Source organism: Stenotrophomonas sp. 115C5, from assembly GCF_056861055.1.
This window is the reverse complement of sequence record NZ_JBSPUQ010000003.1, coordinates 1-55682: the sequence shown is the minus strand read 5'-3', so window position 1 is coordinate 55682 and position 55682 is coordinate 1. Positions and strand designations below refer to the sequence as shown.

At 66.8% G+C, this 55682-nt stretch carries 58 protein-coding genes and 4 tRNA genes (1 of these 62 running past the window's edge); 26 read left to right on the top strand and 36 right to left on the bottom strand.

Features of this window, described 5'->3' with window-relative positions; all coding sequences use genetic code 11:
- Positions 1–2082 carry the 5' portion of a TonB-dependent receptor gene (locus tag AC13FN_RS05465; RefSeq protein WP_478413676.1) on the bottom strand. 432 nt of this gene lie to the left of the window's left edge, so 2082 of the gene's 2514 nt are visible here — the first part of the coding sequence; its start codon is at positions 2080–2082; its stop codon lies off the left edge, out of view.
- A 216-nt stretch (positions 2083–2298) separates the two neighbouring features.
- On the opposite strand from AC13FN_RS05465, the gene upp reads away from it, so the two are divergent.
- Complete coding sequence (gene upp / locus AC13FN_RS05460) at positions 2299–2931, top strand: uracil phosphoribosyltransferase (RefSeq protein ID WP_005409099.1); 633 nt, start codon at positions 2299–2301, stop codon at positions 2929–2931.
- A gap of 59 nt (positions 2932–2990) precedes the next feature.
- Here the strand turns inward: upp and AC13FN_RS05455 are convergent, their stop codons facing one another.
- Positions 2991–3470: an SRPBCC family protein gene (locus AC13FN_RS05455; protein WP_478413518.1), complete on the bottom strand. Its 480-nt coding sequence runs from the start codon at positions 3468–3470 to the stop codon at positions 2991–2993.
- The gene (locus AC13FN_RS05450) at positions 3442–3876 is read right to left on the bottom strand and encodes an ArsR/SmtB family transcription factor (RefSeq protein ID WP_478413517.1); all 435 of its coding nucleotides are present in this window, start codon (positions 3874–3876) and stop codon (positions 3442–3444) included. Before AC13FN_RS05450 ends, AC13FN_RS05455 begins: the two co-directional genes overlap by 29 nt.
- 57 nt (positions 3877–3933) lie before the next feature.
- Here AC13FN_RS05450 and AC13FN_RS05445 point away from each other — a divergent pair, with 57 nt between their 5' ends.
- Positions 3934–4227, top strand: a complete 294-nt coding sequence (locus AC13FN_RS05445) for a PsiF family protein (RefSeq protein ID WP_010484382.1) — start codon at positions 3934–3936, stop codon at positions 4225–4227.
- A 96-nt stretch (positions 4228–4323) separates the two neighbouring features.
- On the opposite strand, the gene AC13FN_RS05440 is transcribed toward AC13FN_RS05445, so the two are convergent.
- The 6 genes from AC13FN_RS05440 to rsmD all read right to left on the bottom strand — a co-directional run bounded on the left by AC13FN_RS05440 (position 4324) and on the right by rsmD (position 9139).
- A complete protein-coding gene (locus AC13FN_RS05440; protein ID WP_019338337.1) occupies positions 4324–5211 on the bottom strand; it encodes an MBL fold metallo-hydrolase in 888 nt (295 codons plus the stop codon).
- A 120-nt stretch (positions 5212–5331) separates the two neighbouring features.
- Positions 5332–7062 (bottom strand): gamma-glutamyltransferase, encoded by a 1731-nt coding sequence (gene ggt / locus AC13FN_RS05435; protein WP_049434900.1) that lies wholly within the window; start codon positions 7060–7062, stop codon positions 5332–5334.
- Positions 7059–7340, bottom strand: coding sequence for a YfhL family 4Fe-4S dicluster ferredoxin (locus AC13FN_RS05430; RefSeq protein ID WP_004153175.1), 282 nt, complete (start codon positions 7338–7340; stop codon positions 7059–7061). Before AC13FN_RS05430 ends, ggt begins: the two co-directional genes overlap by 4 nt.
- Before the next feature lie 132 nt (positions 7341–7472).
- Positions 7473–7964 (bottom strand): hypothetical protein, encoded by a 492-nt coding sequence (locus AC13FN_RS05425; protein WP_004153167.1) that lies wholly within the window; start codon positions 7962–7964, stop codon positions 7473–7475.
- A gap of 60 nt (positions 7965–8024) precedes the next feature.
- Positions 8025–8534 (bottom strand): pantetheine-phosphate adenylyltransferase, encoded by a 510-nt coding sequence (gene coaD, locus AC13FN_RS05420; RefSeq protein ID WP_010484372.1) that lies wholly within the window; start codon positions 8532–8534, stop codon positions 8025–8027.
- Between the two features lie 26 nt (positions 8535–8560).
- Entirely contained in the window at positions 8561–9139 is a 579-nt protein-coding gene (gene rsmD, locus AC13FN_RS05415) for a 16S rRNA (guanine(966)-N(2))-methyltransferase RsmD (protein ID WP_049434898.1), read from the bottom strand.
- A gap of 712 nt (positions 9140–9851) precedes the next feature.
- Between rsmD and htpG the strand changes: the two genes are divergently transcribed.
- Positions 9852–11744, top strand: a complete 1893-nt coding sequence (gene htpG / locus AC13FN_RS05410; protein ID WP_054171476.1) for a molecular chaperone HtpG — start codon at positions 9852–9854, stop codon at positions 11742–11744.
- Positions 11745–11912: 168 nt separating this feature from the next.
- Here the strand turns inward: htpG and AC13FN_RS05405 are convergent, their stop codons facing one another.
- Positions 11913–12212, bottom strand: a complete 300-nt coding sequence (locus AC13FN_RS05405; protein WP_043402581.1) for a hypothetical protein — start codon at positions 12210–12212, stop codon at positions 11913–11915.
- 129 nt (positions 12213–12341) lie between these two features.
- Between AC13FN_RS05405 and ftsY the strand changes: the two genes are divergently transcribed.
- From ftsY to AC13FN_RS05390, 3 genes are all read left to right on the top strand, one after another.
- Positions 12342–13658 carry a signal recognition particle-docking protein FtsY gene (gene ftsY / locus AC13FN_RS05400; protein ID WP_043402579.1) on the top strand — a complete coding sequence of 439 codons (1317 nt, stop codon included), beginning with the start codon at positions 12342–12344 and terminating at the stop codon, positions 13656–13658.
- A gap of 83 nt (positions 13659–13741) precedes the next feature.
- Positions 13742–14866, top strand: coding sequence for an A/G-specific adenine glycosylase (gene mutY, locus AC13FN_RS05395; protein WP_071305402.1), 1125 nt, complete (start codon positions 13742–13744; stop codon positions 14864–14866).
- A 5-nt stretch (positions 14867–14871) separates the two neighbouring features.
- Entirely contained in the window at positions 14872–15141 is a 270-nt protein-coding gene (locus AC13FN_RS05390) for an oxidative damage protection protein (protein WP_054171474.1), read from the top strand.
- Between the two features lie 74 nt (positions 15142–15215).
- Here AC13FN_RS05390 and AC13FN_RS05385 read toward each other — a convergent pair whose 3' ends face one another.
- The 10 genes from AC13FN_RS05385 to AC13FN_RS05340 form a co-directional block, all read right to left on the bottom strand.
- The gene (locus AC13FN_RS05385; RefSeq protein WP_049434174.1) at positions 15216–15674 is read right to left on the bottom strand and encodes a DUF6491 family protein; all 459 of its coding nucleotides are present in this window, start codon (positions 15672–15674) and stop codon (positions 15216–15218) included.
- A 221-nt stretch (positions 15675–15895) separates the two neighbouring features.
- Complete coding sequence (gene lolD, locus AC13FN_RS05380; protein WP_005409083.1) at positions 15896–16609, bottom strand: lipoprotein-releasing ABC transporter ATP-binding protein LolD; 714 nt, start codon at positions 16607–16609, stop codon at positions 15896–15898.
- On the bottom strand, positions 16602–17843 hold the full coding sequence (locus AC13FN_RS05375) for a lipoprotein-releasing ABC transporter permease subunit (protein ID WP_049434175.1): 1242 nt from the start codon (positions 17841–17843) through the stop codon (positions 16602–16604). Before AC13FN_RS05375 ends, lolD begins: the two co-directional genes overlap by 8 nt.
- 23 nt (positions 17844–17866) lie before the next feature.
- A complete protein-coding gene (locus AC13FN_RS05370; protein ID WP_197645583.1) occupies positions 17867–18316 on the bottom strand; it encodes a hypothetical protein in 450 nt (149 codons plus the stop codon).
- Positions 18267–18515, bottom strand: a complete 249-nt coding sequence (locus AC13FN_RS05365) for a succinate dehydrogenase assembly factor 2 (RefSeq protein WP_197645582.1) — start codon at positions 18513–18515, stop codon at positions 18267–18269. The genes AC13FN_RS05370 and AC13FN_RS05365 overlap by 50 nt, the downstream gene beginning before the upstream one ends.
- A gap of 98 nt (positions 18516–18613) precedes the next feature.
- A complete protein-coding gene (locus AC13FN_RS05360) occupies positions 18614–19399 on the bottom strand; it encodes a succinate dehydrogenase iron-sulfur subunit (RefSeq protein WP_005409079.1) in 786 nt (261 codons plus the stop codon).
- A gap of 66 nt (positions 19400–19465) precedes the next feature.
- The gene (gene sdhA, locus AC13FN_RS05355) at positions 19466–21256 is read right to left on the bottom strand and encodes a succinate dehydrogenase flavoprotein subunit (protein WP_049434180.1); all 1791 of its coding nucleotides are present in this window, start codon (positions 21254–21256) and stop codon (positions 19466–19468) included.
- A gap of 31 nt (positions 21257–21287) precedes the next feature.
- The gene (sdhD, locus tag AC13FN_RS05350; RefSeq protein ID WP_024958619.1) at positions 21288–21674 is read right to left on the bottom strand and encodes a succinate dehydrogenase, hydrophobic membrane anchor protein; all 387 of its coding nucleotides are present in this window, start codon (positions 21672–21674) and stop codon (positions 21288–21290) included.
- The gene (gene sdhC / locus AC13FN_RS05345; RefSeq protein ID WP_005409076.1) at positions 21671–22063 is read right to left on the bottom strand and encodes a succinate dehydrogenase, cytochrome b556 subunit; all 393 of its coding nucleotides are present in this window, start codon (positions 22061–22063) and stop codon (positions 21671–21673) included. Before sdhC ends, sdhD begins: the two co-directional genes overlap by 4 nt.
- A 56-nt stretch (positions 22064–22119) precedes the next feature.
- Positions 22120–22290, bottom strand: coding sequence for a DUF1674 domain-containing protein (locus AC13FN_RS05340; protein ID WP_005409075.1), 171 nt, complete (start codon positions 22288–22290; stop codon positions 22120–22122).
- A gap of 39 nt (positions 22291–22329) precedes the next feature.
- Between AC13FN_RS05340 and ygfZ the strand changes: the two genes are divergently transcribed.
- On the top strand, positions 22330–23205 hold the full coding sequence (gene ygfZ / locus AC13FN_RS05335) for a CAF17-like 4Fe-4S cluster assembly/insertion protein YgfZ (RefSeq protein ID WP_049434185.1): 876 nt from the start codon (positions 22330–22332) through the stop codon (positions 23203–23205).
- 103 nt (positions 23206–23308) lie between these two features.
- On the opposite strand, the gene AC13FN_RS05330 is transcribed toward ygfZ, so the two are convergent.
- A complete protein-coding gene (locus AC13FN_RS05330; protein WP_010484335.1) occupies positions 23309–24391 on the bottom strand; it encodes an ABC transporter ATP-binding protein in 1083 nt (360 codons plus the stop codon).
- 352 nt (positions 24392–24743) lie between these two features.
- Between AC13FN_RS05330 and zwf the strand changes: the two genes are divergently transcribed.
- The 5 genes from zwf to eda all read left to right on the top strand — a co-directional run bounded on the left by zwf (position 24744) and on the right by eda (position 30655).
- The gene (zwf, locus tag AC13FN_RS05325; RefSeq protein WP_217015638.1) at positions 24744–26180 is read left to right on the top strand and encodes a glucose-6-phosphate dehydrogenase; all 1437 of its coding nucleotides are present in this window, start codon (positions 24744–24746) and stop codon (positions 26178–26180) included.
- Positions 26177–27184 (top strand): glucokinase, encoded by a 1008-nt coding sequence (glk, locus tag AC13FN_RS05320; RefSeq protein ID WP_010484331.1) that lies wholly within the window; start codon positions 26177–26179, stop codon positions 27182–27184. Before zwf ends, glk begins: the two co-directional genes overlap by 4 nt.
- A complete protein-coding gene (pgl, locus tag AC13FN_RS05315) occupies positions 27181–27903 on the top strand; it encodes a 6-phosphogluconolactonase (RefSeq protein WP_482984352.1) in 723 nt (240 codons plus the stop codon). The genes glk and pgl overlap by 4 nt, the downstream gene beginning before the upstream one ends.
- A gap of 58 nt (positions 27904–27961) precedes the next feature.
- Positions 27962–29878 (top strand): phosphogluconate dehydratase, encoded by a 1917-nt coding sequence (gene edd, locus AC13FN_RS05310; RefSeq protein ID WP_217015637.1) that lies wholly within the window; start codon positions 27962–27964, stop codon positions 29876–29878.
- Between the two features lie 117 nt (positions 29879–29995).
- Positions 29996–30655, top strand: a complete 660-nt coding sequence (eda, locus tag AC13FN_RS05305) for a bifunctional 4-hydroxy-2-oxoglutarate aldolase/2-dehydro-3-deoxy-phosphogluconate aldolase (protein ID WP_482984351.1) — start codon at positions 29996–29998, stop codon at positions 30653–30655.
- Positions 30656–30912: 257 nt separating this feature from the next.
- Here the strand turns inward: eda and AC13FN_RS05300 are convergent, their stop codons facing one another.
- The 3 genes from AC13FN_RS05300 to ispG form a co-directional block, all read right to left on the bottom strand.
- Positions 30913–31560, bottom strand: a complete 648-nt coding sequence (locus AC13FN_RS05300) for a response regulator (RefSeq protein ID WP_054171469.1) — start codon at positions 31558–31560, stop codon at positions 30913–30915.
- 201 nt (positions 31561–31761) lie between these two features.
- Positions 31762–32511, bottom strand: coding sequence for a phosphatase PAP2 family protein (locus AC13FN_RS05295; protein ID WP_054171468.1), 750 nt, complete (start codon positions 32509–32511; stop codon positions 31762–31764).
- Positions 32492–33757, bottom strand: coding sequence for a flavodoxin-dependent (E)-4-hydroxy-3-methylbut-2-enyl-diphosphate synthase (gene ispG / locus AC13FN_RS05290; protein WP_159360018.1), 1266 nt, complete (start codon positions 33755–33757; stop codon positions 32492–32494). The genes AC13FN_RS05295 and ispG overlap by 20 nt, the downstream gene beginning before the upstream one ends.
- Positions 33758–33871: 114 nt before the next feature.
- Between ispG and AC13FN_RS05285 the strand changes: the two genes are divergently transcribed.
- Both AC13FN_RS05285 and AC13FN_RS05280 read left to right on the top strand, forming a co-directional pair.
- Complete coding sequence (locus tag AC13FN_RS05285; protein WP_054171467.1) at positions 33872–35098, top strand: ATP-binding protein; 1227 nt, start codon at positions 33872–33874, stop codon at positions 35096–35098.
- The gene (locus AC13FN_RS05280; RefSeq protein ID WP_054171466.1) at positions 35095–35658 is read left to right on the top strand and encodes a response regulator transcription factor; all 564 of its coding nucleotides are present in this window, start codon (positions 35095–35097) and stop codon (positions 35656–35658) included. Before AC13FN_RS05285 ends, AC13FN_RS05280 begins: the two co-directional genes overlap by 4 nt.
- Before the next feature lie 21 nt (positions 35659–35679).
- On the opposite strand, the gene AC13FN_RS05275 is transcribed toward AC13FN_RS05280, so the two are convergent.
- The 9 genes from AC13FN_RS05275 to pcnB form a co-directional block, all read right to left on the bottom strand.
- A complete protein-coding gene (locus AC13FN_RS05275) occupies positions 35680–38577 on the bottom strand; it encodes a type 2 lanthipeptide synthetase LanM family protein (RefSeq protein ID WP_482984350.1) in 2898 nt (965 codons plus the stop codon).
- 82 nt (positions 38578–38659) lie between these two features.
- The gene (locus AC13FN_RS05270) at positions 38660–38866 is read right to left on the bottom strand and encodes a DUF6229 family protein (protein ID WP_010484314.1); all 207 of its coding nucleotides are present in this window, start codon (positions 38864–38866) and stop codon (positions 38660–38662) included.
- A gap of 316 nt (positions 38867–39182) precedes the next feature.
- Positions 39183–40697 carry a glucose-6-phosphate isomerase gene (gene pgi / locus AC13FN_RS05265; RefSeq protein ID WP_019338324.1) on the bottom strand — a complete coding sequence of 505 codons (1515 nt, stop codon included), beginning with the start codon at positions 40695–40697 and terminating at the stop codon, positions 39183–39185.
- Positions 40694–41074, bottom strand: coding sequence for an aspartate 1-decarboxylase (gene panD / locus AC13FN_RS05260; RefSeq protein WP_005409061.1), 381 nt, complete (start codon positions 41072–41074; stop codon positions 40694–40696). Before panD ends, pgi begins: the two co-directional genes overlap by 4 nt.
- A gap of 87 nt (positions 41075–41161) precedes the next feature.
- Positions 41162–41659 carry a hypothetical protein gene (locus tag AC13FN_RS05255; RefSeq protein ID WP_049453343.1) on the bottom strand — a complete coding sequence of 166 codons (498 nt, stop codon included), beginning with the start codon at positions 41657–41659 and terminating at the stop codon, positions 41162–41164.
- A 66-nt stretch (positions 41660–41725) separates the two neighbouring features.
- Positions 41726–42565 carry a pantoate--beta-alanine ligase gene (gene panC / locus AC13FN_RS05250; RefSeq protein ID WP_482984349.1) on the bottom strand — a complete coding sequence of 280 codons (840 nt, stop codon included), beginning with the start codon at positions 42563–42565 and terminating at the stop codon, positions 41726–41728.
- Complete coding sequence (panB, locus tag AC13FN_RS05245; RefSeq protein WP_004153072.1) at positions 42562–43377, bottom strand: 3-methyl-2-oxobutanoate hydroxymethyltransferase; 816 nt, start codon at positions 43375–43377, stop codon at positions 42562–42564. The genes panC and panB overlap by 4 nt, the downstream gene beginning before the upstream one ends.
- Before the next feature lie 34 nt (positions 43378–43411).
- Positions 43412–43897, bottom strand: a complete 486-nt coding sequence (gene folK / locus AC13FN_RS05240; RefSeq protein WP_482984348.1) for a 2-amino-4-hydroxy-6-hydroxymethyldihydropteridine diphosphokinase — start codon at positions 43895–43897, stop codon at positions 43412–43414.
- A 3-nt stretch (positions 43898–43900) separates the two neighbouring features.
- A complete protein-coding gene (gene pcnB / locus AC13FN_RS05235; protein WP_054171463.1) occupies positions 43901–45280 on the bottom strand; it encodes a polynucleotide adenylyltransferase PcnB in 1380 nt (459 codons plus the stop codon).
- A 52-nt stretch (positions 45281–45332) separates the two neighbouring features.
- Between pcnB and AC13FN_RS05230 the strand changes: the two genes are divergently transcribed.
- Positions 45333–45407, top strand: a tRNA-Glu gene (locus AC13FN_RS05230).
- A gap of 526 nt (positions 45408–45933) precedes the next feature.
- Here the strand turns inward: AC13FN_RS05230 and AC13FN_RS05225 are convergent.
- Positions 45934–47358, bottom strand: coding sequence for a sugar porter family MFS transporter (locus tag AC13FN_RS05225; protein WP_054171462.1), 1425 nt, complete (start codon positions 47356–47358; stop codon positions 45934–45936).
- A gap of 191 nt (positions 47359–47549) precedes the next feature.
- Here AC13FN_RS05225 and fdxA point away from each other — a divergent pair, with 191 nt between their 5' ends.
- Positions 47550–47873, top strand: coding sequence for a ferredoxin FdxA (gene fdxA, locus AC13FN_RS05220; protein ID WP_004153066.1), 324 nt, complete (start codon positions 47550–47552; stop codon positions 47871–47873).
- A 152-nt stretch (positions 47874–48025) separates the two neighbouring features.
- On the opposite strand, the gene AC13FN_RS05215 is transcribed toward fdxA, so the two are convergent.
- Together AC13FN_RS05215 and dapA are read right to left on the bottom strand one after the other, a co-directional pair.
- Entirely contained in the window at positions 48026–48541 is a 516-nt protein-coding gene (locus AC13FN_RS05215; RefSeq protein WP_049410369.1) for a hypothetical protein, read from the bottom strand.
- A gap of 32 nt (positions 48542–48573) precedes the next feature.
- Entirely contained in the window at positions 48574–49467 is an 894-nt protein-coding gene (gene dapA, locus AC13FN_RS05210) for a 4-hydroxy-tetrahydrodipicolinate synthase (RefSeq protein ID WP_049434211.1), read from the bottom strand.
- A 164-nt stretch (positions 49468–49631) separates the two neighbouring features.
- Here dapA and AC13FN_RS05205 point away from each other — a divergent pair, with 164 nt between their 5' ends.
- From AC13FN_RS05205 to AC13FN_RS05160, 10 genes are all read left to right on the top strand, one after another.
- Entirely contained in the window at positions 49632–50192 is a 561-nt protein-coding gene (locus tag AC13FN_RS05205; RefSeq protein WP_005409051.1) for a glycine cleavage system transcriptional repressor, read from the top strand.
- Positions 50193–50271: 79 nt separating this feature from the next.
- Positions 50272–50751 carry a peroxiredoxin gene (locus tag AC13FN_RS05200; protein ID WP_049434212.1) on the top strand — a complete coding sequence of 160 codons (480 nt, stop codon included), beginning with the start codon at positions 50272–50274 and terminating at the stop codon, positions 50749–50751.
- 84 nt (positions 50752–50835) lie between these two features.
- Positions 50836–52236, top strand: coding sequence for a PhoH family protein (locus AC13FN_RS05195; RefSeq protein WP_049486960.1), 1401 nt, complete (start codon positions 50836–50838; stop codon positions 52234–52236).
- Complete coding sequence (locus tag AC13FN_RS05190; RefSeq protein ID WP_054171459.1) at positions 52233–52739, top strand: hypothetical protein; 507 nt, start codon at positions 52233–52235, stop codon at positions 52737–52739. Before AC13FN_RS05195 ends, AC13FN_RS05190 begins: the two co-directional genes overlap by 4 nt.
- Positions 52740–52751: 12 nt before the next feature.
- Positions 52752–53420 carry a YoaK family protein gene (locus tag AC13FN_RS05185; protein ID WP_188488950.1) on the top strand — a complete coding sequence of 223 codons (669 nt, stop codon included), beginning with the start codon at positions 52752–52754 and terminating at the stop codon, positions 53418–53420.
- An 89-nt stretch (positions 53421–53509) separates the two neighbouring features.
- Positions 53510–54319, top strand: a complete 810-nt coding sequence (thiD, locus tag AC13FN_RS05180; protein ID WP_217015631.1) for a bifunctional hydroxymethylpyrimidine kinase/phosphomethylpyrimidine kinase — start codon at positions 53510–53512, stop codon at positions 54317–54319.
- Entirely contained in the window at positions 54316–55242 is a 927-nt protein-coding gene (locus AC13FN_RS05175; RefSeq protein WP_217015630.1) for an alpha/beta fold hydrolase, read from the top strand. Before thiD ends, AC13FN_RS05175 begins: the two co-directional genes overlap by 4 nt.
- A tRNA-Arg gene (locus AC13FN_RS05170) sits at positions 55233–55309 on the top strand. The genes AC13FN_RS05175 and AC13FN_RS05170 overlap by 10 nt, the downstream gene beginning before the upstream one ends.
- 58 nt (positions 55310–55367) lie before the next feature.
- A tRNA-Arg gene (locus AC13FN_RS05165) sits at positions 55368–55444 on the top strand.
- Positions 55445–55476: 32 nt separating this feature from the next.
- Positions 55477–55553, top strand: a tRNA-Arg gene (locus tag AC13FN_RS05160).
- Positions 55554–55682: the final 129 nt, after the last annotated feature.

The following is a 55682-nucleotide window of genomic DNA, read 5'->3' as shown; positions in this document are numbered from 1 at the left end:
CTGCTGCTGCCAGTTGAATTCCGCACCACGCACGGTGGCCTTGCGACCATTGATCGGCTGGGTCACGTCGAATCCACCGTAGGCCGGATCATTGGTACGCACGGTCTCCACAATGTAGCCATCGATCGATTTGTGGAACAGGCCCAGCGAAACGATGCCGCTGCTGCCGATGTACTTCTCCACCGACAGGTCGATGTTCTTCGATTCGTACGGATCCAGTTCCGGATTGCCCAGGCGCACTTCCTCGTCACCGCGGCTGTAGCCCACGCGCGGCGAGACGTCGCCGAAGGACGGGCGCGATACGGTCTTGTTGGCCGAGGCGCGCAGCACCCAGTCATCGGCGGCGTCATAGCGCAGGTGCAGGCCCGGCAGCACGTTGGTGTAGCTGCTGTTGGCCACGCGCGGGGTGACGGTGAAGCTGCGGCCGTTGGCCGCCACGTCCACCTGGTTGCCGGTCGCCTTGAACTGGGTGTTCTCCACGCGCACGCCGCCGATGATGCGCAGTGCACCGATGTCCCAGGTGCCCATCGCATAGCTTGCGAAGATGTCTTCGCTGGCCACGTAGTCCTCTTCCAGCGAGGTCATCGCGTTGCCACCGACGTCCTGCGGACGGGCACTGTACTGGCCGCCATTGGCCGCCCAGAAGGCACGCATCGCGGCCGAATCCATGCCATCACCCAGGTTGCCGTGGCGGTGTTCGGGCGAGGAGGTGCTCCAGCTCGACAGCGCCACCTTCGGGCCGACACGCAGTTCGCGCTCATCCACATTGACGTCGCGGTCGCGCCAGCGGCCCAGCAGGCCGATCTTGATGCTGCTGCTGTCGCCGTCGAAGCGCACGTTGACCTGCGCGCTGTGCTCCTTGTCGTTCACCTGCTTGGGCGAAAGCACGAAGCGGTCGAACGCGTAGTTGCTGTTGTCCAGCCACTGCGGATTGTCGAAGCTGTAGCTGGGCAGGCGGCTGCTCTGGTCCAGGGTGCCGTTGAAGGCCTTGCCGTTGAGCTTGAAGCGCGCCTCCATCTCGTCATTCACGCGCTCTTCGGTACGGGTGTAGCCAACCCTGTAGTCGACCACGGCGTTGGTCAGCTTGTTCTCGCCACCCAGGCTGGCCGCGAAAGTGTTTTCCCTCTTGGTGCGGTAGCGCATGCGCTTGTCGATGGAATCCTTCGGCATGCCATCCAGGCGGTACTGGTCGGTGCCGGTCTTGACCATCTTGGCGTCGTCGAAGTTGAAGATCACACGCTGGCGGGTTTCGGCATCGTCGAACTGGCTGTACAGCGTGCGCAGGTAGTACTTGCTGTCTTCGTTCGGGCGCCAGTCGAGGTTGAGGTTGGCGCCGATGCGCTTGCGCTCGATCTCGTACTTGCGGTGCTGCAGGTTGATCGCGGTGACGTCGCCAGGTGCGGCGTCATCCTCGCCGTCATACTCCACTTCGGTGTTGTCCGACTCGAACTTCCGCTTCTGGTAGTTCACGCCCAGGGCCACGCCGAAGGTGTCGTTGAACACTTCGCTGTAGTTGAAGGCGGCCTTGGGGCTGGTCTCGCCGGACAACTGCTGGTGGCTGCCTTCGATCTTGCCACGCAGGCTGCGACCGTCGCGGTCGAAGGCCGAGGCCGATTCCACCAGCACGGCGCCGCCGATGGCATCACCGGGCATGTCCGGGGTCGGCGACTTGACCACGCGCAGGCGTTCGGTGGAGTCGGACGGGATCACGTCCAGCGGCGCGGCACGGCTGGAATCCTCCGGCGTGCCCACGGCGATGCCATCCACGCTGACGCTGTTGAGATTGGCATCCAGGCCACGAATTACCACGAAGCGGCCCTCGCCCTGGTCGCGGGTGACGCTGATGCCCGGCAGTCGCTGCAGCGACTCGGCCACGTTCTTGTCCGGGTACTGGCCCAGGGCATCGGAGGACACCGCGTCTTCGATGGCGTCGCTGCTGCGCTTGAGGTCGACCGCGCGGATCTGCGATTCGAGCTGGGCGCGCACTTCGATGCGGTCCAGGTCGACCGCGTCCGACGCCACGGCGCCGGTGGCGGCTACCGCCTGCTGCCCGGCGGCATGCAGCGGTGCTGCGGCCCCCATTGCCAGGGTCAGCGTGATGGCAACGGCCAACGGAGTCTTGATATGCACTGGGAATCCCCATTCCTGTTAAGAATGGGTCTGCACGGTATGTCCGCAAGGTTGCATGGCCGTGACATGCGCCTGCACATTTCATGCAGGCCACCTCCGCCGCCGGTTTGGGGTTGGGCGGCCAATCCGGCAAAATGGCGGCCTCTCTCCTTATTCCCCCTCCCGACCATGAAGATCGTCGAAGTGCGCCACCCGCTGGTGCAGCACAAGATCGGCCTGATGCGCAATGCTGCGCTCAGCACCAAGGATTTCCGCGAACTGGCCAACGAGCTGGGCACGCTGCTGGCCTACGAGGCCACCGCCGACCTGGACACCGAGCCGCACACCCTGCCCGGCTGGGCCGGCCCGGTCACGGTGCAGCGCATTGCCGGCGCCAAGATCACGGTGGTGCCGATCCTGCGTGCCGGACTGGGCATGCTCAGCGGCGTGCTGTCGCTGATCCCGGCCGCCCGCGTCAGCGTGGTCGGCCTGCAGCGCGATGAGGAAACCCTGCAGCCGGTGCCCTACTTCGAGCGCCTGACCGGCCGCCTGGAAGAGCGCGACGCGCTGATCCTGGATCCGATGCTGGCCACCGGCGGCACGCTGATCGCCACCATCGACATGCTCAAGCGTGCCGGCGCCCGCCGCATCAAGGGCATTTTCCTGGTGGCCGCGCCGGAAGGCATCGAGGCGGTCAAGGCCGTGCACCCGGACGTGGAGATCTACACCGCGGCCATCGACGCCCAGCTCAACGACAAGGGCTACATCCTGCCAGGCCTGGGCGATGCCGGTGACCGTATCTTCGGTACCCGCGTCGGCTGATCCGGCGAACCGGGGTCAGCATCCTTTCACAGCGGAAGGGATCTGACCCCAAGCGCGGCCTACAGGCCGGCCGCGAAGGCTTCCAGCTGGCCGATGACCGTGTTCCAGCCGTCGAAGAAGCCCAGCTGCTCATGCTGGTCACGCAGGGCCTTGTCCGGGTGCATCACCCGCGCGGTGTAGTGGCAGCCCTGCCCGTCATCCTCCATCGTGATGACGGCGGTGAAGCCCAGCCAGGGTGACTGCGGTCGCCAGCCTGCGCCCAGCATCGAAGTGAACACCAGGCGCTGCTGCGGCACGATTTCCAGGAAACTGCCCGGATTGTTACTGCTGCCGCCGTCCGGGCCCTGCATGAAGGTGTGGAAGGCGCCACCGGGGCGCAGGTCGAATGCGCGCACCTCGGTGGTCCACGGTTTCGGGCACCACCACTGGCGCAGCAGTTCCGGATCAGTCCAGGCCCGCCACAGGGCGGCACGCGGTGCATTCAGCACGCGGCTGATGACCAGATCGGTGTCAGGGTTGTTGCCTGCGTCTACGGCCATGGGCCTGCTCCTGTCGGTGAAGGGTTTCAACGAAATCGACCATGCGGTCGGCGCGCGCTTCCCATACGGCACGTTGTTCAGCCAGCCACTGCTCGGCCTGGCCCAGCCGCGCCGGCACCAGTTCGCAGGTGCGTACGCGCCCCCGCTTGTGGCTGCGCACCACGCCGCTGCGCTCCAGCACGGCCAGATGTTTCATCAGCGAGGGCAAAGCCATCTCGAAGGGCTCGGCCAGCATCGACACCGTGCGCGGCCCATGCCCCAGCACAGCCACGATCGCGCACCGGGTCGGGTCGGCCAATGCCTGGAAGACGTCCTGAATGGCTGGATCATACTTACCCATATGGCTAAGTAATACGCCGATCTGAACGTTGCCGCAAGCAGGCGCGGCAATGGCGTGATTCTTCACGTGGCCTTGCAGGCGGGAAGCGAATGCTCCGCGCACCCGCCACCCTTGGAGCTCCCGATGAAAGCCTCTTTCCTGCTGGCCGCCGTCCTGCTGGTCGGCCTGCCCCTGGCTGCCAATGCCACCACTCCGCAGCAGCAGCGCATGGCCGAATGCTCAGCCAAGAACAAGGGTTTGAAGGGGGATGCCTACAAGACTGCACAGAGCTCCTGCCTCAGCGGCCATGCCGCCGAGACCAAGGCTGCGACAACGCCGCAGGAACGCATGCGCAAATGCAACGCCGATGCCGGCACGAAAAAATTGGCCGGTGATGCGCGCAAGACCTTCATGAGCAGTTGCCTGAAGGCGTCGTAATGGCAGTGACGTAGAGCCGAGCCCATGCTCGGCTCAGGCATCCGTAACGTGCATGACCGTTCAGAGAAGCAGCCGAGCGTAGGCTCGGCTCTACCCCTACCCCAGGGCGCGTGCCTTCAGCTCGCCCTGTTCGTGCAGGGTCACGAAACGCCCCTTGTCATCCCTGCCCAGCTGCGCCAACGCCACCTGCGGGTCGTGGGTGAAGAACAGCCGCACGTTGCGCGCCAGCTTGTCTTCAAGGAACTGCCGCTTTTCGTCGATCAGCAGCTCGGCATTGCGGTCGTAGCCCATGGTGATCGGCACGTGTACCCATGAGCGCCCCGGGATCAGGTCGGCACAGAACACCACGCCACCGTGCGCACTTTCGCCCGCATGCGCGTGACCGACGATCTCGGCCAGCATCAGCCCCGGTGTATGCCCGTCGCTGTAGCTGAAGCGTACGCTGCGGCCGAGCGCCTTCGAGTACTCCCCGTCCACCACTTCCAGCCGGCCACTGGCCTGCAGCAGGCCCGGCAGTTCCGGAATGAAGCTGGCGCGGTCGCGTGGGTGTGGCTGCACGGCGCGCTGCCAATGCTGCGCGCCGACCACATAGGTTGCGTTGGGGAACAGCAGCTCGGGCTCACGCCCTTCGCTCCACGCCGCCAGCAGGCCGCCAGCATGATCGAAGTGCAGGTGGCTGAGCACCACCACGTCGATATCCTCGTGCTCGAAGCCGGCTTCGCGGAGCGAATCGATCAGCACATGCTGGCTTTCCTGCACGCCGTAGCGCTCGCGCATGCGCGGGTCGAAGAACGCGCCGATACCGGTTTCAAACAGCACGGTTTTGCCTTCCAGCGGGCTGGCAAGCAGCGCACGGCAGGCCAGCTCGATGCGATTGAGCTCGTCCGGTGCCGCCCATTTTTCCCACAACGCGCGCGGCGCGTTGCCGAACATCGCGCCGCCATCGAGGCGCTGCGAGTTTCCACGAATAGACCAGAGTTTCATGTGTCGATTATCGGCGCCAGCTCGTTAAATAATCGCTAGAAGGGAAACAGAAAACCCCGCCGGCAAAGGCGGGGTTTCGATAATCAGCCGGATTGCCGGCCAGCAGCCGGCACGACCGGATCAGCGCGCCGGGACGACCTGGGCACTGCCCACCGGATTGCGCGGGTCGCTGCCGCCGAACAGCTTGTTCGCCTTGCGGTCCCATTCCACGGTCTGCAGGTTGCCCCACACATGGCTGGACCCGCGGCCACCTGCGGCCACATTGCCCGGCAGGTCGATCTTGTGACCCATCGCCTGCAGCTGCTTCACCGTCGCCGCGTCGAACGCATCGTCCTCGGCTTCGATCAGGTCCGGCAGCCACTGGTGGTGGTAGCGCGGCAGCGCGGCAACCTGCTGCGCATCCAGGCCGTCGTCGTAGCCGAGGATGCCCAGCAGCACCATGGTGATGATGCGGCTGCCACCCGGGGTGCCCAGCACCACCACCTTGTCGGCGTTCTCCATGAAGGTCGGGGTCATCGAGCTGAGCATGCGCTTGCCCGGCTTCGGCGCATTGGCCTCGTAGCCCATCACGCCGAACGCATTGGGCGTGCCCGGCTTCAGCGCGAAGTCGTCCATCTCGTTGTTCAGCAGCACGCCGGTGCCCTTGGGAATCAACCCCGAGCCGTACAGCAGGTTGACGGTCTGGGTGGCGCCGACGCGGTTGCCGTCGCGGTCGATGATCGAGAAGTGCGTGGTCTCGTCGTCTTCCAGCGGGGTCGGATTGCCCGACAGCAGGTCGCTGGGCGTGGCCTTCTCCGGATGGATGGTAGCGCGCAGGCCCTGTGCGTAATCCTTGCTGGTCAGCACCTTCTGCGGGATCTGCACGAAGTCCGGATCGCCGAGGAAGAAGGTGCGGTCGCGGTAGGCGCGACGCATCGATTCCACCACCAGGTGGGTGCGGTGCGCCGGGTCCATCTTCCTGATGTCCCAACCTTCCAGGATCTGCAGCATGCTGGCCAGTGCGATACCACCGGACGACGGCGGCGGCGCGGTGGTGATCTTCCAGCCGTTGTAGTTGAACACGATCGGCTCGCGCTGCTTCACGCGGTAGCCGGCCAGCTCTTCGGCGCTCCACTTGCCGCCAGCCTGCTTCACGCCGGCCAGCAACAGCTTTCCGGTCTGGCCCTTGTAGAACCCATCGAAGCCACCCGCGGCCAGGCGCTCCAGCGTCTGTGCCAGCTCCGGCTGCTTGAACAGGTCACCGGTGGCGATCGGCTTGCCGTTGCGCAGGTAGACCTCGCGCGTGCCGGGATAGCGCTCCATCACTTCTCGGCGCGACGCATAGCCCTTGGCCATGCGGTCGTACACCGGGAAGCCTTCACGCGCGATGCGGATCGCCGGCTGCAGCGAAGCCGACAACGGCAGCTTGCCGTGCTTGGCCGACAGCTCGACCAACGCTGCAGGCAGGCCGGGAATACCCGCCGACCAGGCACCGTTGACCGAACGATCACGGTCCAGGTTGCCCTGCTTGTCGAGGAAGGCCTGCGGGGTTGCCGCGGCCGGCGCGGTCTCGCGCGCGTCCAGCATCACGTCCTTGCCGGTGGCCGCATCATGCAGCAGGAAGAAGCCGCCACCGCCGAGGCCGGAACTGATCGGCTCGACCACCGCCAGCGTGGACGATACCGCCACCGCAGCATCGAAGGCGTTGCCGCCCTGCGCCAGGATATCGATACCTGCCTGGGTGGCCAGTGCGTGGCCGCTGGCAATGGCCGCGCCGTCAGGACGCTCGGCGCGGGACGGGCTGTCGGCCCAGGCCATCGGGCTCAGCAGCAGGCCGAGCAGCAACAGGGGGCGGACGATCAGCGTCTTCATTCGGATGGGGGCTCCGCGTAGAGTTCGGGGTGATCGTGCTGCAGCTGGCGCAGCTTGGCCAGCAGCTGGTCTTCCGTTTCCACGATCTCCGGGTCCGGGTCGATGCACTCGACCGGGCAGACGACCACACACTGTGGCTCGTCGAAATGACCCACGCATTCGGTGCAGCGCGCAGGGTCGATCACGTAGATGGTTTCACCCATCGCAATGGCCTGGTTCGGGCAGGCCGGCTCGCATACGTCGCAGTTGACGCAGAGCTCGTTGATTTTCAGCGACACGGCGATACTCCTCGCCCGCGCCCTGGGACAAAGGACCGGCCAGCGCGGGCGCGCGGGCCGGTCAGGTCATCAGCGGCACCCTTGCAGGACGCCGCCCGGGCCATGCCGGAGCATGGCCGCCATGGCTCGGTATTACTTGGCTTCGACGAAAATGTACTCGGCACCGGTCGGCTGGATGGCAGCCTGCACGCGGGCGTTGTCGGCCGACTGGCCGATGAAGACGACGCGCACGCCCTTCATCGAATCCGGCGACACGTCCTTGAAGACGGCCTGGATCATGTCAGCCATCTTGCCCGAGGCCGAGGAACCGAAGGCCAGCATGTTGCCCGGCTGCACGCCACGGGCCACGGCCTGGGTCGCGCTCTCGGTCTGGCGCTCGTACTTGGCCTGGAAGTCCGGGTCCGATTCCGGCGAGAGGTAGTACAGGAACGGGCTGTTGGTGATGTTGCCCATGTTCTGGATCGCCACTTCCTGCAGGTACTTCTTCCAGCCTGCATCGTCGTCCTTGGACGGCGCGACCAGGGCCTGCTTGGCCTCGTCGACCGGAGCGGCCTCTTCCTTCTTGCAGGCGGTGAAGGCCAGGGCCAACGAAGCGATCAGCATCGCGCGCATGGTGGTGTTCATGGGTTTCCTCCCGGAATGGTGCGTGGTGTTGTACGTAATGGGGTGCGGGTACAGCGGGGCTTACGACTGTGCGGCCTTCGCTTCGCGGACCTTGCGCAGGGCTTCGAGCACCGCGGCCGGCACGAAGCCGGACACGTCGCCGCCCAGGCGCGCGATCTCGCGGACCAGCGAGGACGAAATGAAGCTGTGCTGCTCGGCCGGGGTCAGGAACAAGGTCTCGACCTCCGGAATCAGGTGGCGGTTCATACTGGCCATCTGGAACTCGTACTCGAAGTCGGACACCGCGCGCAGGCCGCGCAGCAGCACCCCGCCCTGGACCGAACGTACGAAATGGGCCAGCAGGGTATCGAAGCCGATGACCTCGACGTTGCTGTGGTGGCCGAGTGCGCCACGTGCCAGCTGCACGCGCTGCTCCAGCGGCAGCGCCGGGCCCTTGGACGGGCTCTGCGCCACGCCGACCACGACCTTTTCGAACAGCGGCGCGGCCCGGCTCACCAGGTCGATATGACCGTTGGTGATGGGGTCGAACGTGCCGGGATAAACGGCGATGCGGCGGTTGGCCACGGTCATGGGCGGTTGCAGATGTTCAGATGAGGTCAAAGTGTAGCAGTGGCGCGGCGGTACAGGGCAAAGCGCACCTCGCGGGTGCCGCCCTCGCGGTGCAGCAGCCAGTCCGGCGGCAGCACCGGCGTGTGACCGGCCGGCGATTCCAGGTACAGCCAGGCATCGGCGGCCAGATGCCGCGGCAGCTGCGCCAGCACGTCCTGCCACAGGCCATCGGCGAACGGTGGGTCGATGAAGACCAGATCGGCCTGCTGTGCCGGTGCGCCCTGCAGCCAGCGCAGCGCATCGGCCTGCACGACGGTGACCTGGTCGTAGGCCTGCAGCTTGGCCACGGCCGCGGTCAGATTGCGTCCCAGCTGCGCGTCGCGCTCGACCAGAGTGGCGTGGGCGGCGCCGCGCGAGACGGCTTCCAGGCCCAAGGCGCCACTGCCGGCAAACAGGTCCAGCACCCGCGCGCCGCCCAGTCTGGGCATCAACCAGTTGAAAAGAGTCTCGCGCACGCGGTCGCTGCTGGGCCGAAGCCCCGGAAGGGTCGGCACCGGCAGGCGGGTGTTGCGCCAGCGCCCGCCGATGATGCGGACCTGGCCGTCATTGCCCCCACGGCCGCTCATCGGCGCCCCCGGCGGGGTTCATTCGAGAATTTCAGCATGAGCAGGATTGTAGTTCGGCCGGGCGGCGCCCGGCACCCGCAGAGGCCGAAGCAACAGCCGAAGCAACTTCAAAAGCTTGATGCCTGTGGGTTGGCGGGGTGGGTCCGGTTGCGGGGGACGCCGTGAATCCGTCCATGGAGGCTCGGTCGCGCCATCCATGGCGCTCACGCCCCCGCAACCGGACCCACCGGGGCGGCCCCCCCCCCCCCGGGGGGGGGGGGGGGGGGCGCCCGCCCCCGCCCCCCCCCCCCCCCCCCCCCCCCCCCACCCCGCCTTCGACAGTTTCTCGCCATCTGTCGGTAGATCCACGCCATGCGTGGATGAACATCTGTCAGATATCGAAGGATTTGAATGAAATCAGGAAGCCGCCGTTGCGACCGTCACCGGGAGCCTGTCAGAGGCGGGGCGGTGTGGGTTGGCAGGACCGTTGGCGCCATGGATGGCGCCATCGAGCCCCCAAGGACGGGTTTACGGCGTGTCCTGCCAACCCACACCGCCCCGCCATCCCACGGAATGCCCGCTCTTGCCGTTGCTGTTGCAGTTGCAGTTGCCTTGGCCTCTGCGGGTGCAGGGCGCCGCCCTGCCCGACCAACCCCTTGATTTCGGGACAATCAGCCATACCCCTTGGCGAGGCCGCACGCGCTGGCGCGGCATTGCACATGGAGCCTTATCGATGACCGAGACCACCCAGACCGAAACCCTTGGCTTCCAGACCGAAGTCAAGCAGCTGCTGCAGCTGATGATCCACTCGCTGTACTCCAACAAGGAAATCTTCCTCCGCGAGCTGGTCTCCAACGCCGCCGACGCCGCCGACAAGCTGCGCTTCGAGGCCCTGACCCAGCCGGCCCTGCTGGAAGGCGACAGCGAACTGCGCGTGCGCGTCAGCTTCGATCCGACCGCCCACACCATCACCATCGAAGACAACGGCATCGGCATGAGCCGCGCCGAAGCCATCGCCCACCTGGGCACCATCGCCAAGTCGGGCACCGGCGACTTCCTGCGCCAGCTGTCCGGCGACCAGAAGAAGGATTCGCAGCTGATCGGCCAGTTCGGCGTCGGCTTCTACAGCGCCTTCATCGTCGCCGACGAAGTCGAAGTGACCTCGCGCCGCGCCGGCCTGGCCGCAGCCGAAGGCGTGCGCTGGACCTCGCGTGGCGAAGGCGATTTCGAGGTCGCCACCATCGACAAGGCCGAGCGCGGCACCCGCATCGTCCTGCACCTGAAGGAGGGCGAGCACGACTTCGCCGATGGCTGGCGCCTGCGCAGCATCCTCAAGAAGTACTCGGACCACATCGGCCTGCCGATCCAGATGCCGAAGGAAGGTGGCGAAGAAGGCGCTGCGGTCGAATGGGAGACCGTCAACCGCGCCAGCGCGCTGTGGACCCGCCCGCGCACCGAAATCAGCGACGCCGAATACACCGAGTTCTACAAGCATGTGGCGCACGACCATAGCGACCCGCTGGCGTGGAGCCACAACAAGGTCGAAGGCAAGCTGGAGTACACCTCGCTGCTGTACGTGCCCGGCCGCGCGCCGTTCGACCTGTACCACCGCGACGCGCCCAAGGGCCTGAAGCTGTACGTGCAGCGCGTGTTCGTGATGGACCAGGCCGAGCAGTTCCTGCCGCTGTACCTGCGCTTCATCAAGGGCGTGGTCGATTCCAACGACCTGTCGCTGAACGTCTCGCGCGAGATCCTGCAGTCCGGCCCGGTCATCGATTCGATGAAGGCGGCGCTGACCAAGCGCTCGCTGGACATGCTGGAGAAGCTGGCCGCCGACAAGCCGGAGCAGTACGCCACGTTCTGGAAGGAATTCGGCCAGGTGCTGAAGGAAGGCCCGGCCGAGGACTACAACAACCGCGAGAAGGTGGCCGGCCTGCTGCGCTTCGCCTCCACCCGCGGCGAGGCCGATGCGCAGACCGTGTCGCTGGCCGATTACATCGGCCGCATGACCGAAGGCCAGGACAAGATCTATTACCTGACCGGCGAGAGCTACAGCCAGGTGCGCAACAGCCCACACCTTGAAGTGTTCCGCAAGAAGGGCGTGGAAGTACTGCTGCTGACCGACCGCATCGACGAGTGGCTGATGGGCTACCTGACCGATTTCGACGGCAAGGGCTTCGTCGACATCGCCCGTGGCGACCTCGACCTGGGCGCGCTGGAAACCGAAGCGGACAAGCAGGAGCAGGAAGCGGCAGCGAAGGACAAGCAGGGCCTGGTCGAGCGCCTGAAGACGGTGCTGGGCGATGACGTGGCCGAAGTGCGCGTGTCGCACCGCCTGACCGATTCGCCGGCGGTGCTGGCCATCGGCGAACAGGACCTGGGCCTGCAGATGCGCCAGATCCTGGAAGCCAGTGGGCAGAAGGTGCCGGACAGCAAGCCGGTACTGGAGATCAACCCGGGTCATCCGCTGATCGCCAAGCTGGATGCCGAAGCCGACGGCGCACGTTTCGACGACCTGGGCCGGGTGCTGTTCGACCAGGCCGCACTGGCCGCCGGCGACAGCCTGAAGGACCCGGGCGCCTATGTGGCGCGCCTGAACAAGCTGCTGCTGGAGCTGTCGGCCTGATCGAGGCGGTGGTCGCCGGGCATGGCCCGGCGGTGCCTTGGTAGAGGCCCACCTTGGTTGGCGCCCCAATAGCGTGCCAACCAAGGTTGGCACCTACCAGGGCGGGTCAAGCATGCCAACCAGGGGTGGCAGCCACCAGGGGCGGCGGTTCGCGCCTGCCGAGGGGGTTCAGGCTTCGCGATCCAGCAGCGAGCCCAGCATCTGGTCCTGGCGGCGGATCACCGTGGCATTGGCGGCGAAGGCCACCACCTCGGCTTTCGCTGCCAGAAGATCACCCAGCGGCGCGGCGGCATCGGTGCCGGTGGGAATCACCGAGGCCTGCACCCCACCCTGCTCGGCGGCACTGCGCTGCAACTGGAGGCGCCGGGCATCGGGGGTCGCCAGGTTGGCCACGTTGTGCGCGGCCACCTGCACGCCCTGCTGGGCCGCACGCATCCCGCCGAGGGCGATTCCCATCACGTTGTTCATGGCGGTCTCCGGGCCGCACTGCGCAGCCCTCCGGACCGGTTAACGGCCGGCAGGCCGCGACCTTGAGTCCACATCGGCCCGACAGGCCCGAGTGGTAGCATATCCCTCTGATTTCAGCGCCTTTTGCCAATGCTCAGTTTTTTCCGCCGCAAGAAGCCCCAGGATGCCCCCGCAGCGGAGGCACCCAAGACCCAGCACTACTCGGCTGAAGAGCTGGCGGCGGCGTTCCCGTCGGCCGCACCGGTCGAGGACAAAGAGCCTGCACCGGTAGCCGTACCGGCCGCGCCTGCGCCGGTCGAGCCGCCGCCGGTAGCCGTCGTTCCGGTCGCTGTCGAGCCTACCCCTGTGGTTCCGGCGCCGGTCGTTCCCGCTCCGAGCGCTCCGCAACCGGCTGCCCGGATCGACGTCGCCCCGGTGGCGGCCCCGGCCATCGAACCGGCACCCGCACCACTGCCTGAGCCCACCCCGGCACCGGTCACCGACGACCTGCCTGCCGCCGCCTCGGTTGACGCCGTTCCGGCGCCTGCCGGCAAGCCCGGCTGGCGCGAACGCCTGCGCAACAGCGTCATCGCGCGCAGCTTCGGTGGCCTGTTCTCGCGCAACCCCAAGCTCGACGACGACCTGCTGGACGAGCTGGAAACCGCACTGATCACCGCCGACGTCGGCGTGGGTGCCACCACCGACCTGGTCGAGGGCCTGCGCAAGCGCATGAAGTCGCGCGAGTTCGCCGACGCCAATGCACTGCTGGCCGCGCTGCGCGCCGAGCTGATCGCAATCCTGCAGCCGGTGGCCAAGCCGCTGGTGATCGACCGCAACGCCAAGCCCTTCGTGGTGCTAACCGTCGGCGTGAACGGCGTTGGCAAGACCACCACCATCGGCAAGCTGGCCAAGCGCTTCAAGGACGATGGCCACAGCCTGATGCTGGCCGCCGGTGACACCTTCCGTGCCGCCGCCGTGGCCCAGCTGCAGGCCTGGGGCGAGCGCAACGGCGTGGCCGTGGTCGCGCAGGGGCAGAACGCCGATGCCGCTTCGGTGGCGTTCGACGCGCTGCAGGCCGGCAAGGCCCGTGGTACCTCGGTGCTGATCGCCGACACCGCCGGCCGCCTGCACACCCAGTCCGGCCTGATGAACGAGCTGGGCAAGATCCGCCGCGTGCTGGGCAAGATTGATCCCACAGCACCACACGAAGTGCTGATGGTGATCGACGGCACCACCGGCCAGAATGCGCTGTCGCAGCTGCGCCAGTTCAATGCCGCGGTGAACGTGACCGGCCTGGTAGTGACCAAGCTGGACGGCACCGCCAAGGGCGGTGTGGTGTTCGCGCTGGCCCGCGAGTTCGGCATTCCGATCCGCTTCGCCGGCATCGGCGAGCGTCCGGAAGACCTGCGCGTGTTCGACCCGGAAGCCTTCGTCGACGCCCTGCTGCCCGAAGCGCTGGGCGCCTGATACACCCGTGCAGCCACCCATGGGGCGACTCTACTGCAGCCAGGTAGAGCCACCCCACGGGTGGTTGCCTCTCTGGAACACCGATGCCCCGCCAGCCGCACGCCAGCGCCGGAACCACGCAGACCGACGACTTCGTCGCCCGCCTGCTGCACTGGTTCGACGACCACGGCCGCCACGACCTGCCCTGGCAGCACCCGCGCAGCCCTTATCGGGTCTGGCTGTCGGAAATCATGCTGCAGCAGACCCAGGTGGCCACGGTCATCCCGTACTTCCAGCGGTTCCTGCAGCACTTCCCGACCCTGCCCGACCTCGCCGCCGCCAGCAACGACGCGGTGATGGCGCAGTGGGCCGGGCTCGGCTACTACGCCCGTGCACGCAACCTGCATGCCGCTGCAAAGCGCTGCGTGGAACTGCACGACGGCGACCTGCCGCGCGATTTCGATGCATTGCATGCCCTGCCCGGCATCGGCTGCAGCACCGCTGGTGCGATCCTCAGCCAGGCCTGGAACGACCCGTTCGCGATCCTCGACGGCAACGTCAAGCGCGTGCTCAGCCGCTACCACGGCATCGAGGGCTTCCCCGGCCTGCCGACCGTCGAGAAGCAGTTGTGGGCCATTGCCGAGGCGCACGTGGCGCAGGTGCCGGCCGGGCGCATGGCCGATTACACCCAGGCACAGATGGATCTGGGCGCGACCGTATGCAGCCGCGCCAAACCGGCCTGCGTGATCTGTCCGCTGCAGGACGCGTGCTTGGCGCGCCGCGAAGGCCGCACTGCTGAACTACCCACGCCCAAGCCCAGCAAGACCCTGCCCGAGCGCGAAGCAGTGGCCCTGCTGCTGCGCGACGCCCAGCAGCGCGTGCTGCTGCAGAAGCGGCCGGACACCGGCATCTGGGCGCAGCTGTGGACGCTGCCGCAGGCCGACGCCGGCAGTGTGCTGCAGGACTGGTTCGATGCGCATGTTGAAGGTTCGCTGGAAGACGCCGAGGAGCTGCCCGTGCTGCAGCACACCTTCAGCCACTACAGGCTGCATCTGCAGGTACTGTCGCGGCAGGTGCACGGCCTGCGCGTGGAAGAACCCACGCTGCGCTGGGTCGCGAGCGATGAACTTCCCGCGCTGGGCCTGCCTGCGCCGATCCGCAAACTGCTCGACGGCGCCACGATCAAGACGTCGAAACGAACTTCCAAGAAGCCCCGCAACCACGAGTGAGTGCCATGCCCCGAACCGTCTTCTGCCAGTACGAACAACGCGATGCCGAAGGTTTGGACTTCGTGCCCTACCCCGGCGAGCTGGGCCAGCGCATCTTCAACAACATCGGCAGGCAGGCCTGGGCCGCCTGGCTGGCCCACCAGACCATGCTGATCAACGAGAACCGCCTGTCACCGCGCACGCCGGAGCATCGCGCGTTCCTTGAAGGCGAACTGGTCAAGTTCCTGTTCGAGAAGGACGCGGAAAAGCCGGCCGGCTTCACTCCGGAAGCCTGACAGCAAAAAGGGGACGGAGGGGATTAAGTCGTTTGTGGCACAAACGAATTAATCCCCTCCGTCCCCTTTTTTGATCATTTGGCCGGGGAGGTCTCCGCCTCGCGCTCCTGCACCTGCGCCTGGCGCAGCTCCTGCTCGGAGGCACGCAGTGCCTTCACGTCCAGCTTGCGGATGCTGTTGATGAAGCACGGCATGCGCGGGCCGCCGGTGGGGTCGCGCACCAGCACCTTGTCAAAGCGCGCCGAGACACGGTTCATCTGGCTGGTCAGGCCGATGGCGGTGGCATACGGCAGGTCCTGGCAGGGGCCTCTCAGCTCCAGCAGGTAGGCCTCGCTCGGGCGCGTCCACACCGCCAGCGCGCTGTCACCCAGCTCGGTCCAGCCATTGAGGGTGCCGAAGAACTGCATGTCGTTCTGCGGCGCACCGGCGTGGGCACGGTAAAGGTCAAGCTTCTCGGCGCTGCTGAGCCGGCCGGTGGTGGCACAGGCGGCCAGGGCCAGGCAGAGGCCGGCCAGCAGAAGCGGGGTCTTCATGGCGATCTCCTCGGGGAACTGTCGCCATCATGCGCCTGGCCTGGCAACGCCGGCGCGACGGCCGACAGCCCCATTCAGGCGCCGGTCGGCGGTCGACCAAGGTCGACCTCTACCCAAGCGGGTCCAGAACGTCGGATTCCGGTAGACGCCAACCTTGGTTGGCGCTTGCCCTGCAGGAGCAGCCGACCAAGGTCGGCTTCTACCAGAGTCCGTCCGACCGCTCAGACGTCGGCGTGGGCCAGTGCGTGCAGGCGCCCTTCGCGCAGCTCCAGAACCCGGTCCAGGCGACGCGCCAGGCTGCGGTCATGGGTCACCAGCACCAGGCTGGTGTGACGTGCACGATTCAGCTCCAGCATCAGCTCGAACACCGTTGCAGCCGTGCGGTCATCCAGGTTGCCGGTCGGCTCGTCACCGAGCACGCAGGCCGGATGGTTGACCAGTGCTCGCGCCACCGCAGCACGCTGGCGCTCGCCGCCGGACAGCTCGCCCGGCTTGTGGTCCAGGCGGTGGCCGAGGCCGACCGCTTCCAGCAGCGTGGTTGCCCGGCTGCTCGCTTCGGCCACCGCGGTGCCAGCCAGCAGCACCGGCATCATCACGTTTTCCAGCGCGGTGAACTCCGGCAGCAGGTGATGGAACTGGTAGACGAAGCCCAGCGCCTGGTTGCGCAGCAGGCCACGCGCGGTATCCGACAGCGCCGACATACGCTGGCCGGTCACATAGACCTCGCCCGCGGTCGGAATGTCGAGGCCGCCCAGCAGGTGCAGCAGCGTGCTCTTGCCGGCGCCGGAGGCACCGATGATCGCCACGGTTTCGCCGGCGGTCACGGTCAGGTCCAGGCCATCGAACACCGGGGTCTGCATGCGTCCTTCGGCGTAGGTCTTGCCCAATGCTTCGGCACGGATCACTTCATCGCCGCGGTTGAAGACCTTATTCATAACGCAGGGCCTCCGCCGGCTGGGTGCGCGCTGCCCGCCAGGCGGGATACAGGGTGGCCAGGAAGCTCATCAGCAGTGCGACCACGGTGATCGCCACCACGTCGCCGGTCTGCATGTCGGTCGGCAGGCCGGTGATGTAGTACACATCCTCCGGCATCAGCTTGACGTTGAACACGCTCTCGATGGCGCCGAGGATGCGCTCCAGGTTGAGGGTCAGGGTGATGCCACCGATCAGGCCGGCCAGCGTGCCGAAGATGCCGATCAGCGAGCCCTGCACCATGAACACCTGCATCACGCCACCCGGGGTCAGGCCGAGGGTGCGCAGGATGGCGATGTCGGCCTGCTTGTCGGTCACCAGCATCACCTGCGAGGACACCAGGTTGAAGGCGCCCATGGCGATGATCAGCGACAGCAGGATGCCCATCACCACCTTCTCCATGCGCAGCGAGTGGTAGAGGTTGGCGTTCTGCTGGGTCCAGTCACTCACGCGGTAGGCACCACCCAGGTTCTGCGCCAGATCCACGCCCACTTCCAGCGAGCGGTCCATGTCGTGCAGTTTCAGGCGCACGCCGGTGGCACCGTCGCTGCGCAGCACGCGCTCCAGGTCCTTCATGTTGGCGAAGCCGACGCCACGGTCGACTTCGTTGTAACCGGCCTCGAAGATGCCGCTCACGGTAAAGCGTTTCATCCGTGGCACCGCACCGGCAGGCGTGCCCTGCACTTCTGCAAAGGTCACCAGAACCTGGTCGCCGACATCGACGCCCAGCCAGATCGCCAGCTCCTTGCCCAGCAGCAGGTTGAAGCTGCCCGGCGTGAGGCTGTCATAGCTGCCCTTGGTGACCTTCTTGTCGATCACCGACACCTTCGGCTCCAGCGCCGGGTCAATGCCCTGGATGATCGCGCCCTGCACGCGCGGGCCGCTGATCATCGATTGGATCTCGATGTACGGCGCGGCACCGGCCACGCGCGGGTCCTTGCTGGCCACATCGACCACCCGCATCCAGTCCGGCATCGGCTCGCCGTCACGGCTGATGGTGGTGTGGGCGGTCATCTGCAGCAGGCGGCTGCGGATTTCCTTCTGGAAACCGCTCATCACCGCCAGGGTGGTGATCAGCACCGTGACGCCGAGCGCGATGCCCAGGATCGATGCCATCGAGATGAAGGAGATGAAGCCGTTGCGGCGCTTGGCGCGCAGGTAGCGCAGGCCAATGGCCACGGGAATGGGTTTGAACATGCAGGCACGCCGGTCAATTCAGCTTATGGTGCCATCGACCGGGGCCGACGGGAAACGCTACGTGCGGCCACGGCCAGTCGCAGTTCACGTCGCTGCCCGGAATCGAGCACATCCGGCCAGAACAGCAGGCGCCGGCGGCGCCGATCCTCACGCCAGAGCAACAGCAGCCAGGGGCCACGCACGACCAGTTGTGGCGCATCGACGTCCTGCCCGGCCACCTGCAGCGGCTCGGACGGTACCGGCAGAAGCACCTGCACGCGTGGCCTGCGCTGGCGCCAGGCCAGTTCGGCCAACCCGATGCCCCAGGCCAGCAACACCGCGGGAATCAACAGCCGCGGCGGCAGATCCGATGCGCGCAGCAGCCAGGGTGCGGCCAGCAGCACCGCCAGCTGGGCGGCGGTCTGCAGCCGCGAGGGGCGCCACTCAAGGCTTGAGGGCGAGGATCTTCTGCATGAGGGGGATCGCGTGCGCATGTGGGCAGGCCTCATAGCCCATGAACCAGCGCCACAACTTATCGTCCTCGCGATCGAGCAGGAACAGGAAAACCTCGCGCTCTTCGGTCGGCGCAGTGCTCCATTCGTGGTCGAGGTAACGGCCGAACAGCTGGTCCAGCTCGCGCATGCCGCGGCGGCAGCGCCAGCGCAGCTTCTTCAGCAGAACGTCTTCTTCCATCGTGCTTCTCCAGATACAGCAAAGCCACGCATGGCGTGGCTCTACTGGGGTGGCACAGCCACACATGGCGTGGCTCTACCCGGTACAGCCAGGCCTGATCAGGCGCGGCGTTCCATCATCAGCTTCTTGATCTCGGCGATCGCCAGCGCCGGGTTCAGGCCCTTCGGGCAGGTCCGCGCGCAGTTCATGATGGTGTGGCAGCGGTACAGCTTGAACGGATCTTCCAGATCGTCCAGGCGCGCACCGGTGTCCTCATCGCGCGAATCGATGATCCAGCGGTAGGCCTGCAGCAGGATCGCCGGGCCCAGGTAACGCTCGCCGTTCCACCAGTAGCTCGGGCAGCTGGTCGAGCAGCAGGCGCACAGGATGCACTCGTACAGGCCGTCCAGCTTCTTGCGGTCTTCCGGCGACTGCAGGCGCTCGCGGTCCGGCGGTGCCGGGGTCTGGGTGCGGATCCACGGCTTGATCGAGGCGTACTGCGCGTAGAAGTGGGTCAGGTCCGGAACCAGATCCTTGACCACGTTCATGTGCGGCAGCGGGTAGATCGGCACTTCCTTCTTGCCGCAGTCCGAGATGGCTCGGGTGCAGGCCAGGGTGTTGGTGCCGTCGATGTTCATCGCGCACGAACCACAGATACCTTCGCGGCAGGAGCGGCGGAAGGTCAGGGTCGGGTCGATCTCGTTCTTGATCTTGATCAGGGCGTCCAGGACCATCGGGCCACAGGCATCCAGATCGACTTCATAGGTATCGGTGCGCGGGTTGCTGTCGTCGTCCGGACTCCAGCGGTAGATCTTGAAGGTGCGCACGTTCTTGCCGCCGTTCTTGACGGGGAAGTGCTTGCCCTTCGTGATCTTGGAATTCTTGGGGAGTGAAAACTCGGCCATGGCTGCTCTCGTTGGCTCAGGCGGCCCGCGCCCTTGGGCGCGGATTGCATGGTAGGCGGGGTCGGATCAGTACACGCGCGGCTTCGGCGGCACTACGGACACGTCGTCGGTCAACGTGTACATGTGCACCGGACGGTAGTCGAAGCTGCACTTGCCCTTCTCGTCGACGCTGACCAGGGTGTGCTTCTGCCAGTTGACGTCGTCGCGGTCCGGGAAGTCCTCGTGCGCATGCGCGCCGCGGCTTTCCTTGCGCTGTTCGGCCGAGTTGATCGTCGCCACCGCGTTGAGCAGCAGGTTGTTCAGCTCGTAGGTCTCGATCAGGTCCGAGTTCCACACCAGCGAACGGTCGGAGACCTTCACGTCCTGGAACGAGTCGAAGATCTTGTCCATCTTCTCGCAGCCTTCCTTCAGCGTCTGGCTGGTGCGGAAGACCGCCGCGTCGGCCTGCATGGTGCGCTGCATGCGATCGCGGATGACCGAGGTCGGGGTATCGCCGTTGGCGTGGCGCAGCTTGTCCAGCAGGCCCAGCGCCTTGTCGCAGGCATCAGACGCCAGCGGCTTGTGCGACGCGCCCGGCTTGATGGTCTCGGCGCAGCGGTTGGCCACCGCACGACCGAACACCACCAGGTCCAGCAGCGAGTTCGAACCCAGGCGGTTGGCACCGTGCACCGACACGCAGGCGGCTTCGCCGATCGCGTACAGGCCCGGGATCACCGCGTCGGGGTTGTCGCCATCCTTGCGGACGACTTCACCGTGGTAGTTGGTCGGGATGCCGCCCATGTTGTAGTGCACGGTCGGGATGACCGGGATCGGCTGCTTGTGCACGTCGACGCCGGCAAAGATGCGGGCGCTCTCGGCGATGCCCGGCAGCTTGTCGTCGATCACGCCCGGGCCGAGGTGGGTCAGGTCGAGCAGGATGTGATCCTTGTGCTCGCCGACGCCGCGGCCTTCGCGGATCTCGATGGTCATCGAACGGCTGACCACGTCGCGCGAGGCCAGATCCTTGTAGTGCGGTGCATAGCGCTCCATGAAGCGCTCGCCGCTGCTGTTGCGCAGGATGCCACCTTCACCGCGGACACCCTCGGTGATCAGGCAGCCGGCGCCGTAGATGCCGGTCGGGTGGAACTGCACGAACTCCATGTCCTGCATGGCGATGCCGGCACGCATGGCCAGGCCGCCACCGTCGCCGGTGCAGGTGTGCGCCGAGGTGGCGCTGAAGTAGGCACGGCCGTAGCCGCCGGTGGCCAGCACCACGCCCTGGGCGCGGAACAGGTGCAGCGTGCCGTCGGACATGTCCAGGGCCAGTACGCCGCGGCAGGCGCCTTCGTCGTCGAAGATCAGGTCGAGCGCGAAGTACTCGATCATGAAGCGCGCATCATGCTTCAGCGACTGCTGGTACAGGGTGTGCAGCATCGCATGACCGGTACGGTCGGCCGCCGCGCAGGTACGCTGCGCCGCCGGGCCTTCACCGTACTTGGTGGTCATGCCACCGAACGGACGCTGGTAGATCTTGCCTTCGGCGGTACGCGAGAACGGCACGCCGTAGTGTTCCAGCTCGATGATGGCCGGGATGGCCTCACGGCACATGTATTCGATGGCGTCCTGGTCGCCCAGCCAGTCCGACCCCTTGATGGTGTCGAAGAAGTGGTAGCGCCAGTCGTCCTCGCCCATGTTGGCGAGTGCGGCCGAGATACCGCCCTGGGCGGCAACGGTGTGCGAACGGGTCGGGAAGACCTTGGTCAGGCACACGGTCTGCAGGCCCTTGGCGGCCAGGCCGAACGTGGCGCGCAGGCCGGCGCCGCCGGCGCCGACCACGACCATGTCGTACTTGTGTTCGGTGATCTTGTAAGCGGACATCTAATCTGGATTCCTGTGTTGGTGCCTGGGCTCAGGCAACGCCGAGGGCGATGCGGCCCACCGCAAACACACTGACGATCATGCCGAGCACGGCGACGAACTTCACCGCGGTCTGCAGCACCAGGGCCAGCAGCGATTCGTGGATGTAGTCTTCCAGCACGACCTGCATGCCGAGCTGGGCGTGCCAGAACATGGCGATCAGCAGGCCGATCAGCGGCACGGCGTTCCACGGCTTGGCCACGGCGGCAGCGGCGGTCGCGTAATCCGAGCCCAGCAGGCTCAGCACGAAGACCAGGAACCAGATGCCCAGCGCCACCAGGGCGGCGGCGGTCAGGCGCTGGTGCACGAAGTGCTCGGTGCCGGTCTTGGCCGAGCCAAGGCCGCGCACGCTCTTCAACGGGGTACGGAACTTGCTCACGCGGCACCTCCGAACATCACATAGGCCCACACCAGCAGGGTGATCACCAGGCTGCCGGTGACCGACAGCCAGCTGCTGCGGATGAAGGCGGGGATGCTGAAGCCGATGGCGAAGTCCTGCACCACATGGCGGATGCCATTGCACAGGTGATAGGCGAACGACCATGTCCACGCGAACAGGAACACGCGGCCATACCAGGCCCCGGCATGGCCGGTGAAGCAGTTCCAGGATTCGGGCCCCATCATCAGGGCCAGCAGGCCGGCGGCGATGATGAGGGCACCAACAGACAGAAAGACGCCAGTGGCTCGATGCAGGATCGAGGTGGCCATCTGAATCTGCCAGCGATACACCTGAAGGTGCGGGGAAAGTGGGCGTTGTCTGGTCGCCATTCGCTGGGCTCGTTGTCTCGGCTGGGCGGCACACGGCCGCGTTGGCTCAATGCTGATCAGAAATCGATGCAGCGTCCGTTTTTCTCCCAATCGCCATACCGCACCGGATCAAGTCCGCCGCGGCCGCCGAATTCCTCTGCTTTTTCCTGTTCCACGGGCACGGGTGCCGCGGGGACCAGCGGGGCTTCAGATTCGTCGTCGGGAGTGGGGGTTGTTTGGCCTATCATGTTCGGTCTCGCAACGCACAAATTTTAGACCTCGTTCACGTGCCTGACAACCTGCCCCCTGCTTTCGTCGGATATCCGCGCCTGCCCGGCCACCAGTTGCTGAGCCTGCAGGGCACGGATGCGGCCGTTTTCGCCCACGCCCAGTTCAGCGGCGACGTCACTGCCTTGCCCCTGCTGCACTGGCAGTGGAGCGCCTGGCTGAGCGCAAAAGGCCGCACCCTGGCGGTGTTCCAGCTACTTCGGCTGGCCGACGACCACGTGATGCTGGTGCTGGCCGACGGCGATGCCGATGCGATTGCGTCGCAACTGCAGCGCTTCGTGTTCCGTCGCAAGGTGAAGGTGCAGGTGCGCAGCGATCTGGCGGTGGCCGGCGCCTTCACCGCGCCCGAAGCCGCCAGCAACGCCGCGATTGCGCACGCCGCAGCGGACGGCTGGGAACTTGACCTGGGCAGCGATGCGCTGCCGCGCACCCTGCGCATTGGCGCAGCTGATGCCTTTGCCGCCGGCAGCGAAACCGATGAGGCCGCTTTCGCCCTGGCCTGGCGCCAGGCCGACCTGCGCTACGGGTTGCCGCGACTGGAAGAAAGCCAGCGCGAAGTGTGGACCCCCCAGCAGCTGGGCCTGGACCGCCTGAACGGCTACAGCGTGAAGAAGGGCTGCTATCCCGGCCAGGAAATCGTCGCGCGCACCCACTTCCTCGGCAAGGCCAAGCGCGCGGTACAGCTGCTGCATACCGCAGCACCGGCGCAGGCCGGCGATGGCGTGCAGCAGGACGGCGCAGCGCTGGGCACGATTGCCAGCGTGGCCGGTGAGCTGGCGCTGGCGGTGCTGCCGCTGGAGGCCAGCGACGCCGAGCTGCAGGTGGGTGGTGCGGTGGCGCAGCGTGTGCCGCTACTGGATGGATTGGCGCGCTGAGGTTCACGCCGGGCACGGCCCGGCGCTACCGCCACCATGGTGGGTGCGGACCGTTGGTCCGCACTGCAACGAAGCAGCCGAGCGTGGGCTCGGCTCTACAGAATCAGAGGCGCTCGCCGGTTTCCGGGTTGAAGAAATGCAACCCCTGCGGGTGGATCGCCACGCGGATCTGCTCGCCCACCGCCGGCAGCGCCTGCGGCGCCACGCGCATGGTCAGCGCATGCTGGCCACTGCTGAGGTTGACGAAGATCTCGTTGCCGACCGGCTCAATGCCTTCGATGCGCGCAGTGAACGCATGCGCATCATCGGCGGCCGCCGGCTGCAGGTGCTCCGGCCGCACACCCACCGCGATCGGCTTCTGCAACCACGCTGGATCGATCGTGGCCTGGCCCAGCGGTGCACGCCATTCGCCGTCGACCACGGTCACGCCACCGGCGTCGCCCTGCAGCGTGCCACGCAGCACGTTCATCGCCGGGCTGCCGAGGAAGCCGGCCACGAACAGGTTGGCCGGGCGGTCGTACAGCGCCATCGGCGTATCGATCTGCTGGATGATGCCGTCCTTCAGCACCACGATGCGCTGGCCCAGGGTCATCGCTTCAACCTGGTCGTGCGTCACGTAGATCATGGTGGTGCCCAGCTTGCGGTGCAGCTGCGCGATTTCGGTGCGCACGCTATGGCGCAGCTTGGCATCCAGATTGGACAGCGGTTCGTCGAGCAGGAACACCGCCGGCTCGCGCACCAGCGCCCGGCCCAGCGCAACACGCTGGCGCTGGCCGCCGGACATCGCCTTGGGCAGCTTGTCCATCATCTCAGTCAGGCCCAGCGTCTGCGCCGCTTCGGCGATGCGCTTGTCGATGGTCGCCTTGTCATGCCCGCGCAGCTTCAGGCCAAAGGCCAGGTTCTCGGCCACGGTCATGTGCGGATACAGTGCGTAGCTCTGGAACACCATCGCGATGTCGCGATCCTTCGGCGCCACGTCGTTGACCACGCGATCACCGATGGTCAGCGTGCCGCCGCTGATCTCTTCCAAGCCGGCCACCATCCGCAACAGGGTCGACTTGCCACAGCCGGACGGACCGACCAGCACCATCAGCTCGCCATCGGCGACCTCGAAGCTGGCGTCCTTCACCGCGACCTGGCCGTTGTCATAGACCTTGCGCACACCCTGCAACTGCACTTTTGCCATATCACCTTTCCGGTCCGCCCGAAGCCGGGCTGTCTTTTGGGACTGCCTCGGCCCTCCCGATGGCAGTGATGATTGCGCGCTTGCCGCATGACGGCGAGCACTGCAATCGAATACAGTTGCCCATTCTGCCATGTAAACGTTTTCACGTGGCACTATCCGATGATCGGTGCGCACCGATCTGCGTCGGCGGTTGAACGAAGCTTCCGCCGAGGTAGTGGTTTCGAATGGAACGATCTTCCGGTGCTCCGGAGAACGCCCCTGACGAACCTCGGACAGGCAGTTGCGCGGATGTCCCCCGAACCCAGCCATGAAGCGATTGACAACGATGTCACCCGGATCTGAAACTCGAGCGATGCACGACACCCTCTTCCTGTTCGGTGCCACAGGTGATCTGGCCCAGCGCTACCTGTTCCCTTCGCTGCTTCGCCTGCTTGGCGACGGCCTGCTGCCGGAGGACTTCCGCATCCGTGCGCTGGCCCTGTCCGGGCATGACACCGAAGCCTTCCATGACATCCTGCGGCCGCGCCTGCAGCAGGCCATGCCGATGGCCACGCAGGACGACATCGGTGCCCTGTTGCGCCGCATCGACTACCGTTCGGTGGATCTGCGCGACGTCGACTCGGTTGCCGCCGCGGTCTCCGACCTGGTGCACCGCAAGTGCGTCAGCTACCTGGCCATCCCGCCGGGCCTGTACATCTCCACCTGCGAAGGCCTGGCCAAGGGCGGCGCACTTGCCGCACCGGCACGCCTGATGCTGGAGAAGCCGATCGGCAGCGACAGCGAGAGCGCCGAGGAAATCATCAGCACCATCGGCCAGTGGATCGACGAGGACCGCGTGTTCCGTCTCGACCACTACCTGGGCAAGGCGGCAGTTCAGAACCTGATCGCGCTGCGCTTCGGCAACACGCTGCTGGAAGCAGTGTGGAACCGCAACTACATCGAATCGGTGCACATCCTGGTGGCCGAGAGCGAAGGCGTGGATGGCCGCGACGCCTACTACGCCCGCTCCGGCGCGCTGCGCGACATGGTGCAGAGCCACATCCTGCAGTTGCTGTGCATGGTGGCGATGGAACCGCCCGCGTCGCTGGAAGCCGACCGCATCCGCGACGAGAAGGTCAAGGTGCTGCGCGCCCTGCGTCCGCTTGATGCCAAGCACGCCGCGCGTGACAGCATCCGCGGCCGCTACACCGCCGGCACCATCAACGGCCAGCCGGCACAGGCCTACCAGCCGCCGGAAGGCAGCGACGTGGAGACCTTCGCCGGTGTCACCGCGCACATCGACAATTGGCGCTGGAGCGGCGTGCCGTTCCACCTGGTCACCGGCAAGCGCCTGCCCGAACGCACCACCCGCGTGGTGGTCACGCTGAAGCCGGTCACCCACTGGCTGTTCGAGCGCCCGCAGCGCGCGCAGGCCGCACCGAACCGCCTGGTGTTCCAGCTGCAGCCGCAGGAAAACATCGAACTGGGCCTGATGAGCAGCCTGGCCGGCCCGGAATGGGGCGCGCTGGAACTGCACCCGCTGGAGCTGGAGCTGTCGGTGCCGACCGGCCTGCACCGCCGCATCGCCTACGAACGCCTGTTCCTGGATGCCTTCAACGGCAACCACACGCTGTTCGTGCGCGATGACGAAGTGCGCGCCGCCTGGGCGTGGATCGACAGCGTGGCCGACGCCTGGAAGGACGCCAAGCTGCCGCTGGAGCCCTACCCCGCCGGCCAGTGGGGCCCGAGCAATGCGGGCGAGTTCCTGCCGCAGGGCGTGGACGCGCCGGACAGCGGAGCCTCGGCATGAGCGCCAGCTCGCAGCCGGTGCTGGTCGCCGACATCGGCGGCACCAACGCCCGCTTCGCCCTGGCCGACACCTCGCAGGACGCACCGCTGCAGAAGGACAGCATCCGCGAGTATGCGGTGGCGGAGTTTCCCTCGCTGGGTGATGCCGCACGCCACCATCTCGAACAGATCGGTGCCACTGCAAGCCGCGGCGTGTTCGCGGTTGCCGGTCGCGTCGATGGTGACGAAGCGCGCATCACCAACCATCCGTGGGTGATCTCGCGCAGCCGCACCGCAGCCATGCTTGGTTTCGACGAACTGCACCTGATCAACGATTTCGCCGCACAGGCGATGGCGATTTCACTGCTGCAGCCCGATGACGTGGTCCAGGTCGGTGGTGCCGCCTGGGTGCCGGGCAAGCCGGGCCAGCCGCGCAACTACGCGGTGATCGGTCCGGGTACCGGCCTGGGTGTCGGTGGCCTGATCCTGCGCCACGGACGCTGCTATCCACTGGAAACCGAAGGCGGCCATGTCAGCTTCCCGCCGGGAACCCCGGAGGAGATCCGCATCCTGGAAATCCTGTCCGAGCAGTTCGGCCGCGTCTCCAACGAGCGACTGATCTGCGGCCCTGGCCTGGTCAACATCCATCGCGCGGTGTGCGAGATGGCCGGTATCGATCCCGGCCAGCTGCAGCCGGTGGACGTGACCGCCCGCGCCCTGCATGGCGATCCGCAGGCAATGCGCACCGTGGACGTGTTCTGCGCGGTGTTCGGCGCCATTGCCGGCGACCTGGTGCTGACCCAGGGTGCCTGGGATGGCGTGTTCCTGACCGGCGGTCTGACCCCGAAGATGCTCGATTCGCTGCAGCACTCTGGTTTCCGCCAGCGCTTCGAACACAAGGGGCGGTTCTCTTCGATCATGGCGCGCGTTCCCTCGTTGGCCGTGATGCATCCCCACGCCGGATTGCTGGGCGCCGCCGCCTATGCCGCCGACGCCGAACGTGACGCACCTGGAGTTGCCGCATGAGCCCCACCTTCCACGACGACCGCATCGAGTTCATCAGCCACGGCGATGCCGATGGCTGGATCGAGGCAGTGGCCGCCGAGATGGCGCAGACCCTCAACCACGACATCAACGAAGTGGGCCGCGCCCGCATCCTGTTGTCCGGCGGCACCACGCCGGCGCCGGTCTACCAGGCGCTGGCCGAGTTGGACGTGCACTGGGACCGGGTGGAAGTGAGCCTGGCCGACGAGCGCTGGCTGTCGCCGCAGGATCGCGACAGCAACGCCTGGCTGGTGCGCGAGCACCTGCTCAAGCGCGCCGAAGGTGCGCATTTCGATCCGCTGGTGCGGATCGGCAAGCCGCTGCCGGAATGCGTTTACACCGCCAACCTGCAGGCCCAGCACAGCCAGCCGCCGAGCCTGGTAGCACTGGGCATGGGCAACGACGGCCACACTGCCTCGCTGTTCCCGGGCTCGAAGGACCTGGCCCGCGCACTGGAAAGCACCCTGCCCTACGCGGCACTGGACGCCACCGGCTGCCCGGGCGCGAACCAGTGGCCGCTGCGCATCACGCTGACCCCACACGGGCTGGGCCAGTGCCGCCAGCGCCTGCTGCTGCTGCGCGGCAAGCAGAAGCTGCAGGTGCTGCGCCAGGCGCTGGACAGCAAGGACGCCCAGCAGTACCCGATCCTCAATGCAATCAACCTGGACGGCGCGCGCCTGCGCGTGCACTGGGCTGATTGATGTCGGCGGCGGCGCTCCGCCGCCGCTTGCCTCTCGCCACCACGAACGCCGGTAGCCAATGAGCCTCCATCCGCAACTGCAAGCCATCACTGAGCGTGTCATCCGCCGCAGCGCCGCCTCGCGTGCCGCCTATCTGGCCGCGATCGATGCCTCCCTGCGTGAGGGCCCGTTCCGCAGCCGCCTGAGCTGCGGCAACCTCGCCCACGGATTCGCCGCCTGTGGCGGCACCGACAAGAGCCGCCTGCGCGGTGGCGTGACGCCGAACCTGGGCATCATCACCGCCTACAACGACATGCTGTCGGCGCACCAGCCGTTCGAGACCTATCCCGAGCAGATCCGCGACATCGCCCGCGAGCTCGGTGCTACGGCACAGGTGGCCGGCGGCGTGCCGGCGATGTGCGACGGCGTCACCCAGGGCCGTGGTGGCATGGAACTGTCGCTGTTCTCGCGCGATGTGATCGCCCAGTCGACCGCGATCGGGCTCAGCCACGACATGTTCGACACCACCGTCTACCTCGGCGTGTGCGACAAGATCGTGCCGGGCCTGCTGATCGGTGCGCTGGCCTTCGGCCACCTGCCGGCGGTGTTCGTGCCGGCCGGCCCGATGACCCCGGGCATTCCGAACAAGCAGAAGGCCGAAGTGCGCGAACGCTACGCCGCCGGCGAAGCCACCCGCGAAGAGCTTCTGGAAGCCGAGTCCGCGTCGTACCACGGCGCTGGCACCTGCACCTTCTACGGCACCGCCAATTCCAACCAGGTCTTGCTGGAAGCGATGGGCGTGCAGCTGCCGGGCGCGTCGTTCGTAAATCCGGGCACGCCGCTGCGCGATGCACTCACCCGCGAAGCGACCGAACGTGCGCTGGACATCACCGCGCTGGGCGATGACTTCCGCCCGCTGGGCCGGATCATCGACGAGCGCGCGATCATCAACGCGGTCATCGCGCTGATGGCCACCGGCGGTTCGACCAACCACACCATCCATTGGGTCGCGGTGGCGCGTGCGGCCGGCATCGTGCTGACCTGGGACGATTTCGACGAGCTGTCGCAGCTGATCCCGCTGCTGGCCCGCGTCTATCCGAACGGCGACGCCGACGTGAACCGCTTCGCGGCGGCCGGCGGCCCGGCGTTCGTGTTCGGCGAACTGATCAAGGCTGGCCTGATGCACGGCGACCTCGTGAGCGTGGCACGCGGCGGCATGGCCGACTATGCGCGCGAGCCGCAGCTGCGCGACGGCCAGCTGGTCTATCTGCCGGGCCTGGAACGCAGCGCCGATGACGAAGTGGTGCGTGGCGTCGACAATCCGTTCGAGCAACAGGGTGGCCTGCGACTGCTGCGCGGCAACCTGGGCAAGTCGCTGATCAAGCTGTCGGCGGTGAAGCCGCAGTACCGCACGATCGAAGCGCCGGCCGTGGTGGTCGATGCACCGCAGGTGTTGAACAAGCTGCATGCCGGTGGCCTGCTGCCCGAGCATTTCGTGGCGGTGGTGCGATACCAGGGCCCGCGAGCGAACGGCATGCCCGAACTGCATTCGCTGGCGCCGCTGCTGGGCCTGTTGCAGAACCAGGGCCGGCGCGTGGCGCTGGTTACCGACGGCCGCCTGTCCGGCGCCTCGGGCAAGATTCCGGCGGCGATCCACGTGACGCCGGAGGCTGCCCGCGGCGGTCCGCTGGCGAAGGTCCGCGAGGGCGACATGATCCGCCTGGATGGCGAGGCCGGCACGTTGGAAGTGCTGGTGGATGCGGCGGAATGGGCAGCACGTCCGCTGGCGCCGAACACCGCGCCGGCCGCGCATGACCTGGGCCGCAACCTGTTCGCGATCAACCGCCGCGTGGTGGGTCCAGCCGACCAGGGGGCGATTTCGATTTCGTGCGGGCCGGCGGCGGCTGATGGCGGGCCGTGGGATTACGACGCGGAGTATGAGTTGGGACACGATGCCGCGGCGGCGGCAGCGCCGCATGAGGCGAAGGACGCCTGAAGCGAAAAGCCGCGGCAGGCTTCCCGGCTTGGGCAGTAGAGCGCCCTTGGACAATTCCCGGCGCGTCATTTGCGCTGCGGCCACTGAATCAAGAAGAGCAAAGGCAAGGGCAAAAGCATGGGTATCGAACAACATCAGGTGAAGGCGGCGGAGCTATTGCATGCGGCGGGCATCCTGCCGGTGGTGACGGTTCATACGCTGGACCAGGCGCGGGCGGTCAGTGCGGCGCTGCTGGAAGGTGGCCTGCCGGCCATCGAGCTGACGCTGCGGACGCCGGTGGCGATGGAAGCGCTGGCGATGCTCAAGCGCGAGCTGCCGGATGTGGTGGTGGGCGCGGGCACGGTGCTGACCGTGGAGCAGATGCAGCAGTCCATCGATGCAGGTGCGGATTTCCTGGTGACGCCGGGTACGCCGCCGGCCCTGGCTGATGCGCTGGCCGCTGCGCCGCTGCCGGTGGTGCCGGGTGCGGCCACGCCGACCGAACTGCTGTCGCTGTGCGCGCGCGGCTTCCGTGTGTGCAAGCTGTTCCCGGCCACGGCCGTGGGTGGGCTGGCGATGATCAAGGGCCTGGCCGGCCCGGTCGCCGACCTGAAGCTGTGCCCGACCGGCGGCATCACCGAAAACACCGCCGCCGAATACCTCGAACAGAAGAACGTGGTCTGCATTGGTGGTTCGTGGATGGTGCCGGGCAACTGGATCGCCGACGGTGAATGGGACAAGGTGCGCGCCAGCGCCGCCGACGCCGCGAAGATCATCCAGCGCGTGCGCGGCCACTGAGCCCAACGCAGCTGTAGAGCCGAGCCCACGCTCGGCTCCACGCCAGCGGAATGGAAAGCAGCCGAGCATGGGCTCGGCTCTACAGGACCAGCATCCAGAGCGGGCAAAGCGCGCGACCCGCTCCCGCTCTTCCTTCTTCATTCCGCGGTGGACGCGCACGGAACCTGTCCGTGGCCCTGCGGAGGGATGGCGCGACCGAGCCTCCAGAATCCAACCGCACCACCACCGCGAGGGGCTCAGCCGTTGGCCGAAACCCCTTACAGCGGCCGTGCCGGATCCACCAGCCCGTACTGGCTGGCCATCCGCGCCAACGCGATGTTGTCGTGGATCCCCATCTTCTCGAACAACCGCGCCTTGTGCGTGTTCACCGTCTTCGCACTCAGGCTCAGACGCCGCGCAATGTCTTCCTGGCGCAGGCCCTGGGTCAGCAGCAGCGCCACCTCAAGCTCGCGCGGCGACAGGTTGTCAAACGGCGAACCGTTGCCTTCCACCGTCGACAGCGCCAGGTTCTGCGCGATGCTGGTGCCCAGGTACCGACGGCCACCTGCCACGTCGCGCACCGCACGCAGCAGTTCCTGCGCATCGCAGCCCTTGCCGATGTAACCGGCCGCGCCGGCTTCGAGCAGCCGCTTCGGCAGCGGGCCGTCTTCCAGTACCGACACGATCACCACGCGGGTGTTGCGGTGGCTGCGGACGATGCGCTCGGTCACTTCCATGCCGCTCACGCCCGGCAGGTGCAGGTCGCACAGCACCACGTCCGGCAGCAGCTGGCGGACCTCGCGCAGCGCGTCCTCGCCGGTCTCGGCTTCGCCCACCACCTCGATGTCGGTTTCCCCCGACAGAATCATCTTCATCCCGGTGCGGACCAGTGCGTGGTCATCCACCAGGTAGACTCGAATCGTCATTCACGTACCTCTTCGAATGCGGCCATTGCAGGTCAAGCTAGGTGGGGTGCCGATACCCCTGCAAGCGCGTTCGGAATGCGACCCCGGCAATCTGCCTTGCGCATCACAGTACCGCGCGTTGTGCTTGCCCCCTGTCTTGCAGAACCTGCTGCAACGAAACAACTGATCTATCACGTAGACGTCCCTCAAGGGCCATCCACGTCAATCCCCCTGTGATGATGCTTCGCTGGCCTTCGCTGGCGGCGGGCCGTGACGTCGCCAAGGGTGCCGGCGACTGAACATGACCAGATAGCACCCTACCACCCAAACCAGCGCGGCACACCATCCGGCCAGGATGTCGGAGGGGTAATGCACCCCCAGATAGACCCGGGACACGCTGACCAGCAGGCTGAACGCGGGTGCCAGCAGCAGCACCGGCCAGCGCCAGCGGGTGTTCCAGGCCAGCAGCACCAGGGTCACCGCCAGGGTCATCGAACCCATGGCATGCCCGCTGGGAAAGCTGAACGTCGATTCCGGCGCGATCGATTCCCACAGGCTGGGGCGCTGGCGCTGGAAGAACTGCTTGCTGCCCATGTTCAGCAGCGCCGATCCCACGAAGCTGACCGCCACGAAGGTCGCCTCGCGCCAACGCCGGTAGCCCAGCAGCGCGCCGATGATCACTACGTCGGCCGGGATCAGGAACCACTCGTAGCCCAGTTTCGAGATGAGCACGAAGAAGCGGTCCAGCCAGGGCGAATGCAGGCCATGCATCTGCCACAGCAGCGGCGCGTCGAAATGGAACGATTCAAACTCGTGCACTTCGTCCGCCAGGGCGACGAAGCCGGCCAACGGCAGCAGCACACCGCCGAACAGCAGGACCAGGCGCCAGGCGTTGCGCGCCATCCAGTGGCGGAAGCCGGAGGCGGACTCCGGTGCAGCGAGGATCGCAGGCTTATCCGACGCTTCGGACATATTTGTGTTCGACGTAATCGTCGATCAGGGCGACGAACTCCTGGGCGATGTTGTCGCCACGCAGGGTCACCTTCTTCTCGCCATCGACGAATACCGGCGCTGCAGGCGTTTCACCCGTGCCCGGCAACGAGATGCCGATGTTGGCATGGCGCGACTCACCCGGCCCGTTGACGATGCAGCCCATCACCGCCAGGGTCATGTTCTCTGCACCCGGGTGGTGGATCTTCCACAGCGGCATCTTCTCGCGCACGTGGTTCTGCACCACCTTGGCCAGCTCCTGGAAGAACTCGGAGGTAGTGCGGCCGCAGCCCGGGCAGGCCGTGACCAGTGGCGTGAAGGCACGCTGGCCGGTGGTCTGCAGCAGTTCCTGGGCGACGATCACTTCCTGCGTGCGCGACTGGCCCGGTTCCGGGGTCAGCGAGATGCGGATCGTGTCTCCGATGCCTTCCTGCAGCAGCACGCTCAGCGCCGCGGACGAGGCGACGATGCCCTTGCTGCCGATGCCGGCCTCGGTCAGGCCCAGGTGCAGGGCGAAATCCGAGCGCTGGGCCAGGTCGCGATACACCGCGATCAGCTCCTGCACGCCGCTGACCTTGGCCGACAGCACGATGCGGTCGCGCGGCAGGCCGAGTTCCACCGCCTGCTCGGCCGAATCCAGCGCCGAGCGGATCAGCGCCTCGCGCAGCACGCGGCCGGCGTCCCAGGGCTGTTCGCGCCGGTTGTTCTCGTCCATCAGCTTCGCCGCCAGGGCCTGGTCCAGCGAGCCCCAGTTGGCGCCGATGCGCACCGGCTTGTTGTAGCGGATCGCGAACTCGATCAACTGGGCGAACTGCAGGTCCTTCTTCTTGCCGAAGCCGACGTTGCCCGGGTTGATGCGGTACTTGGCCAGCGCTTCGGCACACGCCGGCTCGGCGGTCAGCAGCTGGTGGCCGTTGTAGTGGAAGTCACCGATCAGCGGCACGTCGATGCCCATCATCGCCAGCTTGTCGACGATGCGCGGGATCGCCGCAGCGGCTTCAACGGTGTTGACGGTCAAACGCACCATTTCCGAACCTGCACGCCACAGCTCAGCCACCTGCTTCACGCTGGAGGCCACGTCGGACGTGTCGGTGTTGGTCATCGACTGCACCACCACCGGCTTGCCTCCACCTACGGTGACCCCGCCGATCTGCACGGCGTGGGTCTGGCGGCGGGGCCAGGAGGTGGCATCGGAGGGGGGAGTCGGGCGGGTGACGGCGTCGTGCATGGGCGCATTCTACCGCCCGCTCCCGCATTCCGGGTGACTCGCATTCAGCCGGCGGCACGGCTGCGGCCGATTGTCGCAGGCACGGTCACGCGTGAACGCATACGATGAGCGTGAATGACCGGTCCCGACGCCCCGTTTCTCCGAACCCTGTGCAGCCTGCGCTGGCTTGCCGTAGGTGGCCAGGCCGCCACCATCCTGGTCGCCACCTGGGTGCTGGGCCTGCCGTTGCCGCAGCTGCCGCTGTGGGCCGGCGTGGCGGTGCTGACCCTGTTCAACGTCTATACCCAGCTGCGCCCGGAAGCGGCCGACACCGCGCCGCTGACCGCATTCGGCCACATCCTGGTGGACGTGATCATCCTGACCTGGATGGTGGGCTGGAGCGGAGGCATGGCCAATCCGTTCAGCTCGCTGTTCCTGATCCTGATCGCACTGGCCGCCTTCGCCCTGCCCCTGCGCTGGGCGCTGGCGGTCGCGCTGGCCTGCCTGCTCGGCTACGCCGCCAGCGGCATCTTCGGCCAATCGCTGCCGGATGGCTATTTCCGTGCGCAGGACCTCAACCGCTGGGGCGTGGTCGCCAATTTCCTGATTTCCGCAGCGGTCGTGCTGACCTTCTCCACCCGCCTGGCGCTGGCGCTGCGCCAGCGCGAACTGGAACTGTCGGCGCTGCGCGAACGCTTCGCCCGCAACGAGGGCATCGTCGCCCTGGCCACCCATGCCGCCTCGGTGGCACATGAACTGAACACGCCGCTGGCGACCATGACCCTGCTCGCCGATGACGTCGCCGAGCGCAGCGAAGAGCCCGAAGTCCGCGAAGACATGGAAACCCTGCGCGAGCTGCTGGTGCAGTGCCGCGAGCGCGTGCTGGCGCTGGCCGCACCGGCCTCGGCCGATGCACCGGGGCGCAGCCACTCCAGTGCCCAGCAGGTACTGGAACAGTGGCGCCTGGTGCGGCCGACCATCGATCTGCACCGCAACGACGATGCACCGCTGCGGCTGCCGCTGGATCCGGGCGTGGGCCATCTGCTGATGGTCCTTCTCAACAATGCCGCCGATGCCGGCGAACAGGCCGGCCGGCCGCGCGTGGACCTGGACCTGCGCATCGAAGGCGACGACCTGATCGGCGAAGTACGCGACTATGGCCATGGCTTCGACGCCCGTGCTGCCGTGCTGCCGGGCAAGCTGTTCGGCAGCAGCAAAAGCGAGGGCATGGGCGTCGGCCTGGCCCTGTCCCATGCCACCATCGAACGCCTCGACGGCGAGATGTGGATGCGCCCGGCCCAGGGCGCCGGCAGCCGCGTCGGCTTCCGCCTGCCGCTGGCCCCACGCGAGGAAACCCCATGAGCACCTCAACACTCGGCCTGCTGGTCGACGACGACGAACTGTACCTGCGCACCCTGCAGCGCAGCCTGGCCCGCAAGGGGCTGGAAACCCAGACCGCGCAGGACGCCGCCAGTGCACTGGCACTGGCCCGCCAGCATCCACCGGCGTTCGCACTGATTGACCTGAAGCTGGGCAGCGATTCCGGCCTGGCACTGATCCAACCACTGCGCGCGCTGCGCGCGGACATGCGCATCCTGCTGGTGACCGGCTACGCCAGCATCGCCACCGCCGTGGAGGCGATCAAGCTCGGCGCCGACGACTACTTGCCGAAGCCGGCCACGGTGCCGATGATCCTGCGCGCCCTCGGCGAGGAAGATGACGGCCCGGCCGACGATGGCGAAATGGAAGTACCGGACGCGATGACGCCGATCAGCCGCCTGCAGTGGGAACACATCCAGCAGGCGATGCATGAGACCGGTGGCAACGTGTCCGCGGCAGCGCGCCTGCTCGGCATGCACCGGCGTTCGCTGCAGCGCAAGCTGGCCAAGCGGCCGAGCCCGGAGCGCGATCCCAGCCGTTGATCGCGACCGGCCCCGTCCGGCTCAGACCTCGGCCAGCACCGCTCGGTCCTGCGCGGCGCTGGAACGCGACGCCGACGCATCGACCGGCGACGCTGACGTCTCCTGCAGCAACGGCGACGGCAGCGCGCAGGCCGGATGCATGCGCAGGAAGCCATAGATCGCACCTGCCAGGCCGATCATCAGGCCCGGAGTAAAGGCTGCGCGGGTCAGTCCGCCGACCATGCCCTGGTGCTCCTCGATCGAAGAAACGATCTCGATGGCCGCCTCATCCTGCGGATAGGGACATCCTTCCGGATCCAGCGCAGCCGCCAGCACCAGCAGCTCCCGGGTGGACACATCGCCGTGGCACAGGGTGTGGCTGAACCCCCATTTGCCGCGCGCGTCGGCCACAGCCCGCCGCATGTCACGCAACTGCGCGGGATCGCCGGTGCGGGCATACAGATCCGCCGCCGCCAGCCCGATGCCAACACTGCCATGGCACCAGGTCGGGAAGTTCTTCTGCCCATCCTGCAGGTGGATGTCACGCCAGTACCCGGTATGCGGCTCGAACAACGCCGCCTGGAACGCAAACGCTCCTTCGGCCAACTGCCGCCAGGCCGCGCGCTCAGGCACGCTGCCGGCATCCGAACGCGCCAGCCGTGCCAGCGCCCAGCCCATGCCCATCGCGCCGTGGCCGAAGCCACCGATCGGCTCGCGGAACTGTGGCGTCGACCAGCGCGTGCCGTCCGCGTCGACGATCGCAGCCTCCTGCAGGCGGCGTCCCGCTGCGGCCGCCAGCTCCAGCCAGCGTGCGTTCCCGGTAGCCCCGGCCAGCGACAGCAACGGCAGGATCATGCCGGACACGCCATCAATCAGTTCGAACTTTGTCGCCTCCTGGAAGCCGCGACGCTCCGCGGCTTCCGCACAACGCTCCGCCAGCGCCAGCAACGCCGGTCGCTGCAAGAGGTCGTGCAATGCCAGCAATGTCCATATCTGTGAACCGGTTCCGACGAATCCACCATCGATCTCGGCGGGGTGCTGCTCACACATGGTCTGGAACACCGCGAGGGCGCCATCGATGGCCGGGCCCAGCCCCGCTACCGGGTCGGCACGCCCCTGCTCCACTTCCCGGTGGTAAGCCGCCAATGCGAATGCAATACCTCCCAGCCCGAAATACAGGTCGGGCTGCACCGGCTGGACGGTCCATCCGGTACGGGTCACCTCGGGGGTGATCCAGGTCATCGAACCGTCTTCACCGTGCACCGCCAGCCGCAGCAGGCTCTCCACCGCGCGTGCCGCAAGCGTTCGTCGGCGCAGGTCCAGATCGTCCGCGCGAGGCTGCTGCGCGGCATAGCTGTAGCCGGATCGAGCCTCGGCGCGGGCCAGCGCATGCTGGTTCAGGTCGGTGGCCACCAGCGTGCTGCGGATGGTCACGTCTTCCAGGTCGATGCGCATCGCACGCCAGTTGTCGGCGATGGAGCGGATGCGCGCTGCGTCCAGCTGCGAAGTGAAGATCGGAATGTCACCGTGGCGCAGGTCGTCCACTTCGCCACGTACGGTGTCCAGGTCCGATGGCGCAGCCGGTGACACCGCCGCATTGCGCACCAGCAGATCGATCGCGCGTTCAACCGCCTGGGCTTCGTTGTGCAGCGAGGCTGGATGCCAGAGCATCCGCCCGAGCTCGGCGTAGGCCATTGTCGGCCGCCGCACGTCGCGCACCTGGCAGCCTTCGAAAGCCGCCAGGAGTGGCATCAGTTCGCCCTTCGCATCGAGCGCGCGCAGGCGCCCACTGGCGTCGATGAAGCCCTCGCTGATGTGGTCCCAGTACAACGACACATCGGGCTGCGCGCTGGGATGATTCTGCGCAACGGAGACCTCGGCCTCGACCATGCCCAACCGGGCCGGTTCCGTCCCGCCCTCGACAATCACCGGCACCTTCACCCGCGGCTGCTCGCCCGGCAGTGCGCCGGCTGCAGACAGATCCACGCCTTCCATGCCCAGGCCGGCAGTACGGAACGGCACGATTCCGGTACGCAGCACTGAATTGCGCATCAGCTTGACGGCGGTGTCGTACGCATCGCCAAGTCCTGATGGCTCGATTTCGATTACCCGGGAGAACACGCTTTCGGCGTCGACCACCACCGGCACCGGCCCGACCGCGATCAGGTTCTCCAGATGGATGTCGGTGCCCCCCACCAGGCGCAGGATCGCCAGCCAATGGCCAAGACCGCGGTAGTAGGCACGCAGTTCAACGTCATCGGCACAGTAGCGGTGCGCGGCGAAGGCGGCCCAGCCGTGGCTGCCACGATCAATCACCTTCGGCACGCATACGCGGTCAGGGCCGTCACCGAAGAGCGTGCACAACAGGCCGTCGAGCGTTGCATCGATGCGCAATGAGCGTGGCTTGTACATCACCGTGCCGCCTTCGAACTGCAGCCGTGCCACAGTCCGGCCGCCACCATGCAGGTCACCCCGTCCCAATGCAACGGCATGCAGCGTGCCCGCCGGCGCGCCCAGCAACCCTGCCAGCGCCGCACGATCACTGCCGATGCGCACAGCGAGCTCCACCACCGCCGCACATTGTCCTTCGAGCATGCGCGTCAGGCGCGGCAGCAGCACCGGATAGCGTTGCTGCAGATGCGTGCGGAAGCCCTCGCTGGTGGCCAGGGCAACGAATTCGTCCAGCGCACCAGCACTGCCCAGCGGGCCGATGTCACCACTTCGTGCAGCAGCGTGCAGTTCCAGCAGCAGCACGCGGTTGAGCTTGAGCTGGGCATGCTCACGCAGTGCCGCATCGCCCTGCGCGTGCAGCAGTTCGCGCTCACCGGGCTGCAGCGCAATGGCAGGGTCATGCAGGCCAGTCGCCAACGCGGCGCGCGCGTGGGCAAGGAAATGTTCGGTGATGCGCGCAAACGCAGCCGCAGCCGGAGAAGCGGTCATTACGCCCCCTGCAAGGTATCGGGAAGTCTGTTCCAGTCGCCGGCACGCAGCTGCATGCCTCTGCGTGCCGGCTCGGGTTACATCAGCAACACAGGCAGTGGTTGATCACCGATACCGTGGTGGTGCACTCGTTGGTGCCCCCGGTGATCATGGTGTCCGAAGCTCCGGTGAGGGCCGCTTCGGTGGCTGCCGCACCGTAGATGAACAGCGAACCCGCAGGGTTGGCGCACCCATCCACATCGTCCGAGCCATTGAGCCAGCCGGACACAACATCGTCATTCAGATCCATTCGCAATCTCCTGTCATTCACAACATGAGGCGTTGAGGACATGGATCGATTCCACGTCCCTTCGGATACGGCCAGTCCCTGGCATCAACTTCATGCTGCGAGCGATACTGGATGACAGGTACAGCCGCCCGTGCACACTGCATTGGCACGCGATGCACAGTCAAGCTGCGCTGCGGCAGGCACGCGGATGCGCAGCATGCGCAGCACGGAAACGACGCGGAATGAGTGGCCGCGCAGACATTCATGCGCGACCGGATCGAAGGCAAGCGGAGAGACATGGGATGGCCGGCCGGCGCCGGCACATCCGCAGGCCGGGTCAGCCCTTCAGCTGCGCCAGGATCTCGCGGGTCATCGGATCGGCAATCGCCACATCCTCACCCTGCAGCGCCGGCAACAGGCCACTGGCCAGCTGCTTGCCAAGCTCGACACCGAACTGGTCGAAGGCATTGATGTTCCAGATCACCGACTGCACGTACACAGCGTGTTCGTACATGGCGATCAGTGCGCCCAGCGCCTGCGGGGTCAGCGCGTCGAGCAGGATCAGTGTGCTCGGGCGGCCGCCCGGGTAATCACGGTGCGGGTCGTCGCTGCTCTGGCCATTGGCCAGTGCTTCAGTCTGCGCCAGCAGATTGGCCAGCAGGGCCTGATGATTGATCGTGTAGGGATCGTCGTTGTGCACGCAGCCGATGAAATCTGCCGGAACGATGCTGGTGCCCTGGTGCAGCGCCTGGAAGAAGCTGTGCTGCACATCGGTGCCCGCCCCGCCCCACCACACCGGCACGGTGTCGGTGGTGACAGGTTGGCCGTCACGCTGCACGCGCTTGCCCAGGCTTTCCATCACCAGCTGCTGCAGGTAGGCCGGCAGCAGCGCCAGGCGCTGGTCGTAGGTCATCACCGCGTGCGTGGCATGGCCCAGCAGGTTGCGGTTCCAGATGTCGGTCAGGCCGTGCAGCACCGGCAGGTTGCGCTCCAGCGGTGCATCCAGCGCATGCGCATCCATCTGCGCCGCGCCTTCCAGCAACTGTTCAAAGCGCTCGAAGCCGATCGCCAGCGCGATCGGGAAACCGACCGCCGACCACAGCGAATAACGGCCACCCACCCAGTCCCACATCGGCAGCACGCGATCGGCGGCGATCGCGAAGGCCTTGGCGGCACGTTCCGGATTGGCACTGACTGCATACAGACGCTCGCTGCCACCCAGCCAGTCGTGCAGGATCTGGCCGTTGAGCAGGGTTTCCTGCGTGCCGAAGGTCTTGGAGATCAGGATGCCGGCGGTCTTCGCCGGATCCAGCGTAGCCAGCGTGCGCTGCATGGCGGCGCCGTCCACGTTCGACACGAAATGCACGCGCAGTCGCGCACCGCTGACCGGGCGCAGTGCATCGGCGACCAGGCGCGGACCGAGATCGGAACCGCCGATGCCGACGCTGACCACGTCGGTCACGCCACTGTTTTCCAGCGCGCGCACCAGCACGCCCATGCGCTGGCGGATCGTGCGCGCGGTGGCATAGGCCTCGGCCGCCACCGGCGCATCGACCACGTCGCCACGCAGTGCGGTGTGCAGTGCGGCGCGACCTTCGGTCAGATTGACCTGCTCACCACGGAACAGGCGGGTGATGGCACCGCCGACATCACGGTCGGCGGCCAAAGCCAGCAATGCCTGCAGCGCCGCGGCATCGTATCTCTGCCGGGCGAAGTTGACGTACAACGGACCGACCCGCAGCGCCAGGTCCTGCACGCGGCCGGGTTCGGCGGCGAGCAGGCTGGGGATGCTTGCGCCCTTCAGGCGCTGGGCGTGGGAATGCAGCGAGTCGAATCCGTTGTTCGTTGTCATGCGGCCTGGGTCGGGATCGTGTCGTTGGTGTGGGTGATCTGGTTCTTGCCATCAACGTACACCAGCTTCGGCTTGAAGCTGTCAGCTTCCTGCTCGGTCATGCTGGCGAACGCGGCGATGATGATGATGTCACCGACCTGCACGTGGCGCGCGGCGCCACCGTTGAGCGAGACAACGCCGCTGCCGGCTTCGGCGCGGATGGCATAGGTCGAGAAGCGCGCACCGTTGGTCACGTCCCAGATGTGCACCTGTTCGAACTCGCGGATGCCGGTGGCAGCCAGCAGGTTGTCATCGATGGCGATCGAGCCTTCGTAGTTCAGCTCGGAATGGGTGACGGTGGCGCGGTGGATCTTGGTCTTGAGCAGGGACAGGTGCATGGGGGCGCTGCAACGGCAAAGGAAAGAGCGGATTCTAGCACCCGCTTGACCATCGTCAGGGGGCTGCAGCAGGACGCTGAAGGCTGTTCAGGTGCCCTCCCCCGGCGGCGGCGGCGCTGCGTGCCCGGAACTGCCTTCCAGAGACAGCCGGAACACCGTATGGAAGGCCAGCCCGGCGACCAGCCCGAAGCCTCCCGCGGCCAGCACCTGCAAGGCATAGCTGATCACATCGAAGGTATCGACGTAGCGCAGGCGCTGCAGCCAGGGCCCCTGGTTTTCCCCCGGCCAGGCGCAGGTGGCCATGGCCAGCGCGCCCAGCCCGAAGCCGACCAGCACGAAGCCGGCCCGGCGCAGGCGCTGCTGAGACTGCAGGATCAGCGCCATCGGCAGCAACACCGCGATGGCATTGCAGACGGCCAGTACGAACATCAGCCCACCACCGGTGAGCGCAGGCATCGGCGTACGCCTGAATTCGAGCGCGAACAACAGGCCGCCAAACAGCTGGGCCGGCAGCATGCCTGCCGCCAGCACCGCCAGGATCGAGGCCTGGGCGAGGCGGCCGGTATCAGTGCTGGGGGCTTTCATTTCCGGTCTCCCGTCCGTGGGAAGTGCAGAGGCGCCCGTTGCGGGCGCCCCCAAGCCGCGTGCGGCTCAGAACTCCAGGTTGTCGATCAGGCGCGTCGTGCCCAGGCGCGCGGCGATCAGCGCCACGCGGCCACCGCCGTCGAAGGTCGGCTCGGCCAGCTCGGGCGTGCGCAGCACGGCGTAGTCGACCTGGAAACCGGCCGCCTGCAGCGCCGCCGTGGCGTCGGCCTCGATCTGCACCCGCGTGTGCCCGGCCACGTAGCCTTCGCGCATGCCCAGCAGCGTGCGGTGAATGGTCGTCGCAACCGGTCGCTGTTCGGCGTTGAGGTACTGGTTGCGCGAACTCTTGGCCAGGCCATCCTCGTCGCGCACGATCTCGGCACCGACGATCTGGATCGGGAACGACAGCTCGGCCACCATCTGCCTGATCACGGCCAGCTGCTGGTAATCCTTGCGGCCGAACACGGCCACATCCGGCTGCACCTGCAGGAACAGGCGCGCCACCACCGTGCACACGCCGTCGAAGTGGCCCGGGCGGCTGGCGCCTTCCAGCACTTCACTGACACCCGGCGCGTGCATCTGCGTGGTCTTGTCCACGCCCAGCGGATACATCGCCTCGACGCTGGGCAGCCACACCGCATCGCAGCCGGCCTGCTCCAGCCCGGCCACGTCAGCCTTGGGCGTGCGCGGGTAGCGGCTGAAGTCCTCGTTCGGCCCGAACTGGGTCGGGTTGACGAAGATACTCGTCACCACCTTGTCGGCGTACTGGCGGGCCAGGGTCACCAGCGAATGGTGGCCACCATGCAGGTTGCCCATGGTCGGCACCAGCGCCACGCGCAGGCCCTCGCGCTTCCACTGGGCGATCTGCTCGCGCAGCGCGCCGAGCTCGTTGAAGGTCTGGATCATTGGGCGTAGGCGTGCTGTTCGTCGGGGAAGCTGCCGTCGCGCACGGCGTCGGCATAGGCGCGGGTGGCACCGGCCACCGAACCGCCTTCGGCAAGGAAATCCTTGACGAACTTGGGACGGCGATGGCCACTGTCCAGGCCGAGGAAATCGTGCAGCACCAGCACCTGGCCGTCGCACTGCGGGCCGGCACCGATGCCGATGGTCGGAACATCCACCGCCGCGGTCACTTCGGCGGCGACCGGGGTCGGCACGCATTCGAGCACCATGATGCTGGCGCCGGCAGCGGCCACGGCCCTGGCATCTTCCACCAGCTGGCGCGCGGCATCGCCACGGCCCTGGATCTTGAAGCCGCCCAGGCGCAGCACCGACTGCGGGGTCAGGCCCAGGTGAGCGCAGACCGGAATCTCACGCTCGACCAGGTAACGGATGATGTCGACCTTGAAGCCGGCACCTTCGATCTTGACCATCTCGGCACCGGCCTGCAGCAGCTGCAGCGATGCATCCAGCGCGCGTTCCGGGGTGGCATCGGCACCGAACGGCAGGTCGGCCACCAGCAGCGCACGCTGCAGCACACGGGCTACGGCGCGGGTGTGGTAGACCATGTCGGCCACGGTCACCGGCAGGGTCGAATCATGGCCCTGCACGACCATGCCCAGCGAATCGCCGATCAGGATCAGGTCGACGCCATTGGCATCGAAGGTACGGGCAAAGCCGGCGTCGTAGGCGGTCAACATGACCAGCTTCTGGCCATTGCGCTTGGCCTCGGCCAGGGCGGGAACGGTCCAGGGCTTGCTGTCTGCGTGGGTGCTCATGTGCTGATAACCGGGGGAGATAACCCGGGCATTATCACCCTATCGGCGCGATCCCGCAGGCATCCACCCGCATCACTGCATCCTGCACGCGGCCATGGCCGGGAATGGCCAGATCCGGCGCGACTTCGGCCAGCGGCACCAACACGAAGGCACGCTCGTGCAGGTAAGGATGCGGCACCTGCAGGCCGGGCTGATCGAGTACCTGCGCGCCGTACAGCAGCAGGTCCAGGTCCAGCGCGCGCGGGCCCCAGTGCATCGCGGGGTCGCGCACGCGGCCAAAACCCTGCTCCAGCGCAAGCATCGCCTGCAGCAGCTCATCGGCCGGCAATGTGGTTTCGACCGAGGCCACCGCGTTGACGAACGGCGGCTGGTCTTCATTGCCCCAGGCCGGCGTGGCATAAAGCCGCGAGGCCTGGCGCAGGCGGGTACCGGGCAGCGCGTCGAGCGCGGCAATCGCCGCGCCCACGGTCGCGGCCGCGTCGCCAAGGTTGGCGCCGAGGCCGATCCAGGCAAGAGTCATCGTTTACTCGCCAGCCGCACCGGCCGGGGCGCCCGGACGACGGCGGCGACGGCGGCGCTTGCGCGGTGCCCCGCTCTCGTCATCACCCTCTTCGCTGTGCATCACGTCCAGCGACGATTCCAGCTCGCGGCCGGACTGCGCCTGTGCCTCGCGCCAGAACTCGACATCGGCGGCGTGCTCGGCCGAGGCCACCTGACGCAGGCTGAGGAAGTCGAACGCGGCGCGGAAACGCGGATGAGTCAGGGTACGGAATACACGCTTGCGCTGGCGCGAGCCGAAACGCGACTGCAGCAGCCAGATCTCCTGCATCGGCAGCGAGAAGCGGCGCGGCAGCGCGATGGTGCTCAGCTGCTGCACGGTCACACGGTCGGCAGCACGGCGCTGTGCCTCCTCCGGTGCCACGCCCTGCTTGAGCAGGGTCGCCTGCGCGCGGCAGAACGCGGGCCACAGCAGCAGCGCGAACAGGAACGCCGGCGAGACCGGCTCGTCGTTGGCCACGCGCGCATCGGTGTTGGCCAGGCCCTCGACCAGCATGCGGCGCAGCGCGCCGGTGCGGTTGGACTTCAATGCCTTGGCGCTTTCCGGGAACAGCACGTCGAGCAGGCCGTAACGCTCAAGGCCTTCGAAGCTGGCCACGCCGTGCCCGGACAGGAACAGCTTCAGCACTTCCTCGAACAGGCGTGCCGGCGCGGCTTCGTTGAGCAGGCCGGCCAGATGCGGGATCGGCGCGGCGGTGCCCTCTTCGATCTGGAAGCCGAGCTTGGCCGCCAGGCGCACCGCACGCAGCATGCGCACCGGGTCTTCGCGATAACGCTGCTCGGGGTCGCCGATCAGCTTCATCAGGCGCGCCTGCACGTCTTCGAAGCCGCCGGTGTAATCACGCACCGAGAAGTCCTCGATGGCGTAGTAGAGGGCGTTGCAGGTGAAGTCGCGGCGGATGGCGTCGTCTTCGATGGTGCCGTACACGTTGTCGCGCACGAGCATGCCGTTTTCCATCTCGCGGTCGCCGCTGCCGTCATCGCTGTTGGCACGGAAGGTGGCGACTTCGATGATCTCGCGGCCGAACACGACGTGGGCGAGGCGGAAGCGGCGGCCGATCAGGCGGCAGTTGCGGAACAGCTGCTTGACCTGTTCGGGCGTGGCATCGGTGGCCACGTCGAAATCCTTGGGTTGGCCATTGACCAGCAGGTCGCGCACCGCGCCGCCGACAAGGTAGGCGCCGAAGCCGGCATCGCGCAGGCGATAAAGCACGCGCAGGGCGTTCGGGCTGATGTCCTTGCGGGAGATCGTGTGCTGGTCGCGCGGGATGACGCGCAGGCTGAACGGTGATGTAGCAGAGGAAATGATGTTGGCGCTTCCGGTTGAAGTTTCGGGATTGCCCAATGGCATCGAGGTGCATATACTAGCGCTCCTGCCTCGGCAGCGACACAGTTACGCTCCCTTCGTCTAGTGGTTAGGACGTGGCCCTCTCAAGGCTAAAACAGGGGTTCGAGTCCCCTAGGGAGCGCCAGTCGCCGCAGCAGGAACCGAAAAAGCCCGCCTTGTGCGGGCTTTTCTGTTTTCCGGGGTTGTGATGGCATCGATCGGCTTGGTCGCAGTAGCGCCTCCCTGCTATCGACTTGAGCCGGTGGGGTCACCCAGGGCAGGACACGCCGTGAACCCATCCATGGGGGCTCGATGGCGCCTTGCTCGCGTGCGCTGTCCTGCGCACTCGGCAAGACCAGGGTTGGGCTCCTGCCCAACCCGTCGGGCGCATGCGCCCGACCCATGGCGCCAACGGTCCTGCCCTGGGTGACCCCACCGACTCTGGACGGTCTCCCACGAGCTGCGGCAACAACTGACCAGCGCCTCGCCGCATCCGCACGCACCATGAAACTGTCAAGAGGGGCCAGGCCGCCCTCTCCAGGACCGTTGGCGCCATGGATGGCGCCATCGAGCACCATGGATGGGCTTTTGCGTGTCCTGGAGAGGGCGGCCTGGCCCCTCACACTCTGGACAAGCAGGCGCCGACGGGATGCAACCGAAGCCAGTCGCCATCAGCCTTCCATCTGCTCCAGCTCCTTGCCTTTGGTCTCGCGTACGTAGCGGACCACGAAGACAATCGAGAAGATCGCTACGACGGCGTAGATGCCGTAGGCGCCGGCCAGGCCGATGCCGGCCAGCAGCATCGGGAAGGTCACGGTGATCGCGAAGTTCGAGGTCCATTGCGCGGCGCCGGCCACCGCCAGCGCCGGACCACGGATCTGATTGGGGAACATCTCGCCCAGCATCACCCACATCACCGGTCCCCAGGACATATTGAAGAACACCACGTAGACGTTGGCCGCGACCAGCGCCAGCCGGCCCATGCCCTCGGACAGCTGCAGGCGACCATCGGCCAGGCTGCCACTGGCGAAGGCAACCACCATCAGCACCAGCGCCACCGACATGCCGACCGAGCCGATCCACAGCAGCGGCTTGCGCCCGATGCGGTCGATCAACAGCACCGTCAGCAGACAGGCCCCGATGCTCAGCGCGCCGGACAACACATTGATCAGCAGCGCGTCGCTTTCCGAGAAGCCCACCGCCTGCCACAGCACCGCGCCGTAGTAGAACACCACGTTGATGCCGACCAGCTGCTGGAACATGGCCAGACCGATGCCCACCCACAGAATCGGCCGCAGCTTGCCGCTGACCGTGTCGCGCAGGTCGGCAAAGCGCGGCTTGTGCTGGTCCTGGGCCAGGCTGGCTTCGATCTCGGCCTGCTTGGCCGCCGCCGCGGCCTCGCCGTACAGCCGCGACAGTACCGCCCTCGCCTGCTGCTGACGCCCCTTCAGGACCAGGAAGCGCGGGCTTTCCGGTATCACCAGCAACAACAGCAGGAACAGCCCCGACGGCAGTGCCTGCATCCAGAACATCCAGCGCCAGGCCTCATGGCCCAGCCACAGCGGCTCGGTCGAGGCCCCAGCGGCACGGGCCAGCAGGTAATTGCTGAGGAAGGCGGCGAACAGGCCGCAGATGATCGCCATCTGCTGCACCGTGGCCAAACGCCCGCGATAGCGCGCCGAGGCCACCTCGGCAATGTAGGCCGGCGACATCACACTGGCCGCACCCACCGCGAAGCCGCCGAGCACCCGTGCGGCAATGAACAACCAGGAGGCGTGTGCGGCACCGGCACCCAGCGCCGAAACCAGGAACATCAGCGCCGAGGCGATCAGCACGCCACGACGGCCCAGGCGATCTCCCAGCCAGCCGGCCAGGAAGGCACCGATTGCGCAGCCGAGCAGCATCGAGGCGACTTCGAAACCGAGCGCCGCCTCGCTGGAGTTGAAGGCCTGGCGCAGGCCATCGACCGTGCCATTGATGACACCACTGTCGAAGCCGAACAGGAATCCACCCAGGGTGGCCACGCAGCTGATCAGGACGATGAATGCAGTGTTCTCACCGCCATGGGAGGCGATGTTGGGCTGGGCTGGGGACATGGACGATCCTGCTGGGAAGGGGGCCGGCCATCCGACGCAGCCGGCTGACCCGCAGCGTCGCACAGGCCTCCCCCTGCCGCCAATGACGCCACGGCCGCGCCTGCCAGACGCCCGATTTCCGCCCCGCGCCGACACCGGGGGCCAACCTGTTCTAGAATTGGCGGGTTCAGGAATCGATCCACCCCCAGCCCATGCCCTTTGTCGTCACCGAAAACTGCATCAAGTGCAAACACACCGATTGCGTGGAAGTGTGCCCCGTGGATTGCTTCCACGAAGGCCCGAACTTCCTGGTGATCGACCCGGATGAGTGCATCGACTGCACCCTCTGCGAACCGGAATGCCCGGTCAACGCGATCTTCCCGGAGGACGATGTTCCTGCCGGCCAGGAAAGTTTCGTGGCCCTCAACGCCGAACTGGCGAAGGAGTGGCCGGTGCTGACCGTGCGCAAGGACCCGCCCGCCGACGCCGGCGAATGGGACGGCAAGCCGGACAAGCTGAAGCTGCTGGAGCGCTGAGAAGCGCCCACGGCGGTAACGAAAAGGGCGCCCACGGGCGCCCTTTTCTGCTTCTCGGTAGGTGCCAGCCTTGGTTGGCACAGAAGCGCCGACCAAGGTCGGCCTCTACCAGAGCGGGTGCGGACCAAGGCCCGCACCCACCCGACCAGCCCTTACTGGGCCAGCTTCGCCTTCAGCGCGGCGATCAGCTTCACCGGCGCTTCGGCAGTGGCCGGCAGGCCACGCGGATCGACCGCGGAAATGTAGGCCCCAGCATCGACAGCGACCACGCGGACCAGGAAGTTGCTGCCTTCGTAGGCCACGTCATACGAGCCCAGCAGCTGCGCGCGGCTGGCGATGGTCACGCCTTCCACGCCTTCCAGCGCGGTGCCGACCTTGGCGAAAGCTTCGTCCTTGCCACCGGCGATGGTGAAACCGGTGTTGCCCACGGCCGGGGCCGCAGCCACCGGGGCCGCCGGCTTGGTCGCCGATGCCAGCGTCGGCACCTTGTTGTCACCGGTGGTGGTCGGCAGGTTCAGGTCCGGCGGCACTTCCAGCGGACGCATTTCCGGGGCCAGGGCGTAGTCGCCCTTGACACCACGCTTGAAGCAGCCGGTGGTGCCGGCGGCAACGGCCACCGCAAGCAGGGCGTAGGACAGCACGCGGACGGTGGATACGGATTGACGCATGTGAATCTCCTGGGTCAGACCAAGACGGAAGGTCAGTGGCTGGAAAGGGCTTCGAGGGCGGCGATGTCGCCGGCAAGGTGGTCGGCCGCCGGATGATGCGGCGCCGACAGGGGCAGCAGCGGCAGGCGCAGGTCGTGACCGATGCCGATGCGGCGCAGCAGCGCCTTGACCGGAATCGGGTTCGGTTCGACACCACAGAAATCATGGAACGGATGCAGGCGCGCATCCCACGACGCGGTGGCTTCGTGATCGTGCGCGGCGGCCAGTTCGCACATCCGGCGGTAGGCGCCCGGAAGCACGTTGGAACCGACCGAGATCAGACCATCGACGCCGGCCTGGATCGACCGGGCCGCCGTGCCGTCGTCACCGCTGAGCACGGCGAACTGCGGGCTGCGCAGAGCCAGCAGCGCCTGCACCCGGCCGGTGTCGCCCACTGCCTCCTTGATGCCGACGATGTTGGGATGGCTGGCCAGTTCGGCCACGGTCTCCGGTTGCATGTCGCAACCGGTGCGGCCAGGCACGTTGTACAGCACGACCGGCAGCCCGCCCTGGTCGGCCACCGCGCGGTAGTGCGCGATCAGACCGGCCTGGGTCGGCCGCACGTAAGGCGGGGTGACCACCAGCGCGTGGCTGGCGCCGAGCGCGGCGGCACGACGGGTCTGTTCGATGGTCTTGGCGGTGCCCGAAAGGCCGGTTCCGGCCATGACCGGGATGCGACCGCCGATGCGCTCGACCGCGCTGGCCAGCAGCAGGTCGTACTCGGCATCGGTGAGGGTCGCCGCTTCGCCGGTCGAGCCGGCAACGACAACGCCATGGACGCCACCTTCCAGTTGCAGGTGCAGCAGGCGCTGCCAACCGTCGGGATCGAGGGCGCCGTCGGCCCGGAACGGGGTCGCCAGCGCGGTGATGAGGCCGGAAAGGGACAAGGACGTGCTGCTCTTGGCTGGGAAGGGAAAACGCCCGCCACGAAAGGCCGGGGGCGACTTGAATGTTACTTGCGGCGCGAAAGCACGGGCAAGTATGCTGGACACCGGTGGATCCCCGCCTCTGGCGGGCATTCAGACTAACGCATGCATTACCCGGAATCGCCTTGACCGACACCACCCCGCGCCCCGCGCCGAGCGAAAACCACCTCCTGATCAACGCCTATACGACGCATCCGGAGTCCCCCCTGCTGTCCGTCACCCGCCGCATCGCCGACAGCGGCTGCAATCTGGTGGACGCACGCCTGGCCACGGTCGGCCGCGATGTCTCGGTCACCGCCCTGGCCACCGGCTCCTGGGACTCGGTGGCCAAGCTCGAGGCGATGCTGACCCGGCTGGAACGCGAGGAAGGCCTGAAGCTGGTCTGGTACCGCACCGCCGCCAAGCAGGCGCAGTCCAACCTGCTGCCGTACATCGTCGAAGTGATCGCCGCCGACAAGCCGGGCATCCTGTTCCAGCTGGCCGATTTCTTCGACCGCCAGGGCATCACCATCGAGAACCTGCAGAGCACGCGTTACCGCGCCATGCAGACCGGCGCGGAAATGTTCAGTGCACAGGTCACCATCGGCGTACCGGCCAACATGCACATCGCCGCACTGCGCGACGATTTCCTTGAATTCTGCGACCACCTGAACCTGGACGCGATCATGGATCCGATGAAGTTCTGATTTTTCGCGCGTCCCTCACGGGCGCGTGGCGTTTCATGCAATTGTCGTAGAAAGAACCCAGGCTCGACAGAAGGACCTCATGAACAACGGCGATACCCTGGACAGCACCACCCTCTCCCTGCCGCTGGCACTGTCCGGTGGCGAACAGGCCACTCTCGGCGATTACGCCGGCCACTGGCTGGTGCTGTACTTCTATCCCAAGGACAGCACCCCCGGCTGCACCACCGAAGGCATCGACTTCAACGCACTGCTGCCGAAGTTCAAGAAGGCAGGCGCGGTGGTACTCGGTGTCTCGCGCGACTCAGTGAAGTCGCACGACAACTTCTGTGCCAAGCAGGGCTTCAACTTCCCGCTGGTCAGTGATGGCGACGAAGCGCTGTGCAGCGCCTTCGACGTGATCAGGATGAAGAACATGTACGGCAAGCAGGTACGTGGCATCGAACGCAGCACCTTCCTGATTTCCCCCGACAGCCGCATCGTGCAGTCCTGGCGCAAGGTCAAGGTTGCCGGCCATGCCGATGCGGTTCTCGCCGAACTGAAGGCCTCCCAGTCCAAGTGAGTCCCACTGCCTACTGTGTCTGCCATCACCCTGCCCCGCAGCAGGCCGTGGTGGTTTTTCCCTGTCCGTAACCAGGAATCGACGATGACCCGAGGCAAGCGCATCTACGTGCTGGATACCAACGTGCTGATGCACGATCCCACCGCGCTGTTCAAATTCGAGGAGCACGACGTCTACCTGCCCATGCAGGTGATCGAGGAGCTGGACAACGGCAAGAAGGGCACCTCCGAGGCGAGCCGCAACGCCCGCCAGGTGAGCCGCTTCCTCAATGAGCTGGTGCAGGAATCCGGCCTGGACAACCTGGCCGACGGCATTCCGCTGCAGCGCCCCAATGGCCTGCAGCTGCGCGGCAAGCAGAGCGCCGGCAAGCTGCGCTTCCAGACCAGTCATTTCGACGCGGGCAAGAGCTTTGGCAAGGTCATTCCCGACAATGCCATCCTCGGCGCGATCCTGGCGCTGAAGGAAGAAACCCCGGACCTGCCGGTGGTGTTCGTTTCCAAGGACATCAACCTGCGGATCAAGGCCGCCATCGCCGGCATCGTGTCCGAGGACTACGAGAACGACCGCGCGCTGGACGATTTCAGCCTGCTTTACACCGGCGCCACCGAGCTGCCGGAAGACTTCTGGAAGCGCCACGGCGACGACCTGCGCAGCTGGAGCGACAAGGGCCGCACGCATTACGAAATCCAGGCGCAGGATGGCGAGGAGTGGTACCCGAACCAGTACGTCTACCTGCCGGGCGAAGATGAAGTCGAGCTGCGCGTCAGCCGCGTGGTCGGCGACGGCAAGGTGGTGTTGTCGCTGGTCGATGATTTCCGCCACGGCAGCCACGCCGTGTGGGGCATCAGCGCACGCAACCGCGAGCAGAACTTTGCCCTCAACGCACTGATGGACCCGGAGATCGACTTCGTCACGCTGCTGGGTACCGCCGGCACCGGCAAGACCCTGCTGGCGCTGGCCGCTGGCCTGGCGCAGACGATGGACCAGCAGCGCTACCGCGAGATCATCATGACCCGTGCCACGGTCAGCGTCGGCGAAGACATCGGCTTCCTGCCTGGCACCGAGGAAGAGAAGATGACGCCGTGGATGGGCGCGCTGACCGACAACCTGGAAGTGCTCACGCACAACCAAGAAGGCGGCACCTGGGGCCGCCAGGCCACCAACGACCTGCTGGCCAGCCGCATCAAGATCCGCTCGATGAACTTCATGCGCGGCCGCACCTTCCTGTCGCGCTACCTGATCCTGGACGAGGCGCAGAACCTCACCCCGAAGCAGATGAAAACGCTGATCACCCGTGCCGGCCCCGGCACCAAGATCGTCTGCCTGGGCAACGTCGAGCAGATCGACACACCGTACCTGACCGAGACCACCTCGGGCCTGACCTACGCAGTGGACCGCTTCAAGAACTGGCCGCATAGTGCGCACATCACCCTGCGCCGTGGCGAGCGTTCGCGCCTGGCCGATTACGCTTCGGAGGTGTTGTGAACCGCTGCACCCGCCTGTTGCTGCCCACGGCTGCGATCACCCTCGCAGCCGTGCTCGGCGCCTGCACCACCACACGCGGCCCGGCCAGCGTGCCGACCGCCGAGCGTACCGGCCAGTCATGGGTCGTCACCCGCCCGATCATCGCCGCGCAGGTGCTCGACACCTGCTCGCGCGCCAGCCCCGGCCGCGAGGCCGGGCGGGTCAGCGGCTACTGGGCGCCCAGCCGGCAGCAGATCGACCAGCTGGAAGCGCAGCTGTCCTCGCTGGAAGCACAGGTACCGAAGGTGCTGGACTTCGACCGCCAGTACGTCGGCATCGAAAGCGCCGGCAAGCGGCTGATCTACATCAACGCCTTCCACCTGCCCGACGACAGCGGCATCAATCCGGCACGGGAAGCGATCCGCGTCTGTGACGGCGGCACGCAGTTCTGGGGCGCGGTGTTCGACCCGGCCAGCAACACCTTCAGCGAGCTGCAGTTCAACGGCGGCTTCGGCGGGCCCTGAGGGGCCCCGCCGATGGGAATACGCCTGCCCACCTGGGTCTGGATCGGCGCGGTCGCGCTCTCGTGCGTGGCCGGCATGGTCAACGTGGTCGGTTTCCTTGGTTTCGAGCACCAGGCAGTCAGCCACATGACCGGCAGCACCAGCCAGCTCGGCATGGCGCTGGCCCAGGGTGACTGGCGCGCGGTCGGCCACCTGTGGGGACTGCTGATCGCGTTCTCGCTGGGCGCGATGCTCAGCGGCCTGCTGATCCAGGACAGCACCCTGCAGCTAGGCCGGCGCTACGGTGTAGCGCTGGCATTGGAATCGGCACTGCTGCTGGTGGCCATTCCGTTGTTCGAACAACACCAGATCTGGGGCGCACTGGCCGCCGCCATGGCCTGCGGCCTGCAGAATGCAATGGCCACCACCTTCAGCGGCGCAGTGGTGCGCACCACCCACCTCAGCGGCATGTTCACCGATCTCGGCATCGGCCTGGGCCACCTGCTGCGCGGACTGCCGCTGCAGGTGCGGCGGCTGACCCTCAGCGGCCTGATCATCAGTGGCTTCCTCGCCGGCGGCATGATCGGCGCCTGGCTGTTCATGCGCTGGCAGTACGACGCCCTGCTCGCCCCGGCCCTGCTGACCGGCCTGACCGGGCTGGGCTACGTGCTGTACCAGCAGTGGGCGCGTTGGCGGCATTGAGTGAAGCGCATCCACGCATGGCGTGGGTCTACTGGGCGACCGTCCGGTTGGCACTGTTCCCTCACGGGTGACCACGGCACAATCGATGGATGAGCCCGACCACTCCCGTTTCCGCCCTTACCATCGCCGGCTCCGACTCCGGCGGCGGCGCTGGCGTCCCCGCCGATCTCAAGGCCTTTGCCGCGCACCGCGTGCATGGCCTGGCCGTGTTCGCCGCGCTGACCGCACAGAACACCCGTGGCGTCACCGCCGTGCATGTGCCACCGATCGCATTCCTGCAGGCGCAGATCGAAGCCTGCTTCGATGACTTCGAAATCCATGCCGTGAAACTCGGCATGCTGGCCAATGCCGAGGTGATCCATGCCGTTGCCGACGCACTGGAAAAGCACCGCCCGCCACACGTGGTGCTGGACCCGGTGATGGTCGCCACCAGCGGCGCGCGCCTGCTGGAGGAAAGCGCGCTCAAGGCCATGCGTGAGCGCCTGCTGCCGCTGGCGACGCTGGTTACGCCGAACACGCCGGAAGCGGAGCTGCTGGTCGGACGGAAGATCGGCAACGGCGATGACGCCGAACAGGCTGCCTCCACCCTGCTCGACCTCGGTGCCGGCGCCGTGCTGTTGAAGGGCGGCCACCTGCATGAGGGCAATCGCGTGATCGATCGTTATTTCGACGGCGTCAGCAGCGACGAATTCATCCACGCCCGCCTGCCGCTGGACGCACACGGCACCGGCTGCACGCTGGCCTCGGCCATCGCCGCGCAGCTGTGCAACGGCCTGAGCTTGGCCAACGCCTGCGAAGCCGGGATCGACTACGTTGCACGCGGCCTGCAGCAGGGCTATGCCCCCGGCCGCAGCGAGGTGCTGGTGCTGGATCACTTCGGCGCGGCACCACACGCATGAGCCTCACACCGGACGTCCTTGCCGTGCAGTGCGCTGATGGCCATCGCTACGAAGTGATCGCCTGCGTGCCTGCACAGCCCGTCGCGCGCCTGCTGTGGCTGCCGGCACTGGGCGTGGCCGCGCGCCACTACCTGCCACTGGCATTGGCGCTGGCGGCGAAGGGCGTGGCGGTCTACCTGCACGAGTGGCGCGGCAACGGCAGCAGCTCACTGCGCCCGTCGCGCACGCAGGACTGGGGCTATCGCCAGGTACTCGAACAGGATCTGCCGACCAGCCAGGCGGTCCTGGCCGCAGCAGATGACGATGCCGGCGCCCTGCCCTGGATCATCGGTGGACACAGTCTCGGTGGGCAGCTGGCCTGCGTGCATGCCGGCCGCAACCCGCACTACTTCAACCGGCTGTGGCTGGCCGCCAGTGGCTCACCGTTCTGGCGCGGGTTCCCGCCACCGCGTGGCTGGCTACTGCCACTGGTCTACCGCTTCCTGCCGTGGATCGCGCAGCGCCAGGGCGTACTGCATGGCCGTCGCCTCGGCTTTGGTGGCACCGAAGCGCGCGGGCTGATTGCCGACTGGGCGCGCGTGGGCCTGAACAACCACTACGCCGCGACCGGCATGGACGAAGACCTCGATGCGCAGATGACGCGCGTGCATGGCAGCGCACAGGCCGTGCTGATGGAGCACGACTGGCTGGCACCCACCGGATCGATGCAGACGCTGCTGGCGAAGCTGCCGAATGTGGACGCGCAGCTGCGTGTGCTGTCCGCGCAGGAACTGGGCACGCGCGCCGATCATTTCGCGTGGCTGAAGGCGCCGGAGGCCGTAGCTGACAGCTTTTTCATTCAGTTGGATGAAAATTTTCACAAAACTGTTGACGGTACGCGCCGACATCCGCATAATTCCGCTCCTGTCGCAGGGCGCCCGTAGCTCAGTTGGATAGAGTACCTGGCTACGAACCAGGCGGTCGGGAGTTCGAATCTCTCCGGGCGCACCACTCGACAGGTTTTCAGCATCCGCCGCTGGAAATGTTTTAAAATTTGATTGTGTACCGCGCGCCCGTAGCTCAGTTGGATAGAGTACCTGGCTACGAACCAGGCGGTCGGGAGTTCGAATCTCTCCGGGCGCACCATACACAATCAACACAACAAGTTTATGTAATTGGCGCCCGTAGCTCAGTTGGATAGAGTACCTGGCTACGAACCAGGCGGTCGGGAGTTCGAATCTCTCCGGGCGCACCATTACACCAAAACAGCAGGCCTCGGCCTGCTGTTTTTTTATGTGTGTTTTTCGGCAGGGCTGCGCCCTGCACCTGCTTCAAGCCAAGGCAACAGCAACAGCTGGCATTCCGTGGGTTGGCGGGGCGGTGT

Coding starts and splice junctions, on each gene's coding strand:
- upp (WP_005409099.1), top strand. CDS start 2,299: ATGAAGATCGTCGAAGTGCGCCACCCGCTGGTGCAGCACAAGATCGGC.
- AC13FN_RS05455 (WP_478413518.1), bottom strand. CDS start 3,470: ATGGCCGTAGACGCAGGCAACAACCCTGACACCGATCTGGTCATCAGC.
- AC13FN_RS05445 (WP_010484382.1), top strand. CDS start 3,934: ATGAAAGCCTCTTTCCTGCTGGCCGCCGTCCTGCTGGTCGGCCTGCCC.
- AC13FN_RS05440 (WP_019338337.1), bottom strand. CDS start 5,211: ATGAAACTCTGGTCTATTCGTGGAAACTCGCAGCGCCTCGATGGCGGC.
- ggt (WP_049434900.1), bottom strand. CDS start 7,062: ATGAAGACGCTGATCGTCCGCCCCCTGTTGCTGCTCGGCCTGCTGCTG.
- AC13FN_RS05425 (WP_004153167.1), bottom strand. CDS start 7,964: ATGAACACCACCATGCGCGCGATGCTGATCGCTTCGTTGGCCCTGGCC.
- coaD (WP_010484372.1), bottom strand. CDS start 8,534: ATGACCGTGGCCAACCGCCGCATCGCCGTTTATCCCGGCACGTTCGAC.
- rsmD (WP_049434898.1), bottom strand. CDS start 9,139: ATGAGCGGCCGTGGGGGCAATGACGGCCAGGTCCGCATCATCGGCGGG.
- htpG (WP_054171476.1), top strand. CDS start 9,852: ATGACCGAGACCACCCAGACCGAAACCCTTGGCTTCCAGACCGAAGTC.
- AC13FN_RS05405 (WP_043402581.1), bottom strand. CDS start 12,212: ATGAACAACGTGATGGGAATCGCCCTCGGCGGGATGCGTGCGGCCCAG.
- ftsY (WP_043402579.1), top strand. CDS start 12,342: ATGCTCAGTTTTTTCCGCCGCAAGAAGCCCCAGGATGCCCCCGCAGCG.
- mutY (WP_071305402.1), top strand. CDS start 13,742: ATGCCCCGCCAGCCGCACGCCAGCGCCGGAACCACGCAGACCGACGAC.
- AC13FN_RS05390 (WP_054171474.1), top strand. CDS start 14,872: ATGCCCCGAACCGTCTTCTGCCAGTACGAACAACGCGATGCCGAAGGT.
- AC13FN_RS05385 (WP_049434174.1), bottom strand. CDS start 15,674: ATGAAGACCCCGCTTCTGCTGGCCGGCCTCTGCCTGGCCCTGGCCGCC.
- lolD (WP_005409083.1), bottom strand. CDS start 16,609: ATGAATAAGGTCTTCAACCGCGGCGATGAAGTGATCCGTGCCGAAGCA.
- AC13FN_RS05375 (WP_049434175.1), bottom strand. CDS start 17,843: ATGTTCAAACCCATTCCCGTGGCCATTGGCCTGCGCTACCTGCGCGCC.
- AC13FN_RS05370 (WP_197645583.1), bottom strand. CDS start 18,316: ATGCGCACGCGATCCCCCTCATGCAGAAGATCCTCGCCCTCAAGCCTT.
- AC13FN_RS05365 (WP_197645582.1), bottom strand. CDS start 18,515: ATGGAAGAAGACGTTCTGCTGAAGAAGCTGCGCTGGCGCTGCCGCCGC.
- AC13FN_RS05360 (WP_005409079.1), bottom strand. CDS start 19,399: ATGGCCGAGTTTTCACTCCCCAAGAATTCCAAGATCACGAAGGGCAAG.
- sdhA (WP_049434180.1), bottom strand. CDS start 21,256: ATGTCCGCTTACAAGATCACCGAACACAAGTACGACATGGTCGTGGTC.
- sdhC (WP_005409076.1), bottom strand. CDS start 22,063: ATGGCGACCAGACAACGCCCACTTTCCCCGCACCTTCAGGTGTATCGC.
- AC13FN_RS05340 (WP_005409075.1), bottom strand. CDS start 22,290: ATGATAGGCCAAACAACCCCCACTCCCGACGACGAATCTGAAGCCCCG.
- AC13FN_RS05330 (WP_010484335.1), bottom strand. CDS start 24,391: ATGGCAAAAGTGCAGTTGCAGGGTGTGCGCAAGGTCTATGACAACGGC.
- zwf (WP_217015638.1), top strand. CDS start 24,744: ATGCACGACACCCTCTTCCTGTTCGGTGCCACAGGTGATCTGGCCCAG.
- glk (WP_010484331.1), top strand. CDS start 26,177: ATGAGCGCCAGCTCGCAGCCGGTGCTGGTCGCCGACATCGGCGGCACC.
- pgl (WP_482984352.1), top strand. CDS start 27,181: ATGAGCCCCACCTTCCACGACGACCGCATCGAGTTCATCAGCCACGGC.
- edd (WP_217015637.1), top strand. CDS start 27,962: ATGAGCCTCCATCCGCAACTGCAAGCCATCACTGAGCGTGTCATCCGC.
- eda (WP_482984351.1), top strand. CDS start 29,996: ATGGGTATCGAACAACATCAGGTGAAGGCGGCGGAGCTATTGCATGCG.
- AC13FN_RS05300 (WP_054171469.1), bottom strand. CDS start 31,560: ATGACGATTCGAGTCTACCTGGTGGATGACCACGCACTGGTCCGCACC.
- AC13FN_RS05295 (WP_054171468.1), bottom strand. CDS start 32,511: ATGTCCGAAGCGTCGGATAAGCCTGCGATCCTCGCTGCACCGGAGTCC.
- ispG (WP_159360018.1), bottom strand. CDS start 33,757: ATGCACGACGCCGTCACCCGCCCGACTCCCCCCTCCGATGCCACCTCC.
- AC13FN_RS05285 (WP_054171467.1), top strand. CDS start 33,872: ATGACCGGTCCCGACGCCCCGTTTCTCCGAACCCTGTGCAGCCTGCGC.
- AC13FN_RS05280 (WP_054171466.1), top strand. CDS start 35,095: ATGAGCACCTCAACACTCGGCCTGCTGGTCGACGACGACGAACTGTAC.
- AC13FN_RS05275 (WP_482984350.1), bottom strand. CDS start 38,577: ATGACCGCTTCTCCGGCTGCGGCTGCGTTTGCGCGCATCACCGAACAT.
- AC13FN_RS05270 (WP_010484314.1), bottom strand. CDS start 38,866: ATGGATCTGAATGACGATGTTGTGTCCGGCTGGCTCAATGGCTCGGAC.
- pgi (WP_019338324.1), bottom strand. CDS start 40,697: ATGACAACGAACAACGGATTCGACTCGCTGCATTCCCACGCCCAGCGC.
- panD (WP_005409061.1), bottom strand. CDS start 41,074: ATGCACCTGTCCCTGCTCAAGACCAAGATCCACCGCGCCACCGTCACC.
- AC13FN_RS05255 (WP_049453343.1), bottom strand. CDS start 41,659: ATGAAAGCCCCCAGCACTGATACCGGCCGCCTCGCCCAGGCCTCGATC.
- panC (WP_482984349.1), bottom strand. CDS start 42,565: ATGATCCAGACCTTCAACGAGCTCGGCGCGCTGCGCGAGCAGATCGCC.
- panB (WP_004153072.1), bottom strand. CDS start 43,377: ATGAGCACCCACGCAGACAGCAAGCCCTGGACCGTTCCCGCCCTGGCC.
- folK (WP_482984348.1), bottom strand. CDS start 43,897: ATGACTCTTGCCTGGATCGGCCTCGGCGCCAACCTTGGCGACGCGGCC.
- AC13FN_RS05225 (WP_054171462.1), bottom strand. CDS start 47,358: ATGTCCCCAGCCCAGCCCAACATCGCCTCCCATGGCGGTGAGAACACT.
- fdxA (WP_004153066.1), top strand. CDS start 47,550: ATGCCCTTTGTCGTCACCGAAAACTGCATCAAGTGCAAACACACCGAT.
- AC13FN_RS05215 (WP_049410369.1), bottom strand. CDS start 48,541: ATGCGTCAATCCGTATCCACCGTCCGCGTGCTGTCCTACGCCCTGCTT.
- AC13FN_RS05200 (WP_049434212.1), top strand. CDS start 50,272: ATGAACAACGGCGATACCCTGGACAGCACCACCCTCTCCCTGCCGCTG.
- AC13FN_RS05195 (WP_049486960.1), top strand. CDS start 50,836: ATGACCCGAGGCAAGCGCATCTACGTGCTGGATACCAACGTGCTGATG.
- AC13FN_RS05185 (WP_188488950.1), top strand. CDS start 52,752: ATGGGAATACGCCTGCCCACCTGGGTCTGGATCGGCGCGGTCGCGCTC.
- thiD (WP_217015631.1), top strand. CDS start 53,510: ATGAGCCCGACCACTCCCGTTTCCGCCCTTACCATCGCCGGCTCCGAC.
- AC13FN_RS05175 (WP_217015630.1), top strand. CDS start 54,316: ATGAGCCTCACACCGGACGTCCTTGCCGTGCAGTGCGCTGATGGCCAT.